Origin of the sequence: Bradyrhizobium nanningense, from assembly GCF_004114535.1 — a bacterium.
Classification (GTDB): Bacteria; Pseudomonadota; Alphaproteobacteria; order Rhizobiales; family Xanthobacteraceae; genus Bradyrhizobium; species Bradyrhizobium nanningense.
In genome coordinates this window covers 162,109-219,318 of sequence record NZ_LBJC01000019.1, presented here as the reverse complement: position 1 = coordinate 219,318, position 57,210 = coordinate 162,109, and the positions used below count along the sequence as shown (strand labels likewise).

General features: G+C 64.6%; 52 protein-coding genes and 1 tRNA gene (1 of these 53 only partly in view). 30 read left to right on the top strand and 23 right to left on the bottom strand.

The features are described 5' to 3' along the window. Positions 1-773, bottom strand: partial view of a hypothetical protein gene (locus XH84_RS12675; RefSeq protein WP_128920934.1) — the 5' portion only. It extends 364 nt beyond the left edge of the window; only the first 773 of its 1,137 coding nucleotides appear in the window; it begins with the start codon at positions 771-773; its stop codon lies off the left edge, out of view. Positions 774-1,080: 307 nt separating this feature from the next. On the opposite strand from XH84_RS12675, the gene XH84_RS12670 reads away from it, so the two are divergent. Together XH84_RS12670 and XH84_RS12665 are read left to right on the top strand one after the other, a co-directional pair. Further along, positions 1,081-1,326: a zinc-finger domain-containing protein gene (locus tag XH84_RS12670; protein WP_007602543.1), complete on the top strand. Its 246-nt coding sequence runs from the start codon at positions 1,081-1,083 to the stop codon at positions 1,324-1,326. A gap of 19 nt (positions 1,327-1,345) precedes the next feature. Continuing rightward, complete coding sequence (locus XH84_RS12665) at positions 1,346-2,548, top strand: FAD-dependent monooxygenase (RefSeq protein WP_128920933.1); 1,203 nt, start codon at positions 1,346-1,348, stop codon at positions 2,546-2,548. 25 nt (positions 2,549-2,573) lie between these two features. Here XH84_RS12665 and XH84_RS12660 read toward each other — a convergent pair whose 3' ends face one another. Continuing rightward, on the bottom strand, positions 2,574-2,984 hold the full coding sequence (locus tag XH84_RS12660; protein ID WP_128920932.1) for a twin-arginine translocation pathway signal: 411 nt from the start codon (positions 2,982-2,984) through the stop codon (positions 2,574-2,576). A gap of 173 nt (positions 2,985-3,157) precedes the next feature. Between XH84_RS12660 and XH84_RS12655 the strand changes: the two genes are divergently transcribed. The 3 genes from XH84_RS12655 (at position 3,158) to XH84_RS12645 (ending at position 6,386) form a co-directional block, all read left to right on the top strand. After that, positions 3,158-3,246, top strand: a tRNA-Leu gene (locus tag XH84_RS12655). Positions 3,247-3,486: 240 nt separating this feature from the next. Continuing rightward, positions 3,487-4,989 carry a hypothetical protein gene (locus tag XH84_RS12650; RefSeq protein ID WP_128920982.1) on the top strand — a complete coding sequence of 501 codons (1,503 nt, stop codon included), beginning with the start codon at positions 3,487-3,489 and terminating at the stop codon, positions 4,987-4,989. Positions 4,990-5,135: 146 nt separating this feature from the next. Beyond that, positions 5,136-6,386: a multidrug effflux MFS transporter gene (locus XH84_RS12645; protein ID WP_128920931.1), complete on the top strand. Its 1,251-nt coding sequence runs from the start codon at positions 5,136-5,138 to the stop codon at positions 6,384-6,386. Here XH84_RS12645 and XH84_RS39695 read toward each other — a convergent pair. From XH84_RS39695 to XH84_RS12630, 4 genes are all read right to left on the bottom strand, one after another. Then, on the bottom strand, positions 6,358-6,576 hold the full coding sequence (locus XH84_RS39695) for a hypothetical protein (protein ID WP_164936446.1): 219 nt from the start codon (positions 6,574-6,576) through the stop codon (positions 6,358-6,360). The genes XH84_RS12645 and XH84_RS39695 overlap by 29 nt on opposite strands. A gap of 15 nt (positions 6,577-6,591) precedes the next feature. Then, positions 6,592-8,175, bottom strand: coding sequence for a glycosyltransferase family 39 protein (locus XH84_RS12640; RefSeq protein ID WP_347338767.1), 1,584 nt, complete (start codon positions 8,173-8,175; stop codon positions 6,592-6,594). Positions 8,176-8,408: 233 nt separating this feature from the next. Continuing rightward, positions 8,409-10,016 carry an ABC transporter substrate-binding protein gene (locus XH84_RS12635; protein WP_128920929.1) on the bottom strand — a complete coding sequence of 536 codons (1,608 nt, stop codon included), beginning with the start codon at positions 10,014-10,016 and terminating at the stop codon, positions 8,409-8,411. Between the two features lie 108 nt (positions 10,017-10,124). Continuing rightward, positions 10,125-11,735, bottom strand: a complete 1,611-nt coding sequence (locus XH84_RS12630; protein ID WP_128920928.1) for an ABC transporter substrate-binding protein — start codon at positions 11,733-11,735, stop codon at positions 10,125-10,127. 269 nt (positions 11,736-12,004) lie between these two features. On the opposite strand from XH84_RS12630, the gene XH84_RS12625 reads away from it, so the two are divergent. From XH84_RS12625 to XH84_RS12590, 8 genes are all read left to right on the top strand, one after another. Further along, positions 12,005-13,135 (top strand): M20/M25/M40 family metallo-hydrolase, encoded by a 1,131-nt coding sequence (locus XH84_RS12625; protein WP_128920927.1) that lies wholly within the window; start codon positions 12,005-12,007, stop codon positions 13,133-13,135. A 231-nt stretch (positions 13,136-13,366) separates the two neighbouring features. Beyond that, positions 13,367-14,308 carry an ABC transporter permease gene (locus tag XH84_RS12620; protein ID WP_164936445.1) on the top strand — a complete coding sequence of 314 codons (942 nt, stop codon included), beginning with the start codon at positions 13,367-13,369 and terminating at the stop codon, positions 14,306-14,308. A 19-nt stretch (positions 14,309-14,327) separates the two neighbouring features. Continuing rightward, complete coding sequence (locus XH84_RS12615) at positions 14,328-15,215, top strand: ABC transporter permease (protein ID WP_128920926.1); 888 nt, start codon at positions 14,328-14,330, stop codon at positions 15,213-15,215. A gap of 157 nt (positions 15,216-15,372) precedes the next feature. Then, positions 15,373-17,022 (top strand): ABC transporter ATP-binding protein, encoded by a 1,650-nt coding sequence (locus XH84_RS12610; RefSeq protein WP_128920925.1) that lies wholly within the window; start codon positions 15,373-15,375, stop codon positions 17,020-17,022. 296 nt (positions 17,023-17,318) lie between these two features. After that, positions 17,319-18,824, top strand: a complete 1,506-nt coding sequence (locus XH84_RS12605; RefSeq protein WP_128920924.1) for a M81 family metallopeptidase — start codon at positions 17,319-17,321, stop codon at positions 18,822-18,824. 14 nt (positions 18,825-18,838) lie between these two features. After that, positions 18,839-20,011: a M20 aminoacylase family protein gene (locus tag XH84_RS12600; RefSeq protein ID WP_128920923.1), complete on the top strand. Its 1,173-nt coding sequence runs from the start codon at positions 18,839-18,841 to the stop codon at positions 20,009-20,011. Continuing rightward, positions 20,004-21,425 (top strand): amidase, encoded by a 1,422-nt coding sequence (locus tag XH84_RS12595; protein WP_128920922.1) that lies wholly within the window; start codon positions 20,004-20,006, stop codon positions 21,423-21,425. The genes XH84_RS12600 and XH84_RS12595 overlap by 8 nt, the downstream gene beginning before the upstream one ends. Before the next feature lie 119 nt (positions 21,426-21,544). Beyond that, positions 21,545-22,435, top strand: a complete 891-nt coding sequence (locus XH84_RS12590) for a crotonase/enoyl-CoA hydratase family protein (RefSeq protein ID WP_128920921.1) — start codon at positions 21,545-21,547, stop codon at positions 22,433-22,435. Between the two features lie 5 nt (positions 22,436-22,440). On the opposite strand, the gene XH84_RS12585 is transcribed toward XH84_RS12590, so the two are convergent. From XH84_RS12585 to XH84_RS12570, 4 genes are all read right to left on the bottom strand, one after another. Next, positions 22,441-24,489, bottom strand: coding sequence for a methyl-accepting chemotaxis protein (locus XH84_RS12585; RefSeq protein ID WP_245471706.1), 2,049 nt, complete (start codon positions 24,487-24,489; stop codon positions 22,441-22,443). 108 nt (positions 24,490-24,597) lie between these two features. Next, the gene (locus tag XH84_RS12580) at positions 24,598-25,575 is read right to left on the bottom strand and encodes an NADPH:quinone oxidoreductase family protein (RefSeq protein ID WP_128920920.1); all 978 of its coding nucleotides are present in this window, start codon (positions 25,573-25,575) and stop codon (positions 24,598-24,600) included. Then, positions 25,575-26,183, bottom strand: coding sequence for a 2-hydroxychromene-2-carboxylate isomerase (locus tag XH84_RS12575; RefSeq protein ID WP_128920919.1), 609 nt, complete (start codon positions 26,181-26,183; stop codon positions 25,575-25,577). The genes XH84_RS12580 and XH84_RS12575 overlap by 1 nt, the downstream gene beginning before the upstream one ends. Before the next feature lie 170 nt (positions 26,184-26,353). Continuing rightward, complete coding sequence (locus XH84_RS12570; protein ID WP_128920918.1) at positions 26,354-27,055, bottom strand: glutathione S-transferase N-terminal domain-containing protein; 702 nt, start codon at positions 27,053-27,055, stop codon at positions 26,354-26,356. A 133-nt stretch (positions 27,056-27,188) separates the two neighbouring features. On the opposite strand from XH84_RS12570, the gene XH84_RS12565 reads away from it, so the two are divergent. After that, a complete protein-coding gene (locus XH84_RS12565; RefSeq protein ID WP_128920917.1) occupies positions 27,189-28,211 on the top strand; it encodes a methionine synthase in 1,023 nt (340 codons plus the stop codon). Positions 28,212-28,236: 25 nt separating this feature from the next. Here the strand turns inward: XH84_RS12565 and XH84_RS12560 are convergent, their stop codons facing one another. The 3 genes from XH84_RS12560 to XH84_RS12550 form a co-directional block, all read right to left on the bottom strand. Then, positions 28,237-28,854 (bottom strand): hypothetical protein, encoded by a 618-nt coding sequence (locus XH84_RS12560; protein WP_128920916.1) that lies wholly within the window; start codon positions 28,852-28,854, stop codon positions 28,237-28,239. 166 nt (positions 28,855-29,020) lie between these two features. Continuing rightward, positions 29,021-29,548 (bottom strand): xanthine phosphoribosyltransferase, encoded by a 528-nt coding sequence (gene gpt / locus XH84_RS12555; RefSeq protein WP_063195254.1) that lies wholly within the window; start codon positions 29,546-29,548, stop codon positions 29,021-29,023. A 41-nt stretch (positions 29,549-29,589) separates the two neighbouring features. Beyond that, a complete protein-coding gene (locus XH84_RS12550; RefSeq protein WP_128920915.1) occupies positions 29,590-30,327 on the bottom strand; it encodes a competence/damage-inducible protein A in 738 nt (245 codons plus the stop codon). A 279-nt stretch (positions 30,328-30,606) separates the two neighbouring features. On the opposite strand from XH84_RS12550, the gene XH84_RS12545 reads away from it, so the two are divergent. From XH84_RS12545 to XH84_RS12520, 6 genes are all read left to right on the top strand, one after another. Further along, on the top strand, positions 30,607-32,025 hold the full coding sequence (locus XH84_RS12545) for a circularly permuted type 2 ATP-grasp protein (protein WP_128920914.1): 1,419 nt from the start codon (positions 30,607-30,609) through the stop codon (positions 32,023-32,025). Between the two features lie 4 nt (positions 32,026-32,029). Next, positions 32,030-32,974, top strand: a complete 945-nt coding sequence (locus XH84_RS12540; RefSeq protein WP_128920913.1) for an alpha-E domain-containing protein — start codon at positions 32,030-32,032, stop codon at positions 32,972-32,974. Positions 32,975-33,085: 111 nt separating this feature from the next. Then, positions 33,086-33,934, top strand: coding sequence for a transglutaminase family protein (locus XH84_RS12535; protein ID WP_128920912.1), 849 nt, complete (start codon positions 33,086-33,088; stop codon positions 33,932-33,934). A 62-nt stretch (positions 33,935-33,996) separates the two neighbouring features. Further along, positions 33,997-34,404, top strand: a complete 408-nt coding sequence (locus XH84_RS12530) for a carboxymuconolactone decarboxylase family protein (protein WP_128920911.1) — start codon at positions 33,997-33,999, stop codon at positions 34,402-34,404. Between the two features lie 81 nt (positions 34,405-34,485). Continuing rightward, entirely contained in the window at positions 34,486-35,244 is a 759-nt protein-coding gene (locus tag XH84_RS12525; protein WP_063195258.1) for a proteasome-type protease, read from the top strand. 26 nt (positions 35,245-35,270) lie between these two features. Next, positions 35,271-36,029, top strand: coding sequence for an SDR family oxidoreductase (locus XH84_RS12520; protein WP_128920910.1), 759 nt, complete (start codon positions 35,271-35,273; stop codon positions 36,027-36,029). 218 nt (positions 36,030-36,247) lie between these two features. Here XH84_RS12520 and XH84_RS12515 read toward each other — a convergent pair whose 3' ends face one another. After that, positions 36,248-37,486, bottom strand: a complete 1,239-nt coding sequence (locus tag XH84_RS12515; protein ID WP_128920909.1) for an MFS transporter — start codon at positions 37,484-37,486, stop codon at positions 36,248-36,250. 184 nt (positions 37,487-37,670) lie between these two features. Here XH84_RS12515 and XH84_RS12510 point away from each other — a divergent pair, with 184 nt between their 5' ends. After that, positions 37,671-38,921: a NupC/NupG family nucleoside CNT transporter gene (locus tag XH84_RS12510; RefSeq protein ID WP_128920908.1), complete on the top strand. Its 1,251-nt coding sequence runs from the start codon at positions 37,671-37,673 to the stop codon at positions 38,919-38,921. A gap of 134 nt (positions 38,922-39,055) precedes the next feature. Here the strand turns inward: XH84_RS12510 and XH84_RS12505 are convergent, their stop codons facing one another. After that, complete coding sequence (locus XH84_RS12505) at positions 39,056-39,583, bottom strand: cupin domain-containing protein (RefSeq protein WP_128920907.1); 528 nt, start codon at positions 39,581-39,583, stop codon at positions 39,056-39,058. Between the two features lie 222 nt (positions 39,584-39,805). On the opposite strand from XH84_RS12505, the gene XH84_RS12500 reads away from it, so the two are divergent. Then, complete coding sequence (locus XH84_RS12500) at positions 39,806-41,935, top strand: O-linked N-acetylglucosamine transferase, SPINDLY family protein (protein ID WP_128920906.1); 2,130 nt, start codon at positions 39,806-39,808, stop codon at positions 41,933-41,935. 204 nt (positions 41,936-42,139) lie between these two features. Here the strand turns inward: XH84_RS12500 and XH84_RS12495 are convergent, their stop codons facing one another. Then, positions 42,140-42,427: an usg protein gene (locus XH84_RS12495; protein WP_128920905.1), complete on the bottom strand. Its 288-nt coding sequence runs from the start codon at positions 42,425-42,427 to the stop codon at positions 42,140-42,142. 379 nt (positions 42,428-42,806) lie between these two features. On the opposite strand from XH84_RS12495, the gene XH84_RS12490 reads away from it, so the two are divergent. Beyond that, entirely contained in the window at positions 42,807-43,121 is a 315-nt protein-coding gene (locus XH84_RS12490; protein WP_128920904.1) for a co-chaperone GroES, read from the top strand. Positions 43,122-43,166: 45 nt separating this feature from the next. Next, positions 43,167-44,807 carry a chaperonin GroEL gene (gene groL / locus XH84_RS12485; RefSeq protein ID WP_092259181.1) on the top strand — a complete coding sequence of 547 codons (1,641 nt, stop codon included), beginning with the start codon at positions 43,167-43,169 and terminating at the stop codon, positions 44,805-44,807. Between the two features lie 121 nt (positions 44,808-44,928). Here the strand turns inward: groL and lepB are convergent, their stop codons facing one another. Then, a complete protein-coding gene (gene lepB / locus XH84_RS12480) occupies positions 44,929-45,675 on the bottom strand; it encodes a signal peptidase I (protein WP_128920903.1) in 747 nt (248 codons plus the stop codon). A gap of 131 nt (positions 45,676-45,806) precedes the next feature. Continuing rightward, positions 45,807-46,640 carry a LysR family transcriptional regulator gene (locus tag XH84_RS12475; RefSeq protein WP_128920902.1) on the bottom strand — a complete coding sequence of 278 codons (834 nt, stop codon included), beginning with the start codon at positions 46,638-46,640 and terminating at the stop codon, positions 45,807-45,809. 128 nt (positions 46,641-46,768) lie between these two features. Between XH84_RS12475 and XH84_RS12470 the strand changes: the two genes are divergently transcribed. Together XH84_RS12470 and XH84_RS12465 are read left to right on the top strand one after the other, a co-directional pair. Next, a complete protein-coding gene (locus XH84_RS12470; protein WP_164936444.1) occupies positions 46,769-47,362 on the top strand; it encodes a cysteine hydrolase family protein in 594 nt (197 codons plus the stop codon). 12 nt (positions 47,363-47,374) lie between these two features. After that, positions 47,375-48,004, top strand: coding sequence for a glutathione binding-like protein (locus XH84_RS12465; protein ID WP_128920900.1), 630 nt, complete (start codon positions 47,375-47,377; stop codon positions 48,002-48,004). A gap of 7 nt (positions 48,005-48,011) precedes the next feature. Here XH84_RS12465 and XH84_RS12460 read toward each other — a convergent pair whose 3' ends face one another. Next, the gene (locus XH84_RS12460; protein WP_164936443.1) at positions 48,012-49,091 is read right to left on the bottom strand and encodes a DUF2778 domain-containing protein; all 1,080 of its coding nucleotides are present in this window, start codon (positions 49,089-49,091) and stop codon (positions 48,012-48,014) included. A gap of 653 nt (positions 49,092-49,744) precedes the next feature. Here XH84_RS12460 and XH84_RS12455 point away from each other — a divergent pair. Both XH84_RS12455 and XH84_RS12450 read left to right on the top strand, forming a co-directional pair. Continuing rightward, positions 49,745-50,269 (top strand): FecR domain-containing protein, encoded by a 525-nt coding sequence (locus XH84_RS12455; protein ID WP_164936442.1) that lies wholly within the window; start codon positions 49,745-49,747, stop codon positions 50,267-50,269. A gap of 44 nt (positions 50,270-50,313) precedes the next feature. After that, the gene (locus XH84_RS12450; RefSeq protein ID WP_128920897.1) at positions 50,314-52,200 is read left to right on the top strand and encodes a CHASE2 domain-containing protein; all 1,887 of its coding nucleotides are present in this window, start codon (positions 50,314-50,316) and stop codon (positions 52,198-52,200) included. Between the two features lie 6 nt (positions 52,201-52,206). Here XH84_RS12450 and XH84_RS12445 read toward each other — a convergent pair whose 3' ends face one another. From XH84_RS12445 to XH84_RS12430, 4 genes are all read right to left on the bottom strand, one after another. Then, positions 52,207-53,709, bottom strand: a complete 1,503-nt coding sequence (locus tag XH84_RS12445) for a glycosyltransferase family 39 protein (RefSeq protein WP_128920896.1) — start codon at positions 53,707-53,709, stop codon at positions 52,207-52,209. A 6-nt stretch (positions 53,710-53,715) separates the two neighbouring features. Then, entirely contained in the window at positions 53,716-54,849 is a 1,134-nt protein-coding gene (locus XH84_RS12440) for a glycosyltransferase family 2 protein (protein ID WP_128920895.1), read from the bottom strand. A gap of 242 nt (positions 54,850-55,091) precedes the next feature. After that, a complete protein-coding gene (locus XH84_RS12435) occupies positions 55,092-55,295 on the bottom strand; it encodes a hypothetical protein (protein WP_128920894.1) in 204 nt (67 codons plus the stop codon). 74 nt (positions 55,296-55,369) lie between these two features. Next, on the bottom strand, positions 55,370-55,750 hold the full coding sequence (locus XH84_RS12430; RefSeq protein ID WP_128920979.1) for a hypothetical protein: 381 nt from the start codon (positions 55,748-55,750) through the stop codon (positions 55,370-55,372). 102 nt (positions 55,751-55,852) lie between these two features. Between XH84_RS12430 and XH84_RS12425 the strand changes: the two genes are divergently transcribed. Together XH84_RS12425 and XH84_RS12420 are read left to right on the top strand one after the other, a co-directional pair. Continuing rightward, positions 55,853-56,689 (top strand): DUF72 domain-containing protein, encoded by an 837-nt coding sequence (locus tag XH84_RS12425; protein WP_128920893.1) that lies wholly within the window; start codon positions 55,853-55,855, stop codon positions 56,687-56,689. Positions 56,690-56,697: 8 nt separating this feature from the next. After that, on the top strand, positions 56,698-57,159 hold the full coding sequence (locus XH84_RS12420) for a DUF488 domain-containing protein (protein WP_128920892.1): 462 nt from the start codon (positions 56,698-56,700) through the stop codon (positions 57,157-57,159). The last annotated feature ends 51 nt before the right edge of the window (positions 57,160-57,210 follow it).

Genomic DNA, 57,210 nt, shown 5'->3' with positions numbered 1-57,210 from the left:
AGCCGCACCAGCGCGCCGGCCTTCTCGGCCCGGAACGCAGCCTTGATCGCGCTGACGGTCTCGCCCGGGCGGAACACGGAGCCCTTGGCCACGGCGTTCTGCAGCATCGGCGTGTCGACGACCTCACGCGCGGAACGGCCGGCCCAGACGGCGAGCCCCTCGCCGAGCCGCCCGACCTTGCGCGCATCCTTCACCAGCGTCAGTCCGGCGCGCACCGGCGCGGCACCACCGACGGAGACGTAGGTTGCCGCCGTCACCGCGAGGCCGGCGGCCGCAAGCCCGAGCACGAGGCGGTCGGTTCCCTCGCCCATTGCGAGATGTTTGCCCTCGCGGACGACGTCCCTGATGTCGCCGATCACGAAGAGATCACCGGCCACCGTTCCCGACAGGCTCGCCACGTCGTCGGCATTGCCGGTGACGAGGCCGGTGACAAATCGTTTGGCGAAATGGGAGGTGGAGCTCTCGGCTTTGACCGCATCGCTGACGCGGTTCAGGAGGTCGTCCGGAAGCGCGATGTTGCGGTCGCGCGCCAGCGCGACGAAACTGTCGGCGAGGTTGGCATCGCCTGCGGCGAGCGCGGCCTCGATGTTGCCCTGAACCAAGCCGTCGTTCTGCCGCAGCACTTGATCGAGCTTGAGCTCGGAGAGCGCGGCCGGATCGTCCTGGGCGGCGAGGATCGCGCCGGCCTCACGGGCGTGCGGTGCTACCTGCGCGAGCATGAAGCCGCAGGCCGCGATACCGGTCAACGCTGTGGTGATTCGCAGCCACTTCATGTGGAAAAGCCTAGCGGTCCTTGGGATCGTTTGCGCCTGATGATCGTCTTTCGCCGCAATTGCGCTCGTCCACAGACATAGTATGCCAAAATTGCGACACAACGTCCCCGACGAAAGAAGGGCTTCTCTCAGGCCTCAAGATTGTGTCGAATTTGCATGAGCAAATGAGCATGGGGCGATTGCGGAGCTTTCGGTTCCGCCGGACTAGCAATCATCTGCACCCGCCAGTATGGTCCGCGGCGCCTTAAAGATGCCGCGTCAGTTCTTGATTGTGTCTGCCGCCATTGCCACTCCAGGATGAGTTACGATGTCCGACCATGTCGTCCCGCACTTCCATAACGATGCCGGTGTTCCCGTCATCGAGATCGGCTCGCAAGAGTTCATGTGCGTGGGCGCCAACCCTCCGTTCGACCATCCGCACGTGTTCCTCGACCTCGGCAACGACAACGAGATCATCTGCCCCTATTGCTCGACGCTATACCGCTTCGCGGCCGACCTGAAGGCGGGCGAAGCCCGCCCGCCGGAATGCGTCCTGAAGGACAAGGTGGCCTGACCGCGTCCATCGGTCAGGGGTGGCGCTCTCCCGAACGATTGTCATCGCCGGTGCCGGCATCGGTGGACTGACGGCCGCGCTTGCGCTCGCCGCCCGCGGATTCCGCATCGTCGTGCTGGAAAAGGCCGAACGCCTCGAGGAAGTCGGCGCCGGCCTGCAGCTCTCCCCCAACGCCAGCCGCGTGCTGGTCGAGCTCGGGCTCACCGAACGTCTCAAGCTGCGCGCCGTCGTCCCGGAGGCGCTCTCGATCATGAGCGCGCGGGCCGGCGGCGAGCTGCTGCGCATGCCGCTCGGCGAAGCCGCCTCGCTGCGGGCCGGTGCCCCCTATTGGGTGGTGCACCGCGCCGACCTGCAATCGGCGCTGGCCGGCGCCGTTGCCGATCATCCCGATATCGACCTGAAGCTGGGCGCGACCTTCGAAGGCGTCGCGCCTCATGCCAAGGGACTGACGGTGGTCCATCGCAGCGGCACGATCCGCCGCAGCGATCTCGCCAGCGCGCTGATCGGCGCCGACGGCATCTGGTCGACGGTGCGCCAGCATCTGTTTCCCGAGGTGCAGCCGCGCTTCTCCGGGCTGATCGCCTGGCGCGGCACGCTCGATGCCACGCAACTGCCAAAGGACTACACCGCGCGCCGGGTGCAGCTCTGGATGGGCCCGAACGCCCATCTGGTCGCCTATCCGATCGCGGGCGGACGCCAGATCAACGTGGTCGCGGTGCTGCCGGGCACCTGGAACAGGCCGGGCTGGAGCACGCCCGGCGATTCCCGCGAGGTGATGGACGCTTTCGCCGCCCCGCGCTGGCCGCCGTCGGCGCGGATGCTGCTCGCCCCGGTCGACAGCTGGCGGAAATGGGCGCTGTTCGGCGTGCCCGACGGCTGTCCCTGGAGCAAAGGGCCGATGGCCCTGCTCGGCGACGCCGTGCATGCGATGCTGCCTTTTGCAGCCCAGGGCGCCGGCATGGCGATCGAGGATGCTGCGGTGCTCGCCCGTCATCTGAGCCTCGAGACCGCCGAGAGCGCCGCGGGCATCGCCGCGGCGCTGAAGCAATACGGCCGTGCGCGCGAGGCGCGGGTGCGGCGGGTGCAGCGGACCGCGCGGCAACAGGGCCGCATCTATCATTTCAGCGGGCCGCTCGCGCTCGCGCGCGATCTTGCCATCCGCGCGCTCGGCCCGGACCGCATGCTGGCGCGGCAGGATTGGATCTACGGCTGGCGGCCTTGATGCGAAGCACGGCCGGCATGGCACCTCAGCGGGATGCTCTTCCCGATTTCGACGCGGGCTTGGCAGGGGCCGCGGGCGGCGTCGCCTCTGGCGGAGTTTCCCGGCACCTGTTGCGGCGCCAGGCGTCCTCGGCCAGTTGTGCCTGCCCGCGCACCGCGATGTAGTCGTTGCGATAAGCGAGCTCCGACACGACAGCGCCTCCGGCTCCGGTCTCGGCCTTTTCCATCAGCGCCCGCAAGTCGTCAGTGCGCTTGGCGAGCGCCTTGCGCTCACCCTCCAGCTGCTTGCAGTCGTACAATTCGTATTTGGCGGGATCGGCAAAGGCCGGCGCGACCGTCTCGCTCATGCTGGCGCAGCCCGACAGCGCGGCGGCGGCCGCAAGCAGCGCAAGGAGCGCGCCAAAGCCGCGCAGGGAAGAGGAAAACGAAGCAGCCATGCCGGATGAATAGTCCCCGTGGATTGAGAATGCCTAAAGCAACACCAGATGTCCGGATTGAGGCTTTGCCTTGTGCGCCCGGCTCGCTTAAGGAAGAACCGTCCCCCGGTGACGCAAAACACCAATTCCAGACGGCCGGAGATGGACTTAAGTGTTTGATCTCGTTGGATCAAGCGGGCATGGCGGAATTGGTAGACGCAAGGGACTTAAAATCCCTCGGTGCGCAAGCGCTGTGCCGGTTCGACCCCGGCTGCCCGCACCACGAGATCTGACGTTTGCACAGCCGCCGCCTCGGCGAGCGCGCCTGTAGCTCATGACGCGCACGGAGCACGCAATCGTTCGTTTACCAAGCTCCCTTTCCGCGCGCGGAGCCCGCGCGGCGCGGCTGGCCTTTACTCCACTTTAGATCGTCTTCCCCTAAAGCGAACGATGTCTGCCCCGTCGATGCAGACCCAGGGACATGCAAGGCCTGGAGCGGCTGGCTTCGATGGTGAGAGCTCCGATGGACGCGCGCGAGGATTGGTCCCGGTCCGGGATCGGGGGAACAGAAGCGGCGTCCGCACCTCGCCTCCACGGGGTCGAGGTCTACGTCTTCCTGATCGCCTTCCTCTCCGTGTTTTACCTGTCGAACGGACCGCTTCTGCTCGGCCATTATGATCTGGGTTGGCACCTCGCCGCCGGAGACCTGATCAGGCAGCGGGGCGAAGTCCCCTTGCAGGATCCGTGGGCATTCACCGTTGGCGACAAGCGATGGTACAATCTGTCCTGGCTCTGGGACGTGATGGCCAGCGCGCTGTATCAGCAGGCCGGCTTTGCCGGGATCGTCCTCATGGTCGTCGCCTGCGGCGCGGTCATCGCCGGCTACCTCACCTTCTGCGGCTTAAGCAGCGGCGCTTCGGCCCCGGCGGTTTGCATTGCGGTCTTCGCCGCGTGCCTGCTCTACCCCTGCTACGAAGCCTCGCCCAACATGTATCTGGCGGCATCGCCGAACATCGCGACGATGTTGTTCGCGGTCGTCTTTTACGGGGAATGCCTGCGGCGGCGACGATGGTTGCTGTTGCCGCCGATGATGATCGTCTGGGTCAACCTGCATGGCGGCTTCATGCTCGCCTTTCCGATTCTCGGCGTCTTCTGCGGCATCGCTTTGCTGCGGCGGGACTGGACAGACTTTCGCAATTACTGCCTGGCGGGCGTCGGGTGCTTCATCGCGATCTTCGTCAATCCGCTGGGATGGCATGTCTATGACGGCGTGACGGCGACGCTCGGTCATTTCGTCCAGGCCGATATCAGCGAATGGCGATCCTATCTTCACAACATGGAGCTGCCGGGCAGCATTCCCGGCATCGCCTATGCGCTGATATTCGTCGCCCTGGAGCTGCGAGACCGCAACGCCACGCACGTTCCGCTCGAGGCGCGCGTGCTGGCGTGGCTCTTCCTGGTTCTGGGTCTCTATCAGTTCAGATACACCGCGTTCTTCTTCATCTTCTCAAGCGTCCCGATGGCCCTGCACATCGACCGGCTGCTGCCGAAGCGCCGCAGCTTCGAGGTCCAGCGCGCGATGCTGGCGGCAGGCGTCGTCGGCATCTTGTTGCTGCCATTCACATTCATGCAGGTGAGACCGGCGCTGGCATTGCCCGACATGCTCTCGGAAGAGGATGCCCGCTATCTCGAGACGCACACCTCGCGCGGGCACCTGCTGAACCACTGGAACCTCGGCGGGCTCCTGATCTTCAGAACGCAGGGATCAGTGCCCCTCTTCGTCGACGGCCGGGCGGCGACCGCCTACCCCGACGAATTGCTGCGGGACTATCTCAAGCTGATCCGGCGGGACATCAACGCGACGACCTGGGACATGGTGATCGGCAAGTACAAGATCGACGCGGTGCTCTGGATCAGAGCACATGACCAGCTGCGGCACTTCCTGGTCGGCGAGAGGGGTTGGAAAGAGGAATATACCGGCGGGTATGTCAGCCTCTACACCCGGCAAGGGGCCGCTTCCCGGTAAGATCAGGTCTGCTGGGGCTCGCGCGGGGACCGGCTCCTCACCAATTCTTGTCCGCACCTGCTCCGCCTGCCAGCCATCCCGAAACATGGGTTGTGCAACGCAGCATGAACGATGGATAAGGTTGCTCGATTTCAGAGGTGAGCTGCTTGTCCGACGTCAATGCCGATTCCTGGGTGTCCACGGGACACCGTCCAATGGGTTTTCCGGAATTCGTCATCGTGATCGCGTCCATCATGGCGCTGAATCCGCTCGCCATGGACATGATGTTGCCGGCGCTGCCCAATATCGGGTCCGCCTTCAACATTCCCGTCGCCAACCATCTCCAGCTGGTGCTGTCGACCTTCTTGATCGGATTCGGCGCCGGCCAGTTCGTCATGGGGCCCTTGTCGGATCGCTTCGGCCGCCGGCCGGTGCTGCTCGGCGGGATGGCGGTCTACGCGGTGGCAAGTGTGCTGGCGGTCGCAGCGCCCTCGTTCGAGACGCTGCTGCTGGCGCGCGCGCTGCAGGGACTAGGCACTTCGGCGACGCGCGTGATCGCGACCTCGATCGTGCGCGACTGCTACGTCGGCCGCCGCATGGCGAGCGTGATGTCACTCGCCATGATGGTGTTCATCGCGGTGCCCGTGATCGCTCCCTCGTTCGGACAGGCGGTGCTGCTGGTGACGGCGTGGCGCGGCATCTTCGTGGTGTTGATGCTGTACGGCCTGCTCGCGCTCGCATGGTGCGTGCTGCGGCTGCCTGAAACCCTCCCCGAATCCGGACGCAGGTCGCTGGCGCCCGCCGACGTGCTCGCCGCGTTCCGCCAGACCGTGACCAATCGCCAGACCATCGGCTATGCCACGGCGGCCGGCAGCGTCATCGGCGCGCTGTTCGCCTATGTCTTCTGCGCCCAGCAGGTCTTCACCGGCATCTATCACCTCGGCCATTACTTCCCGCTCGCCTTCGCCGCGATTGCGGCCGGCACCGCCGTCGCCGGTTTCCTCAATGCGCGGCTGGTCGGGCGGCTCGGCATGCGCGTGATCTCGCACGGCGCGCTGATGCTCTACACAATCGTGGCGGGCGTGATGCTGTTGACGGAAAGCCTCGGCATGCTGCCGCTGAGCTTGTTCATGGTGCTCTCCGCCCTGATGATGTTCTCGTTCGGCATGATGGTCGCGAACTTCACCGCGCTCGCCATGGAGCCGCAGGGCCACATCGCGGGCACCGCCTCCTCGCTCTATGGCTCGATCACGACGCTGATCGGAATCGTGGTGGGCATGGCCATCGGACAGAGCTTCGACGGCACGCTATTGCCGTTCTCGGTCGGCTTCTTCCTGTCGACGCTCACTGCGCTCCCGATCGTGCTGGTGGTCGAGAAGGGTCGGCTGTTCAAGCCGCATCATCGTCCCGTCGCCTGAGGAACTTCCGGACGGCCGCAATGTTGTCCTGCAGCAATTTTGAAGGGCCGCTGCGATGGAACTGGAACACCGCGAAGATCACGCCGACGTCGAACAGCAGAGCACGGAAGGTTCCGAGCCAGGCACCGGCCAGGCCGCGTTGACAACGCCTTTTGCGAGCGAGGGCCTCGAGCAATTGCGCGACAGCCATTGCTGAGCGCGACGTCTACTCGGTCGCGCGCCGGCTGGCGCTGAAATCATCCGCAGCGCTCTTGGGGATCATCCGGATTCCCCTGGGCCGCACCATCAGCACAACCACCTCCCGCGAAAGACCGGGCCGCCCCCACAGCGTGGCCTGCACGGTGAACTCGCGCCTGACGAAATGTCCGGTCCGAGAGGACGCCAGCTCCATCCATCGGATGCAAGGCTCCTGGTCGCGGAAACACAGCGCGGCCCAGCCACGATCGAGCAATGTCTTGCGGGCCAATCCCAATACATCCTCGTGTCCGAAGCGTGGATGGTCCGGGCTGTAGAACGCGGTAGCAAAAGCCAGCGCCTCATCGCCACTCACGGTCGTCATGGGCTCGCCGGTGAACTCCCGCCACTGGCGCGTCACTTCGCTGGCCGCCTGGGCGTAGAGATTCCGGCCCTCCTCATAGCCGTGATCGTTGCGCCAGACGGCATGGATCGGGGCGGCGATCGAAACCGCCGCGAGCGCGACGCCGGCCACGGTCACGGTGAGGTTGACGGTGTAGAAGCGCTCGATCGGGTAGCTTGTGCCGCAGACCACGAGAACGGCGAACAGGAACAGCCCCTGCAACGCCCACAGCGACGGCAGATCAGTGCCCATCACAAGCGACGTCGTGACCGGCAGCACGATCGTGCCGATCGTGACGTAGAACAATAGCCGCAGGCCCGGGCTCATCGCCGCGAAGTCGGCCGGAAACTGCTTCAAGCGCGTTCCTGCGACGAGTACCCAGAGCACGGCTGACACGCTCATCGCCGCCACGAGCCCCAGCAGAAAGTATCTCACCTCCCTGAACGAGGTCGCAGCGTTTCCGCCTGCGTGCGCCAGCGCGTAGGTGAAAGTCGGCGCGCCCGTGGTCGCAAGCCAATAGATGTGAGGTGACAGGGCCGCGAGCCCGATGACGACCGAGATCCAGGGCGAAGCGGAAGTGAAATAGGCGCGCCGCGCCGGGTGCGCCAGTGCGGCAAGCGCAAAGCTGGTGACGAGAAAGATCGAATAATATTTGCCGACCATCGCCAGCGCCGTCGTGCATCCGGCCGCCGCCGCCCACAGCGGGGCGCGCGTCTCGAATGCGCGCAGGAAGCACCAGGTGGCCAGCGGCCAGGTCGCGAGCAGCACCGAATTGGCGTTGAAGCGCTGGGCATGGAATTGATAAGCCGGCGTCAGCATCAGAAGCAAGAGCACCAGGATGCGCTTGTGTCCAGTGACGAACTGCCGCGAGATCAGATCGACGAAGATCAGCGCGAGCCCCGCATTGACCATCGCCATCAATTGCAATGACCGGTCGCTGAGCGGAAAGACGGCGGTCCAGCCCGCGGCAATCCAGCCGCTCAAGGGCGGATGCTTGTGATAGCCCCAGGCGAAATGCTGCCCCAGGGTCCACGCCTCGAGCGTATCAGGGTGCAGGCCGCCGCCGGCATAGGCGATCGCCAGATAGAGCGTCCAGACCGCAACGAAACTGCCGACGAGAAGCGGAACCGCCCAGCCCGCCTCAACGCCGTCGAGCCAACGCAGGAAAGGCCGCCGCCAACGCGCCGGCGCGCGATCGGATCGTTCGGCCATAGCCTGGAATGCAAAATCGATCGGCACGGGGATCAAATGGAGAAAGGGAAACGATGCGTGAAGACGACACATCTATTTCAATATTGAAACAAATAGCAATGATTGGAAATCGGCAGGGTTAAGAGCTCCACCGGTTTCCAGCTGACGCGAAGCTGACAAATGGCAACGGCGCCGCTGATGACAGCCGCGCCGCTGGATGAAGACAGCAAAAGGTGGGAGAATCGCCTCCCCGCTTACTCCGATTTGTCGACGTTCCAAAACACCGGCGTCGCGGGGCCGTCGAGCACGCCGGTCAGCGACTTGCGCCAGGCGCTCGGCGCCTGATACTGGCCGAGCGGCATGTAGAGCACCTGATCGTAGGCCTCTTTCTGGATTTCTGTCGCGATCTTCTTTCGCTCCTCGAGCGAGGCAGCACGAACGAAGGCATCCTTGAGCTGCTCGATCCTGGCATCCTCCGCCCAGCCGAACCAGCCGCCCTTCTTGCCCTGCCCGCCGACGGCGACGTTGGTAATCGGGTTGTCCACGTCCGCGCTCACCCAATTGGTGATGAACATGTTCCAGCCGCCCTCCTTCGGGGGCTTCTGGCTGGCGCGACGGCTCACCACCGTCTGCCAGTCGGTGGCCTGCAGGTCGACCTTGAAGCCGGCTTCGCGCAGTTGCTGTGCGACGACAATGGGTTGCGCCTTCAGCGTCAGCACGTCGCCCGGCGCCATCAGCACGACAGGTGTTCCGTCGTAACCGGATTCGGCCAGCGCCTTCCTGGCCGCGGCAATGTCGCCGCCCTTGGCCAGGGTTTCACCGCCAACGTCCGTCGCGAGCGGCGTGTCGCAGATGAAGGCCGCCGCGCAGGTCTTGTAATACTTGGGATCGCCGATCAACGCATCGAGCACGTCCTTCTGCTTGATCGCAAGAAACGCCGCGCGGCGAACCTTGACGTTGTCGAAGGGCGGGTGAAGGAAGTTCATCCGTGCGCCCGTCTGGAATCCGAACTTGTTGAGAATTTCGAGCTTGAGCCCCTTGTCGGCTTCGATGGTGGGCAACATCTCGATGGCGGGATTTTCCATGAAATCGATGTCGCCCGACTGAAGCGCGTTCAACGCCGTCTGCGCGTCCGGCATCGTAATCCATTCGACGCGGTCGACCTTCGCCACCTTGCCGCCCGCCGTCCAGCTCGCCGGCTCCTTGCGCGGCACGTAATCGGTGTTCTTGACATAGATCGCCTTCACGCCCGGCTGGAATTCAGCCTGCACGAATTTGAAGGGACCGGAGCCGATCTGCTCGGGAATCTGCTTGTCCACCGGCGTGTCGGCAAGACGCTTCGGCATCATGAAAGCGACCCGCGAGGACGGCTTTCCGATCGATTCCAGCACGAGCGCGTAAGGCTCCTTCAGCTTCAGTGTGATGGTCTTGGGATCGGTCGCTTCGATGCTCGCGGTGAACAGCATCATCTGCTGTCCCATGCCATCGACCACGGCCCAGCGCTTCAGGGAGGCAACACAATCTTCCGCCGTGACCGGCGTCCCATCGTGCCACTTCAGGCCGTCGCGCAGCGTGAAGGTATAGGTCAGCTTGTCGTCGGAGATATTCCAATCCGCCATCTGCGGCTGGATCTTGAAGTTGGAATCGGTCGCGATCAGCGTGTCGTAGACCATGTAGCCATGGTCACGCGAGATATAGGCACTGGTGAAGATCGGATCGAGGATACGCAGATCCGAATGCATCACAGCGGTAATGGTCTTGCCTGCGGCAAGCACTGGCGAGGCCAGTGCCGAAAGGGCCGCGATCGACAGCGCAAGTTTGGAGGCGAACGACAGACGCCCCCGACGCATGAGTTGGAACATCGACGTTCTCCTGGCGAGCGGCTGGCGCACGACGCCGCTGATGAAAGCGGCGCCGCGTAACGTTCGGCGTGAAAGGCGCGCGAGGCGCCTTCCTTGTTCGACTTGGCCTTACTCCGACTTGTCGACGTTCCAGAACAGCGGCGTCGCCGGGCCATCGAGCACGCCGGTCAGGGATTTGCGCCAGCCGCTCGGCAGCAGGTACTGCCCGAGCGGGATGTAGATAACCTGCTCGTAGGCTTCCTTCTGGATGTCGGCCGCGATCTTCTTCTGCTCGTCGATCGAAGGCGCGCGGACGAAGGCGTCCTTGAGCTGCTCGATCTTGGCGTCTTCCGCCCAGCCGAACCAGCCGCCCTTCTTGCCCTGGCCGCCGATCGAGAGATTGGCGATCGGGTTGGAGACGTCGGCCGCGACCCAGTTGGTGAAGAACATGTTCCAGCCGCCCTCCTTAGGCGGCTTCTGGCTGGCGCGACGGCTCACCACCGTCTGCCAATCGGTCGCCTGCAGGTCGACCTTGAAGCCGGCCTCGCGCAGCAACTGGGCGGCGACGATCGGCTGGGCCTTCAGGGTCGTGACGTCGCCGGGGGCCATGACCACGACCGGCGTACCGTCATAGCCGGACTCGGCGAGGGCCTTCTTGGCTTCCGCCATGCCGTTGCCCTTGATGAGGGTCTCGGCGCCGACGTCGGTTGCGAACGGGGTGTCGCACACGAAGAAGGCACCACAGATCTTCTGGTACTTGGCATTGCCGACCAGCGCGTCGAGAACGTCCTTCTGGTTCATGGCCAAGAGAGCGGCACGTCGCACCTTCACGTTATCGAACGGCGGATAGAGGAAGTTCATGCGGCCGAGCGTCTGAAAGCCGAACTTGTTGGAGACCTCGATCGTGATCTCCTTGTTCGCTTCCAGCACCGGCAGCATGTCGTACGGCAGGTTCTCCATGAAATCGATGTCGCCCGACTGCAGCGCGTTCACCGCGGTCTGCGAGTCCGGCATCGTGATCCATTCGACGCGGTCGACCTTCGCCACCTTGCCGCCGGAGGTCCAGCTCGCCGGCTCCTTGCGCGGCACGTAGTCGGTGTTCTTGACGTAGACCGCCTTCACCCCGGGCTGGAATTCCGAGGCCACGAACTTGAAGGGACCCGAGCCGATCTGCTCGGGGATCTGCTTGTCCGGCGGCGTCTCGGCGAGGCGCTTCGGCATCATGAAGGCGACGCGCGAGGACGGCTTGCCGATGGAATCGAGCACGAGTCCGTAGGGCTCCTTCAGCTTCAACGTGATGGTCTTGGCATCGGTCGCCTCGATGCTCGCGGTGAAGTCCATCAGCTTCTGGCCCATGCCGTCGACCGCGGCCCAGCGCTTCAGCGAAGCGACGCAGTCTTCCGCCGTCACCGGTGCGCCGTCATGCCACTTCAGGCCGTCGCGCAGTGTGAAGGTGTAGGTGAGCTTGTCGTCGGAGATCTTCCAATCCGCCATCTGCGGCTGGATCTTGAAGCTCGAATCGGGGGCCACCAGCGTGTCGTAGACCATGTAGCCGTGGTCACGCGTGATGTAGGCCGTGGTGAAGATCGGATCGATGATGCGCAGATCGGAATGCATCACCGCCGTGATGGTCTTGCCGGCCGCGAGCACCGGCGAGGCGAACGCCGTCGAAAGCGCGACGACAGACAGCGCAAGTTTGGAGGCAAGCGCGCGAGGCCCCCGGCGCATGAAGTGCAACATAAAAAGTTTCTCCTGACGTGAAACTGTTCAAAGGCGGCTTATTGATTAAGCATGCGGTTCGTTCCTTGGGCGAACTAACCTCATGCAATGCCTTTATCTTTCGAGACTTGCAGACAGTGCCGAGCGCGTCAATCCGGTTTCGCTGCAGGCCCTGGCGGCGCGGGCAAGGGCTCCACAAGGATCGGTTTGGCTCTACAACACTCTCCACTCGTCTCGCGCTGCGGCGATGCAATGCGCGTTCCATCTTTCGAAGCTTGAGAGACATTAGGATGAATCCAGCCAATCTTCCCTTCGATTCCGAGGCCATGCTCGAAGGCCTGCGCACCTGGGTGGAATGCGAGAGCCCGACCTGGGATGCCGATGCCGTTAACCGCATGCTCGATATCGCAGCGCGGGATATGGCGATCATGGGTGCGACGATCGAGCGCATCGCGGGCCGGCAGGGCTTTGGCAGCGTGATCCGCGCGCGCTTTGCGCATCCGAAACAGGGTGAGCCCGGCATCCTGATCGCCGGCCACATGGATACCGTCCACCCGGTCGGCACCATCGAGAAGCTGAAATGGCGGCGCGAAGGCAACAAGTGCTACGGCCCCGGCATCTACGACATGAAGGGCGGCAACTACCTCTCGCTGGAAGCGATCCGGCAGCTGGCGCGCGCATCCTTCACCACACCGCTGCCGATCACCGTGCTGTTCACGCCGGACGAGGAAGTCGGCACGCCCTCGACGCGCGACATCATCGAGGCGGAAGCCGCGCGCAACAAATATGTGCTGGTGCCCGAGCCCGGCCGCGCCGACAACGGCGTCACCACCGGACGTTACGCCATCGCACGGTTCAATCTCGAGGCGACGGGCCGGCCGAGTCATGCCGGCGCGACGTTGTCGGCGGGACGCTCGGCAATCCGAGAGATGGCGCGGCAGATCCTTAGCATCGACGCGATGACGACGGAGGACTGCACCTTCTCGGTCGGCGTCGTGCATGGCGGGCAATGGGTCAATTGCGTTGCCACGACCGCCACCGGCGAAGCACTCTCCATGGCCAAGCGGCAGGCCGATCTCGACCGCGGGGTCGAGCGGATGCTGGCGCTGTCAGGCACGACCAACGACGTCGCCTTCAAGGTGACGCGCGGCGTGACACGGCCGGTGTGGGAGCCGGATGCCGGCACGATGGCGCTGTACGAAAAGGCGCGCGGCATCGCCAAATCTCTCGGCGCGGAATTGCCGCACGCGAGCTCCGGCGGCGGCTCCGACGGCAACTTCACCGGTGCGATGGGCATCCCGACGCTCGACGGCCTGGGCGTGCGCGGCGGCAATGGCCACACGCTGGAGGAGTATATCGAAGTCGAGAGTCTCGTTGAGCGCGGTCGCTTGATGGCGGGACTGCTGGCGACGCTGGAGTGATGGCGCGGCTATTCCGTAGCTATTTCCGTAGGGTGGGCAAACGCGCGTAGCGCCGTGCCCGCCATTCTGCCAAATGGAGGAAGGGTGGGCACGCTGCGCTTTGCCCACCCTACGAGCTTAGCCGCACTGCAAAAACTGTGTCCCGGATGGCACGGGAATTGCTGAAATGTTAGGCTGATGGCAGAACAGACCATCGCTGCCGCCGATTGACTCTAATCAGACGGATCCAACTTGCTCGGATATCTCCTTCGCCGAATTTTCGCCGCCGTGCCCGTGATGGGCGTCGTCGCGCTGTTCGTCTTCCTCCTGCTCCGCCTCACCCCGGGCGATCCCGCCGCAATTCTCGCCGGCGACAATGCGACGCCCGAGCGACTGGAGCGCATCCGCACCTCGCTCGGCCTCAACGAGCCCCTGATCGTGCAGTTCATCACCTGGGTGAACAAGCTGCTGCATGGCGATCTCGGGACCTCGCTGATCTCCAATCTGCCTGTCATGAAGATGATCGGCCAGCGGGTCGAGCCGTCGATCTCGATCGCGCTGTCGACCATCATCCTCGCCGTGATCGTCGCGGTTCCCTTGGGCGTGATCGCGGCGTGGAAGCATGGCACCTGGATCGACCGTTTCGTGATGGGGCTGTCGGTGCTCGGCTTTTCGGTGCCGGTGTTCGTGGTCGGCTACATCCTGATCCAGATCTTCGCGATCGACCTGCGCTGGGTTCCGGTGCAGGGATTCAAGAGCATCAGCGCCGGCTTCGGACCGTTCTTCGAGCGCATGATCCTGCCGACCTGCGCACTCTCCTTCATCTACATCGCGCTGATCGCGCGTATGACGCGCGCGGCGATGCTCGACGTGCTCGGCGAGGACTACGTGCGCACCGCGCGGGCCAAGGGCATCAACGAGGTCGCCGTGATGATGCGCCACGCGCTGCGCAACGCCGCCGTGCCCGTGATCACCGTGATCGGCACCGGCTTTGCGCTTCTGATCTCGGGCGTCGTCGTCACCGAGAGCGTGTTCAATATTCCCGGCATCGGCCGCCTCACCGTGGACGCGGTGCTGGCACGCGACTATCCGGTGATCCAGGCGATGATCCTGCTGACGTCGCTGATCTATGTCGTCGTCAATCTTCTCATCGACGTCGCCTACACCCTGCTCGATCCCCGGATCCGGTACTGAGGCAAGGATAAGGACAAACATGTCGGTCGATACCCTTCCCCAGTCGTCCATTCCGATCACGTCGCCACTGCGGCCGCGTTTCGGTTTCCTCACCTCGACGCCGATCATCGCCACGGCGACGGTCCTGCTGGCGCTGATCGTGCTGATCTCGATACTCGCGCCGTTGATCGCGCCGCATGATCCGATCCAGCTCGCGCCGTCGCAACGGCTCAAGCCGTCGTCCGCGCAATTCCTGCTCGGCACCGATGCCTATGGCCGTGACCTGGCGTCGCGCGTCCTCTATGGCGGCCGCATCTCGCTGCTGATCGGCATTGGTTCGGCCATCCTGTCCATCGTCATCGGGCTCGCGATCGGCCTCGTCTCCGGCTTCTTCAAGCTGATCGATGCCGTGCTGATGCGCGTCATGGACGGCCTGATGGCGATGCCGAGCATCCTGCTCGCGATCGCCGTGGTGTCGCTGTCCGGTGCCAGCCTCTGGACCGTGCTGATCGCGATCACCATCCCCGAGATTCCGCGCGTGGCGCGCCTGGTGCGCTCCGTCGTGCTGTCGGCGCGCGAGGAGCCTTACGTCGAGGCGGCGATCTCGGTCGGCTCGTCCCTGCCGAAGATCATGTGGCGGCATCTGATGCCGAACACGATCGCGCCGCTGATCGTCCAGGGCACCTATGTCTGCGCCTCCGCAATCCTGACCGAAGCGATCCTCTCCTTCCTCGGTGCCGGCATCTCGCCGGAAACGCCGACCTGGGGCAACATCATGGCCGAGGGCCGCCAGTACTTTCAGATCAAGCCGTCGCTGATCTTCTGGCCCGGCCTCCTGCTCTCGATCGCCATCCTCAGCATCAACCTGATCGGCGACGCCGCCCGCGACGCACTCGATCCGCGCATGAAGCAGCGGGAGGGGAAGTGATCTGGTTTGCCGACCCGTCCCCTTGTTCCGTCATTGCGAGCGAAGCGAAGCAATCCAGTCTGCCTCCGCGGACAGATTTCTGGATTGCTTCGTCGCCAGCGCAAAATTGCTTTGCAATTTTGTCGCGGGCTCCTCGCAATGACGACGGAGTAACCTCATGACCAACACCATCCTCGACATCAACAATCTCGTCGTCTCCGTCGGCAAGAAGCCGGGCGGGCACAAGATCATCGACGGCATCTCGATCCAGGTGCGCGAGCGCGAGACGCTGTGTCTCGTTGGCGAAAGCGGCTCGGGCAAGTCGGTAACCTCGCTCACCACGATGGGCCTCCTGCCGAAGGGCACGCTGGTTCCCACCGCCGGCAGCATCAAGCTGGTCGGCGAGGAGCTGCTCACCGCCACCGACCGGCGGCTGCGCCAGCTGCGCGCCACGCAGATGGCGATGATCTTCCAGGAGCCGATGACCGCGCTCAATCCGGTGGTGCCGGTCGGCCGCCAGATCGACGAGGTGCTGCGCACGCACACCAACCTCGACGCAAGAGCGCGCAAGAAGCGCATTCTCGACATGATGGAGCAGGTCCATCTGCCCCAGGTCGAGCGCATCTTCGCCTCCTATCCGCACCGGCTCTCCGGCGGCCAGCGCCAGCGCATCATGATCGCGATGGCGCTGGTGCTGGAGCCGAAGCTGCTCATTGCCGACGAGCCGACCACCGCGCTCGACGTCACCACACAGAAGCAAATCCTGAGCCTGATCCGCGAGCTGCAGCGCGATCACGGCACCGCCGTGCTGTTCATCACCCACGACATGGGCGTGGTCGCCGAGATCGCCGACCGCGTTGCAGTGATGCGGCAGGGCCGGCTGGTCGAGACCGGCCCGCTCGACGCCGTGCTGCGCAATCCCACCATGGAGTACACCCGTAACCTGCTGGCGTCGGTGCCGAGCCTGGTGCCGCGGCCGCCGCGCGAGGAGAGCCGCGAGCCGATCGTACTGGAAGCCAACGAGCTCAGCAAAGTCTACAAGGAACGCGCCTTCTTCGGCAAAGGCCGCGAGGTCGTTGCCGCCGACAAGGTGACGCTGACACTGCGCAAGGGTCGCACGCTCGGCATCGTCGGCGAAAGCGGCTCGGGCAAGTCGACGGTGGCGCGCTGCATCGTGCGCCTGATCGACCCGACCTCCGGCGGCGTGCGGCTTGCCGGCCGCGAGATCGCCGACATCTCGCGCCGCTTGCTGCAGCCGCACCGGCAAAAGATCCAGATCGTGTTCCAGGATCCCTACCGCTCGCTCAACCCGCGCGTCACCGTCGGCGAGAGCATCGCCGAAGGCCCGATCAATTACGGCGTCGCGCACCCTGAGGCGATGAAACGCGCCCGCGAGCTGCTCGAGCTGGTCGGCCTGCCCGCCGATGCGGTGTCGCGCTATCCGCACCAGTTCTCCGGCGGCCAGCGCCAGCGCATCGCCATTGCGCGCGCGCTCGCGCTCGATCCGGACGTGCTGGTCGCGGACGAAGCGGTCTCCGCGCTCGACGTCTCGGTGCAGGCGCAGGTGCTGGAGCTGCTCGACGAGATCCAGACTAGGCTCGGCATCGCCATCCTGTTCATCACCCACGATTTGCGCGTCGCGGCACAGATCTGCGACGAGGTCGTGGTGATGCAGCACGGCCGCGTCGTCGAACAGGGTCCCGCCGCCGAGGTGCTGACGCATCCGAAGCAGGCCTACACCAAGGCGCTGCTCGATGCGGCTCCGGGGCGCGACTGGGACTTTGCGAACTTCCGGCCGGTGGCCGAAGACGTGGGGGCGACGCTGTAGCAGCACTTTCAGTGTCGTCCCTGCGAAAGCAGGGACCCATACCGCGGAAGCTATCGACCGCGCGTGGCGCTAATCCCGAACGACCAGCTTTCGCCAAACTCCTTCCTGGGATTATGGGTCCCCGCGTTCGCGGGGACGACACCGAGAATGTGGAAGTGTCGCCGCTCACAAAGGCATCGCATCCGCAGCATTCCCAAAACAGCTTGAGGCCATGCATGGCGCGATGGCCTCTCACCTTGCTCTCGCAGCAAAGCCAAGGCTAACGTCGCGCACTCTCCAACGCTGGACTTGAATTGATGATACGTATCGCCGTCGGCGGCTTCCTGCACGAGACCAACACTTTCGCTCCCACCAAGGCGACCTTCGCCGATTTCCAGCATGGCGGCGGCTGGCCGGCGATGACGGAAGGAGCCGACGTGCTGAAGGTGATGCGGCGCATCAATGTCGGCCTTGCCGGCTTCGTCGACAGCGCCGAAGCGAACGGCTGGGAACTCATCCCGACCATTGCCTGCGGTGCGAGCCCGTCGGCGCACGTCACCAGGGACGCTTACGAGCGCATCGTCAAGGTGATGGTCGACGGCATCAAAGCCGCGGGCCCGATCGATGCGGTCTATCTCGATCTGCACGGCGCGATGGTGACCGAGCATCTCGACGACGGCGAAGGCGAGATTCTCGCGCGCGTGCGCCGCGTCATCGGCAGGGATGTTCCGCTGGTCACGAGCCTCGACCTCCACGCCAACGTCACGCCGGAGATGATCGAGCATGCCGACGCGCTGATCGCCTATCGCACCTATCCCCATGTCGACATGGCCGCGACCGGCCGCGCCTCGGCACGGCATCTCGCGCTGCTGCTGAAGCGGAAGCAGCGCTTCGCAAAAGCGTTCCGGCAATTGCCGTTCCTGATTCCGATCAGCTGGCAATGCACCAACGACCAGCCCACCAAAGGCATCTACGAAAAGCTCGCCGCCCTGGAGGACGATGCGGTTCCGACGCTCTCGTTCGCGCCGGGCTTTCCTGCCGCCGACTTCCGCGATTGCGGCCCGAGCGTGTTCGCCTATGGCCGGACGCAGGAAGATGCCGATCGTGCCGCGGATGCGCTTCTCAAGCTGATCGAAGGCCACGAGGACGATTTCGACGGCAAGATCTGGACGCCTGACGATGGCGTTCGCCATGCCATGGAACTTTCGAAGGGCGCAAGCAAGCCGATCATCATCGCGGACACCCAGGACAATCCCGGCGCCGGTGGCGATTCCGACACGACAGGCATGCTGCGCGCGTTGGTACGCAACAAGGCGAGCGCCGCAACCGGCGCGATCTACGATCCGGAATCGGCCAAGTCTGCGCATGAAGCCGGCGTCGGCGCCACCGTGACGCTGTCGCTCGGCGGCAAGTCCGGCATTCCCGGCGACGAGCCCTATCGCGAGACCTTCGTGGTCGAAAAGCTCTCCGACGGCCGCTTCATTGCGCCCGGTCCCTATTATGGCGGCCGCGAGATGGAGATGGGCCCCTCGGCGTGCCTGCGCATCGGCGACGTCCGCGTCGTAGTTAGCTCGCACAAGGCGCAGCTCGCCGACCAGGCGATGTACCGCTACGTCGGCATCGAGCCGACGCAAGAGAAGATCCTGGTCAACAAAAGCTCGGTGCACTTCCGCGCCGATTTCGAGCCGATCGCGGAGCAGCTGATGATCTGCGCCGCGCCCGGCGCGATGCCGGCCGACACCGCCTCCCTGCCCTGGACGAAGCTGCGCCCGGGAATCCGCATCAAGCCGAACGGCCCTGTTTTCAATCCTTCTTCACGCTAACTGGACAGAAACACATGCCCACGATCGACCGCATCGACGGATATGCCGACGAACTCACCGCCATCCGCCGCGACCTCCACGCCCATCCCGAGATCGGCTTCGAGGAAGTACGCACCTCCGGCATCGTCGCCGACAAGCTGAAGAGCTGGGGCATCGAGGTGCATCGGGGTCTCGGCGGCACCGGCGTGATCGGCGTCATCAAGGGCAAGGGCTCGGGCAGCAAGCGCATTGGCCTGCGCGCCGACATGGACGCGCTGCCGATGGAAGAGAATACCAATCTGAAATGGAGCTCGAAAATCCCCGGCCGCTTCCACGGCTGCGGCCATGACGGCCACACCACCATGCTGCTCGGCACCGCGCGCTACCTCGCCGAGACCAGGAATTTCGACGGTACCGTGCATCTGATCTTCCAGCCGGCCGAGGAAGGCCTCGGCGGCGCCCGCGCGATGATCAAGGACGGCCTGTTCGAGAAGTTCCCCTGCGACGAGCTCTACGGCTTGCACAACGCGCCCGATCTGAACCACGGCGAGATCGCGATCCTGCCCGGCCCCGCGATGGCCAGCGCCGACTTCTTCGACCTGCGCATCACCGGCTATGGCGCGCACGGCGCGATGCCCGAGCGTTCCAAAGACGCGGTGATCATCGCGACCACGCTGGCGCAGGCGATCCAGACCATCGTCAGCCGCAACGTCGAGCCGCTGCAGGCCGCGGTAGTGTCGATCACCCAGATCCACGCCGGCTCCGCCTATAACGTCATTCCCGGCGACGCGCATCTCTGCGGCACCATCCGTACCTTCTCGAAGGAAGTCCGCACCCTGGTCAGCGAACGCATCCGCACGATCTGCGCCGGCATCGCAAGCGCCTATCAATGCGTGATCGACGTCGACATCCGCGACACCTTCGACGTACTGGTCAACCAGGTCGAGCAGTCCAAGGTGGTCGAGGAAGTCGCACGCACCATCGTCGATCCCGCCAACGTGATCACCCGCGCGCAGCCCAAGATGGGCAGCGAGGATTTTGCCGACATGCTGCAGACCATTCCCGGCGCCTATTTCTGGGTCGGCCATGACGGTTCGGTGCCGGTGCACAATCCCGGCTTCGTGCTCGACGACAAGATCCTGCCGATCGGTGCCAGCATGTTCGCCCGCATCATCGAGACCCGCATGCCGGTGGGTGCCAATGCATAAAAAGAGCGTCGAGGAAGCGGTCACCTCGCTGCACGATCTGTCCGCGGTCGATCTGATCGCGGGCTATCGCGCCAAGCAATTCTCGCCGAGCGAAGTGCTGGAAGACGTGCTCGCGCACGTCGCGGCATGGGAACCGCATCTGAAGGCGCTCTATGCATTCGATCCCGACGGCGCGCGCGAGGCCGCCAAAGCCTCGACCTCGCGCTGGAGCGGCGGCGAACCCTCCGGCGCGCTCGATGGCGTGCCCGTCACGGTGAAGGACAACATCGCGACCAAGGGCGTGCCGGTGCCGCTCGGCGCGGCCAGCGTCAAGCTGGTGCCGGCCGAGAAGGATGCCCCGCCCGCCGCGCGCCTGCGCGAAGCCGGTGCGGTCATCTTCGCCAAGACCACCATGCCCGATTACGGCATGCTGTCCTCCGGGCTCTCCAGCTTTCACCCGCTCGCGCGTAACCCTTGGGACCTCTCCAAGAATCCCGGCGGCTCCAGCGCGGGCGCAGGCGCGGCTGCCGCGGCCGGCTATGGCCCACTGCATCTCGGCACCGATATCGGCGGCTCGGTGCGCCTGCCCGCCGCTTGGTGCGGCCTCGTCGGCCTGAAGCCGAGCTTTGGCCGCGTGCCGATCGATCCCACCTATGTCGGCCGTGTCGCCGGGCCCATGACCCGCACCGTCGATGATTGCGCGCTGATGATGAGCGTGATCGCAAAGCCCGACCGGCGCGACGGCATGAGCCTGCCAGCCGAGCCGCTCAACTGGAAGGGGCTCGAAAAATCTTCCCGCAAGCTGCGCATCGGCCTGATGCTTGATCCGGGCTGCGGGCTGGCGCTGGAGAAGCCGGTGCGCGAGGTCGCGGTGAAGGCGGCGAAAGCATTTGAATCTGCCGGCGCGGTCGTGACCGAGGTCGACGGCATCCTCACGCGCGAGATGCTCGACGGCCTCGACAATTTCTGGCGTGCGCGGATGTGGGACGATCTGGCGAAACTGACCCCGGCCGAGCAGGCCAAGGTGCTGCCCTACATCTTCAAATGGGGCGAGTCCGGCGCGAAGCTCTCGGGCGTCGACGTGATCCGCGGCTTCAACCAGACCATGGCGATCCGGGCCGCGGCAGGAAAATTGTTCTGCGAGCTCGACTATGTGATCTCGCCGACCGCGCCGAACGTGAACTATGCGGCGGAATGGGCTTCCCCGACCAACGATCCGATGAAGCCGTTCGAGCACATCGCCTATACCGTGCCGTGGAATATGTCGGAGAACCCTGCGATCTCTCTCAACGGCGGCTTCGACGCCAAGGGCTTCCCCATCGGCGTGCAGATCGTCGGCCGCCGCTTCGACGATATCGGCGTGCTCGGCATGGCCAAGGCGTTCGAGGGCCTGCGCGGCGCGCAGCGGCCCTGGCCGAAGCCGCCGGCGAAGTAGCGTCTGAGCACAAGCGCGGGCTCGCCCCGCGCATCCATCCTCTTCAGGAAACATGGATTGCCGGGTCAAGCCCGGCAATGACACAACCGATTCAAGAATGACAGGGAAGGAAACCAGCCATGGCGTATGAGACGATCAAATACGAGGTCGCCGAGCAGATCCTCACCATCACGCTGAACCGGCCCGACAAGCTCAACGCCTTCAACGCGCAGATGCAGTCCGAGCTGATCCACGCATTCGACGCCGCCGACAAGGACGACAATGTCCGCGCCATCATCGTCACCGGCGCAGGCCGCGGCTTTTGCGCGGGCGCCGATCTCTCCTCCGGCGCCGACACGTTCGATCGCGACGCACGGCGCGGGCCAGTGAAGGGCCTCGCCGACGGCAAGGTCGACTACAGCGATCCGCAGGTGCGCGACGGCGGCGGCCAGGTGACCTTGCGCATCTTCAAGTGCCTGAAGCCTGTCATCGCCGCGGTCAACGGCCCCGCGGTCGGCATTGGCGTCACCATGCAGCTCGCGATGGACATCCGCATTGCCTCGGACACCGCGCGGTTCGGCTTCGTGTTCTCCCAGCGCGGCATCGTGCCGGAGGCGGCTTCGAGCTGGTTCCTGCCGCGCATCGTCGGCATCTCGCAGGCGCTGGAATGGTGCTATTCCGGCCGCGTCTTCCCGGCCCAGGAGGCACTCGCCGGCCGTCTCGTCAGCAAGGTCGTTGCCCCCGACGATCTCCTGCCGACAGCCCGCGCGCTCGCCACGGAATTCTGCGCCAAGACCGCGCCGGTCTCGGTGGCGCTGATCCGCCAGATGATGTGGCGCATGATGGGCGCTGACGACCCCATGGAAGCCCACAAGGTCGACAGCCGCGGCATCTACGCCCGGGGCCGCTCGGACGACGTGAAGGAAGGCGTGGTGTCGTTCCTGGAAAAGCGCCCCGCGCAGTTCAAGAACAAGGTGTCCAGCGATATGCCGGACTATTTCCCGTGGTGGACCGAGCGGGAGTACAAGTGACGAAACTACGCCGTCTTGACGGCGCGGAGGAAGGTCTCGACGAACTGACGCATGTTTTCCGACTGCCGCGTCAGCTCCTCCGAGGCATCGAGCACGTCGCCGGCCGCCGCGCTGGACTCGCTCGAGCCGACCTTGACGCCCTGGATGCTCTGTGAGATTTCGCCGGTCCCTCGCGCGGCCTCCTGAACGTTGCGGGCGATTTCGCGCGTGGCAGCGTCCTGCTCGACGACCGCAGCGGCGATCGACGACGTGATCTCGTTGATCTCTTCGATCGTCGCCGTGATGCCGTGGATCGCGCTCACCGCCTGTTCGGAGGTCGTCTGGATGGCGGCGATTTGATCGCGAATGTCGAGGGTCGCCTTGGACGTCTGTTCGGCAAGGCTCTTCACCTCGCCCGCCACGACGGCAAATCCCCTGCCCGCTTGTCCCGCGCGTGCCGCCTCGATCGCCGCGTTCAACGCCAGCAGGTTGGTCTGCCGCGCGATCTCGTTGATCAGCTTGAGCACATCGCCGACCCTCTCCGCCGCCGACGACAGCCCCTGCACGGTTTCGTTGGTGCACCGGCCTTCGGCAACGGCCTTCTCCGCGATCTGCGCCGACTGTGTCGCACGGCGTCCGATCTCGGCGACTGAACTGGACAATTCCTCGGTCGCCGCGGCGACGGTCTGCATGTTTGCCGACGCCACCTCGGTCACGCCTGCCACGCTCGCCGCCTCATCGCTGGTCTGACCGGCGGACCGGCTCATCCTGGCCGCCGTCGCCTCCAGTTGGGAAGATGCAGATATGACGGTCTCGATCACCTCGGCGACGTCGATGTCGAAACGATCGGAGAGCTCGTCGATGCGGCTTGCACGGGCGGCCTGTTGCGCAGCAGCCTCGCGTTCTCTCGCGTTCAGCTCGACACTCCGGACCAGGCCCTCCTTGAAGAACTGAACCGCGCACGCCATGGCCCCGATCTCGTCGGCACGGTCGGTGCCGTCGACCTGCTGGCCGAGCTTGCCGTCGGCAAGATGCGTCATGGTGCCGGCAAGCTTACCGATCGGCACAGTGATGCCGCGCGCCATGACCGCCGCGGTCACCATGCTCGTCAGCAGAGCAAGCAGGGACAGGCTGGTCACAAGACCAAGGCTCATGGTGGCTTCGGACTTCTTCTTCGCCATCAAGCTGGTGAGCTGCGTCGCCAGCCCATCCTCGACCTTCTTCAGGAGATTGATCCGAGCCGTCGCGGCGTCGAACCAGGACTTGCTGTCGAGCGAGCCGAACTCTCCCGCGAGCCCGCCGCGCTCGACCGCCTTGCGCATGCCCTCGAACTTGTCGATCGCTGGTCCCGACAATTCCGAGCCGAGCAGATCCTTCGCCTCAGGCGAGGCAACTGCGCGGAAGGAGGCAAGGAAGCTGTCCTGCGCGGCTGCAAGGCCAATCGCCCTGACATAGGCCTGCGGCTCGAAACGTCCGGCGGCGATCGCGCCGGCGACGGTGGCCCGCTCCAGGCCGGCCCGTTCCTTGGCTTCCACCAAATTGGCATGCGCGGCGATCGACCGCGATATCTCATCGTCCGTTGCAAGCTTGGAAATGCCTGAAGTCACCGCGATCAGGCGCCCCACAATATCCGACAGGGCCCCCGTCGCGGCCGCCGGCGCGATGGCCTGGCGATCGATCTGCGCGCGCAGCGAATCCAGGCGTCCAAGGCTCTCCGTTGCTGCCTGACTTGCAGAGGTAAGCCGGCCGCTGCCTTCACGCGTGAGATCCGCCAACGCCCCCAGCGCCATTGCGCGGCCGGCGTCGGTGCGACGACGCTGTTGCTGGAGCTCGGCACCCAATTGGGTGCCCTTGCTGCTCAGAAAGGTCAGCGACAGCCCACGTTCGCGCTGGAGCTCGTGGACCAAGCCGCTCAACTTGCCGACCCCATCCACGACCGGCTGCATATCCACCATTTCCGAACGCACGGACCATTTGGCGGAAATATCGTACAGGGCCAGCGCGGCGAGCGTCGCGAGAGGCAGCAGCGCCGCCAGAGCGATGCGATGAAGTATTTTTACATTCCTGAACATCATCAGAGTTCGCGATTGCGCACTCGTGATAGGATCAGACTGGTAAAGAAAACTCCTTATACGAGTGAGAAAAAGATAGGCGGCACCTGCTCACGAATACGGCAGGGCCGATCACTCCATCATCAGCGCCACGCGTCCGATCGCCTTGCGATCGATCAAGAGCCGCATTGCCTTGGCATAATCCTGCAGCGGCAAGCGGTGCGAGACGTTGGGGCGCAGCTTGCCCTCCTCCGCCCATTGTAGCAGCGCCTTCAGGCGGACTGCGCCGAGCACAGGGTTCTTGCGCACGGCCTCTCCGGCGCGGACGCCGAGTACGCTGGCGCCTTTGATCAGCAGCAGATTGGTCTTCGCCGAGCCGATGCCGCCGGTGAAGCCGATCACCAGCAGCCGCGCGCCCCAGGCGATGCAGCGCATCGAGTCTTCAAAGACCTGGCCGCCGACGGGATCGAACACGACGTCTGCGCCGCGACCATCGGTGATGCGCTTGACGGCATCGCGAAACGGCTCGCGGTCGTAGCGGACGAGATGATCGGCGCCGCGCGATTTCGCAATGGCGAGCTTCTCGTCGCTGGAGGCGGTCGCGATCACGATCGCACCCAGCATCTTGCCGATCTCGACGGCGGCCAATCCCGTGCCGCCGCCGGCGCCATGCACCAGCAGCACCTCGCCCGGCTCGATCCGGCCCCGATCGATCAGCGCATGATAGGCCGTGCCGTGACCGGCAAGATAGGTCGCAGCCTCGGCGTAGTCGAACGTCGACGGCTTAGGGGTGAGCTGCGACGGCGTGACGACGGCTTCGTCCGCAAACGCGCCGTGGCGCATCTTGACGATGACCTTGTCACCGACGGCAACACCTTTTGCCTCGGCGCCAATCTCGGTGACCTCACCGGCCGCTTCCATGCCGGGCGTGAACGGCAATTCCGGCTTGAGCTGATATTGGCCCGCGACCATCAGCACGTCGGGAAAGTTCAGCCCGGCGGCGCGGATCGCGACGCGCACCTCGCCCGGGTTCAGGGGGCGCGACGGAAACTCCTCCAGCCGCAACGCCTCGGGCTCGCCGAGCGTGCGGCAGACGACGGCGCGGACCATCAGGCCGCGCTCGCCTTGCTGCGCGAAAGCGCCTCGCGGATCAGCGGCAGGCGGTCGTTCCCAAAATACATGTCGGTCTTGCCCACGAAAATCGTCGGCGAGCCGAAGCCGCCGCGGGCGACGACCTCTTCGGTATTCGCCTTGAGCTGATCCTTGATCCCCTGCTCGGAGATGCCCGCGAAGAATTTTGGCTCGTCGATGCCGACCTGCTTGCAGATGTCGGCAAGCACCGCGTCCTGCGAGATGTCCTTGTCACCGCCCCAATAGGCCTGGAACACGGCCGTCGCAAACGGCACCATCTCCTTGCCAAGCCAGATGCAGCCGCGCATCGCCTTCACGCTGTTCACCGGGAACACCGTCGGCGGCATCTTGATCTCAAGGCCCGCCGCGCGCGCCCAGTCCTGAAGATCTTTCTTCATGTAACGGGCCTTCAGCGGCACCGGCTTCTCCCGCTGCGCATAGACGCTCGGGTTGACGGTGTTGAAGATGCCGCCGACCAGGATCGGCCGCCAGACGATCTCGGCGCCCAACTCCTTGGCGAGCGGCTGGATGTTGTGGAAGGCGAGATAGGTCCAGGGGCTGGAGCAGTCGAAGAAGAATTCGATCATGGCGTTTCCTTTTTCTTTTATCCGCTAGACTCTATCTTCCGTCATTGCGAGCGAAGCGAAGCAATCCGGAAACTTTCCGCGGCGACAGTCTGGATTGCTTCGTCGCCCGCGCAAAATTGCTTCGCAATTTTGTCGCGAGCTCCTCGCAATGACGAGGAGGGAGCGGAGGCCTACTTCCTTCCCAACACTTCCTTAGCCCTCTGCCCGAACATGATCTTGCGTGATTCCTCGTCGAACGGCTCTTTGACGAATTTGCCGATCGCGAGCCCCGCCTGCACCTGCGGCCTGGCTCGGACCTCGGCATACCAGCGTTTGACGTTCGGATAGTCGTCCAGCGTAAAGCCTTGCGCCTTGTGGGTCATGGTCCAGGGGAAGCAGGCGATGTCGGCGATGGAATAATCGCCGGCGACATGGGCGCCGGTCTTCTCGAGCTGCCGGTCGAGCACCCCGTAGAGCCGGGCCGCCTCGTCGCGGTAGCGCTCGATTGCGTAAGGAATCTTCTCCGCCGCATAGAGCGCGAAGTGGCCGTGCTGGCCGAGCATCGGTCCGAGGCCGGCCATCTGCCACATCACCCACTGGATCGTCGCGGAGCGGCCCCGCAAGTCGGCAGGCAAGAAACGGCCGGTCTTTTCCGCGAGATAGATCAGGATTGCGCCGGTCTCGAAGATCGAGAACGGTCCACCGCCGTCGGCGGGTGCGTGGTCGACGATGGCAGGGATGCGGTTGTTCGGGGAGATCGCCAGAAACTCAGGAGCGAACTGCTCGCCAGCGCGGATGTTGACGGGCTTCACGTCATAGGGAAGCCCGAGCTCCTCCAGCATGATCGAGATCTTCCAGCCGTTCGGCGTCGGCGCATAATAGAGGTCGATCATGACCTTTCCCTTGGCATTTCCTTCTGGCCTTCCCTGTCGATGCCGCCAGCCAAATGACGACTTTTGTTGTTCTGTACCTCGACGTTAAGACATGGCAGGAAGGGGCGCAACACAACCCGCCGGGAGGGCCGCCATGCTGTTTCCAACCACGATCGCCGGCTCCTTGCCGAAGCCGGAATGGCTCGCCGAGCCCAACATGCTCTGGGCGCCCTGGAAGTCGCAAGGCGATGAGCTGCTCCGTGCCAAGCGCGATGCGACGCTGATCTGGCTGAAGATCCAGGAGGACGCCGGCATCGACATCCTCACCGAGGGCGAGCAGGCCCGCCAGCATTTCGTCCACGGTTTCCTGGAGAAGATCGACGGCATCGATTTCGCCCACAAGGTCGAGATGGGCATCCGGAAAGATCGCTACAAGGCGATGGTGCCGCAGGTGGTCGCACCGCTTCGCTTGAAGGATCGCGTGCATGCCTTCGAGGCGCGGGTGGCCCGCACCCACACCCGGAAGAAGCTGAAGTTCACCCTGCCCGGCCCGATGACCATCATAGACACCATCGCCGATCGCTATTATGGCGATCGCGTCAAGATGGCGTTTGCCTTCGCCGAGCTGCTCAACGAGGAAGCCAAGGCATTGCAGGCCGACGGCGTCGATCTCGTGCAGTTCGACGAGCCCGCTTTCAACGTCTACATGGACGAGGTCAACGATTGGGGCATCAAGGCGCTGGAGCGCGCCGCGCAGGGGCTGACCTGCGCCACTGCCGTGCACATCTGCTACGGCTACGGCATCAAGGCCAACACCGACTGGAAGGAGACGTTAGGCAGCCAATGGCGGCAGTATGAGCAGATCTTTCCCGCAATCGACGCCAGCCCGATCCAGCAGGTCGCGATCGAATGTCGCAATTCGAAGGTCCCGCTCGACCTGCTCGCGCTCCTGAAGAACAAGATCGTGCAGGCCGGCGTGATCGACGTCGCCAGCGATGCGGTGGAGACCGCCGAGGATGTCGTGCAGGTGATCGACGCCGTGTCGAAGTTCGTGCCCAAGAGCAACATCATCGCCACCACCAATTGCGGCATGGCGCCGATGCGGCGCGAGATCGCCGAAGCCAAGCTGATGGCGCTCGGCGCAGGCGCGGCGCTGGCGCGCGAGAAGCTCGGGTGATGGCGGTGACCCGCAAGTCCCTCTGCTAGTCCAGAGCGGTTGGATGCAGCGCCGGCTGATAGCCGGCGCTTAGCGCCCGCAATGTGGACGGGGGCGTCAGCAGCATTGGCCCCTCAAGCCCGTGCTCGGCCTGCAAATAGCCGGCTGGCGACCATAGCAGCGGCCGGCCTTTCATCATCAGAAAGCTCTGCTCGCCCTGCTGCAGCATCGCGCCATCGGGCAGGTCTGCGAGCCGTCCTGGCAACGCGTGCAGGCGCTTGCGGCCGTGGTCCAGACGCTCCAGGTGCAGCCTTGTGTCCATCGCCTTTGCGCTCACCTTGCTTGCGCCATTGCCCCGCTCCCATGCCGCGCGAAAGCGGTTGGCATCGTCGCGGCGGCAGAAGAAGCAGGGGCGGTGCCCCGCGGCGAAGGCAGTGGCTTCGTCGAGAAAGAACAGCTCGGTCCAGCTCCGCCGCGCCATCACCGGCCGCCGCCAGCCGCGGAATTCGCATAGGCAAATAATCCAGGCCGGCGACGACCAGCGCTTCTTCAGCAGCGTCTTGGTCGCGGGATCGTGGATGATGCCGCGATTGCCGGTGAACCTGCCGCGATGCGGAGTGGCGATGATGTCGCCGGTGGGCGTGACGCGGTTTTGCAGGGGCATGGTGCGAGTCTACTCCCTCTCCCCATTCTTACGGGGAGAGGGTTGGGGCGAGGGGCTGCCTCTACAGATAAGGTGACAGACGGACTCGCGGAAGCTCCCCCTCACCCGGATTGCATCTTCGATGCAATCCGACCTCTCCCCGCAAGCGGGGCGAGGTGAAGAAAACTCACGCCGCCCCGTCGCGCAGCGGCGGGTGGTAGGACAGCGCGGTGTCCCAGGGGAAGAAGATCCAGGTATCCTGCGAGACCTCCGTGATGAAGGTGTCGACCAGCGGGCGCCCCTTCGGCTTGGCGTAGACGGTGGCGAAATGCGCGTCCGGCAGCATCTCGCGCACCAGCCTGCCGGTCTTGCCGGTGTCGACGAGGTCGTCGACGATCAGCAGCCCCTTGCCGGTGCCGCCGCCGAGCTTCATGGCCTGTTCCGAAATGCCCTTGAGCACCTGGAGCTCGCCCTGCTTGTCGTGATCGTAGCTCGCGATACAGACCGTATCGATCACGCGCACGCCGAGCTCGCGCGCCACGATCGCGGCCGGCACGAGGCCGCCGCGCGTGATCGCGATCACCGCGTGGAACGGACCGACCTCGTTGAGCCGCCAGGTCAGCGCCCGGCAGTCCCGGTGGAACTGGTCCCACGAGACCGGAAAGGCCCTGCCCGCCCGCTCCTGTGCGCTCAGTTCCGGTGCTTCACCAGCCATTGTCGTCTCCTGCGTCGTAAAACGTCCAGCAAGCCGGGGCTTTAACGGCTGACGTTCAATCCTGCCAGCATCTCCTTCACCGCAGCCATTGCTGCCGCCAGCTTCTCCGAATCGCGCGAGCGCACCACCAGGTTGGTGTTCGGCTTCGAGTCCTCGTCCATGAAGGGATAGCTGCCGATGATGGTGTCGGGATGGGCGGCGGCGATCGCCCGCAGCGGACTGCCGATGTCGCCCTCGCGCGCATTGGCGCGCACCGTGTCGGAGAGCATGCGCACGCCCGATTTCAGCTTGGGCGCAACGATGTCCATCATCGCCTGCATGATCGACGGCACACCCGCCATGACGATGACATTGCCGATCTTGAAGCCGGGGGCGAGGATGGTCGCGCTCTGGATCAGCTCGGCACCGGCAGGAATCCGGGCCATGCGCAGACGGGCCTCGTTGAGGTCCTGCTCGCTCCAGCGCTCGCGGAAACGGGCGACGACTTCCGGATGGTGGTCGATGCCGACGCCGAACGCCTTGGCGACGCTGTCGGCGGTGATGTCGTCATGGGTCGGCCCGATGCCGCCGGTGGTGAAGACGTAAGTGTAGCGATGCCGCAGTGCGTTCAAGGCCGCGATGATGTCGGCCTCGTCGTCGGAGACGACCCGGACTTCCTTCAAGTCGATGCCGATATTGGTCAGGTATTCGGCGATGAAGCCGATATTCTTGTCCTTGGTCCGGCCGGACAGGATTTCGTCGCCAATGACCAGAATGCCCGCCGTGACGATCTCGCTCATGCCTTAAGTCCCTCACCTGTGACGCCGACTTTGCCGGGGTAACGCGTTGAAGTCACGCGGTTTTGCTGCCGAAATAAGCAGTCCTCCGCCATTTTTTCGGGCAAGCCGCCAGCCACCCCCGGCAAATGCTGCCAGTCCATGCTTATCGCGCTGGCCCGGCCCTTGCTACCACATGAAAGTCATGCACTCTTGCCGCATGGCCACAGGACGTTGCGGTCTTCACCAAGGCCTTGCGGCCTGTCCAATGGCGCAACGCCTTGCGGAGACAAGTCGGGATCTATGGCAGTCGCGTTTGATGAAATGAACATTCCCGGCGGGGATCTGCGCCCTGCCTATCAGGAGCTGGCGCGCTGGCTCAAGGAGACGCCCCCTGAGGCGCTCGAATATCGCCGCCAGGAGGCCGAGCTCCTGTTCCGCCGAATCGGCATCACCTTCGCGGTCTACGGCGAGGCCGAGTCCACCGAGCGCCTGATCCCCTTCGACGTGATCCCGCGGATCATGTCCGGCAAGGAATGGGCACTGCTGGAGAAGGGCCTGAAGCAGCGCGTGCGCGCGCTCAACATGTTCCTGCGCGACATCTATCACGGCCGCGACATCCTCCGCGCCGAAATCGTGCCCGACGATCTGATCTTTCAGAACCCGGTGTTCCGGCCCGAGATGAACGGCCAGCAGGTGCCTCACGACGTCTATGTGCACATCGCCGGCATCGACATCGTCCGGGTCGATGCCGAGGACTTCATCGTGCTGGAAGACAATGCCCGCACGCCGTCCGGCGTCTCCTACATGCTGGAAAACCGCGAGATCATGATGCGGCTGTTTCCGGATCTGTTCGCCCGCCACAGGGTGGCGCCGGTCGAACGCTATCCGGACGAACTGCTCGCCGCGCTGCGCTCGGTCGCGCCGCAAAGCGCCTCCGGCGAGCCGACGGTGGCCCTGCTCACCCCCGGCGTCTACAACTCGGCCTATTACGAGCACTCCTTCCTCGCCGACAAGCTCGGCATCGAGCTGGTCGAGGGCCGCGATCTCATCGTCAAGAACAACGAAGTGTTCATGCGGACGACGGAAGGCTTGAAGCGGGTCGACGTGATCTATCGCCGCGTCGACGACGACTTCCTCGATCCCCTCACCTTCCGTCCCGATTCCGTGCTGGGCGTGCCCGGGCTGATGTCCGCCTATGCGGCCGGCAACATCACGCTCGCCAACGCCGTCGGCACCGGCATCGCCGACGACAAGGCGATCTACTCCTACATGCCGGACATCGTGAAATTCTATCTCGGCGAGGAGCCGATCCTGAAGAACGTGCCGACCTGGCGCTGCCGCGAGCCGAAGGATCTCGCCTACGTGCTGGACAATTTGAGCGAGCTCGTCGTCAAGGAGGTTCACGGCTCCGGCGGCTACGGCATGCTGATCGGCCCCGCTGCGACCAAAGCCACGATCGAAGCGTTCCGCGAGAAGCTCAAGCGCGAGCCGGAAGGTTTTATCGCGCAGCCGACGCTGGCGCTCTCGACCTGTCCGACCTGCACGGCATCAGGCCTTGCGCCACGCCACGTCGATTTGCGGCCCTTCGTGCTCACCGGCAGCAAGCGCACCACCATCGTGCCGGGCGGACTGACACGTGTTGCGCTGAAGGAAGGTTCCCTGGTAGTGAATTCGAGCCAGGGCGGCGGCACCAAAGACACCTGGATCCTGGACGAGTAGACAGATGCTGTCGCGTACCGCCGAAAACCTCTACTGGCTCGCCCGCTACGTCGAACGGGCCGAATATCTCGCGCGCACCATCGATGCGACCTTGCGCGTCACCGCGCTTCCCGCCGCCTATATCGGCAAGACCAACGAATGGGACTCGGCGCTGCTCACCGCCGGCGTCGCCGCCAGCTTCTATCAGACCTATGAGGAAGCCAACGAGCACAACGTCGTCGACTATCTCTCTTTCTCCGTCGACAACCCGTCCTCGATCAGGAACTGCATCGAGGCGGCGCGGCTGAACTCGCGTTCGGTGCGCACCGCGCTGACCAGCGAGATGTGGGACACCATCAACTCGGCCTGGATCGAGCTTCAGGCGGTCTGGAGCAAGGGCACCTCGACGCGCGAAGACCTCGCCAAATTTTTGCGCTTCGTGCAGGAGACCTCGCTGCGCTTCGACGGCTCGGCCTACCGGACCATGCTTCGCAACGACGCCTACTGGTTCTCGCGGATGGGCGTGCACCTGGAGCGCGCCGACAACACCGCGCGCATTCTCGACGTGAAGTATCACGTGCTGCTGCCCGAGGAGGAGCATGTCGGCGGCCCGCTCGACTTCTATCAATGGAGCTCGATCCTGCGCTCGGTCTCGGCGCTGACGGCCTATCACTGGGTCTATCGCGAGACGCTCAAACCCTGGCTGATCGCGGACCTGCTCATCCTCAACGATACGCTGCCGCGCTCGCTGGCCAGCTGCTACGGCAATCTCGTGCGCAACCTCGACCAGATCGGCGTCGCCTATGGCCGCCAGGGCGCGGCCCAGCGCCACGCCCGCGGCATCCGCAACCGGCTGGAGCACAGCAACATGAACGACATTTTCCAGCACGGCGTCCATGAATTCATTCAGGAATTCATCACGGACAATTCCAGGCTGGGCGAAATCATCACGAAGCAGTATTTGATCTGATGAACGTCGTCATTCCGGGATGGTCCGAAGGACCAGACCCGGAATCTCGAGATTCCGGGCTCGATGCTCGCGCATCGCCCCGGAATGACGACGCAAGCACAACGGTTCCTCATGCGCCTGCGAATCCTGCACACCACGACTTATCGCTACGAGCCGCCGGCCACGAGCGTGATCCAGATCCTGCGCATGACGCCCGGCAGCCATGACGGGCAATATGTGGCGGAATGGCAGATCGACGTCTCCACGGACACCAAGCTCGACATGCACGAGGATGCGTTCGGCAACGTCACCCATGTGCTGTCCTGCGGTCCTGTCGGCGACATCCAGATCACCGCCGAAGGGCTGATCGAGACCCACGACACCGGCGGCGTGCTGCGCGGCACCGACGAACGCTTTCCGGCGGGCATGTTCTTGCGCCCAACCGACCTCACCTCGGTGAATCCCGCGATGATGGCGGTGGCGCGTCAGTTGCGCAGCGAGGCCGAGAGCGACACGCTCGGCTTCCTGCATACGCTGATGACTGAGATTGCCGATCACATGACGTTCGACGAGGACCCGACCCATAGCGGCACCTCGGCGGCGGAGGCGTTCACGCTCAAGCGCGGGGTCTGCCAGGACTATGCGCACATCTTCATTGCCTGCGCCCGCGCCGCCGGCGTGCCGGCGCGCTTCGTCTCCGGCCACTTCCTGCGCGCGGACGGTCTCTTGCATCAGGACGCCGGGCACGCCTGGGCGGAAGCCTTCGTGCCCGATCTCGGCTGGGTCGGCTTCGATCCCGCCAACAGCATCTGCGCCACCGACGCCCATGTCCGCGTCGCGATCGGGCTCGACTATCTCGGCGCGGCCCCGGTGCGCGGCACCCGCTATGGCGGCGGCACGGAGACGCTGACGGTGGCCGTGAAGGTCGAGCAGGCCGGCCGCGGCGGGCCGTCGCAATCGCAATCCCAGCGGCAGGGCTAGGCGCAGCCGTCGGATCGCATCGGCCGTGCTACACTCGCGAAATCAGCCCCCGCGAGGTACCCATGGCCACTGTAAAGCTGCTTTCGGACGATGAACTCTCCGCTGAAGCACGCGCCGTCTTCGACGATATCCGCAAGGTGCGGAAGTCGGACTTCATCAACAATTTTTGGCGCGCGCTGGCGCATGATCCGAAGACGCTGCGGCGGACCTGGGAGAGCATCAAGGAGGTGATGGCGCCCGGCGCGCTCGATCCCAGGGTCAAGGAGATGCTCTATGTCGCGGTTTCGATCGCGCATGGCTGCAGCTACTGCATTCATTCTCACACCGCCGCCGCACGAGCCAAGGGCATGAGCGAGGCCGAATATGCCGAGATGCTCGCCATCGTCGGCATGGCCGCGGAGACCAACCGGCTGGTCACGGCGCTCGGCGTGCCGGTCGACGAGGCGTTTCTGATCGATGCTGCTGACTGAGGTCCCGCCCCGGTAATCGGGGGTTTCATGCCTCCTTGAAATTGGCTAGTAATTCCGCGCAAACGCGTTCGGGGACTGGAAATGACCTATTGCTGCGGAATCCTGGTTCGGGACGGTCTGGTGATGATCGCCGACACCCGCACCAATGCCGGCCTCGACAATGTCTCGACCTTCCGCAAGCTGCACATCTTCTCCAAGCCCGGCGAGCGCATCATGGCGATCGCCAGCGCCGGCAACCTCGCCATCAGCCAGTCGGTGCTCTCCACGCTGACCGAAGGCCTGGAGGACCCCAACACGGGCGAGCTCGAGACGCTGATGAACGCGCCGACCATGTTCCAGGCCGCCCAGAGGATCGGCCGGGCCATCCGGGCGGTGCACGCGACCGAAGGGCCGGCGCTGAGATCCGAGGACGTGTCCTTCGACGTCTCCTTCCTGTTCGGTGGCCAGATCAAGGGCTCCCGGATGCGCTTGTTCATGGTCTACACCGCCGGCAATTTCATCGAGTGCACCACCGACACGCCCTACCTGCAGATCGGCGAGCACAAATATGGCAAGCCGGTGCTCGACCGCGCCATGCATTACGACGTCGAGCTCTACGAGGCGCTGAAGACCGGCCTGATCTCGATGGACTCGACCATGCGCTCGAACCTCGGCGTCGGCCTGCCGATCGACGTGCTGGTGGTGCGCGCGGACGCCTGCGAGGCCGACCTCAACCACCGCATCGAGGCGGGCGAGCCCTATTTCCACGACCTGCGCTCGCGCTGGTCGGCGGCGCTGCGCGCAGCGCATCAGAACATTCCGCGCCCGCCCTACAAGAACGAAAAAGAACCCAAAACCTGACAGCTCAACAGAAAAGGCAGGAAACGATGAGTGAAGCAAAAAAGATCGCCCTGGTGACGGGCGCCGGCACCGGCGTCGGGCGCGCGGCGTCGCTGGCATTGATGAACACCGGCTTCACCGTGGTGCTGGTCGGGCGCCGGCTCGACATGCTCGAGGAGACCGCAAAGCTCGGCCCCGCGGGAAAGAGCCTCTGCGTCACCGCCGACATGACCAAACCGGACTCCATCGCCGCCCTGTTCGACAAGGTGAAGGCGACCTACGGCCGCCTCGACGTGCTGTTCAACAATGCCGGCATGGGCGCGCCCGCGGTGAACTTCGAGGACCTCAGCCTCGAGCATTGGCAGGCGGTGGTGAACACCAACCTCACCGGCCCGTTCCTGTGCACCCAGCACGCCTTCCGCATCATGAAGGACCAGAACCCGCGCGGCGGCCGCATCATCAACAACGGCTCGATCTCCGCGCATGCGCCGCGGCCGTTCTCGGCCGCCTACACCTCGACCAAGCACGCCATCACGGGCCTGACCAAGGCCAGTAACCTCGACGGGCGCATGTACGACATCGCGGTCGGCCAGGTCGACATCGGCAATGCCGCGACCCCGATGACCGACCGCATGGTCAACGGCCCCGGCGTGCTACAGCCGGACGGCACGACCAAGCACGAGCCGCGCATGGACGCCAAGGCGGTCGGCGATGCCGTGGCCTACATGGCCAGCCTGCCGCTCGACGCCAACGTGCTGACCATGACGGTGATGGCGACCAAGATGCCGTTCGTCGGACGGGGCTAAATCAAAAACACGAAAACAACCCCATGCACAGTAGGGATCTCATTGATTTCCCTATGCTCTGTCCGCGACCGTGCCCCGGACGCTGCGCGGCATGAAATGACGCGCTGCCGAGCCGGGGCCCACGCTGCCCCGATCTCGTTCTTGGCCTTTCTGGGTCCCGGCTCTGCACCGCAACACTGACGCGTTGCGGCTTGTCCGGAACACGAGACCATCTCGCCCTACTCCAAACTCTCCACCTTCCGCAGGCTCGGGAACAGCTTCATCCAGAGCAGCGCCACTGCGACCGTGGCGACGCCGCCGAGCACGGCGGCCGGCATGGCGCCGAGCAGCGCGGCGGCCACCCCGCTTTCGAACTGGCCGAGCTGGTTCGAGGCGTTGATGAACAGGAAGTTGACCGCGCCGACCCGGCCGCGCATCTCGTCGGGCGTTGCGAGCTGCACCAGCGAGAAGCGGATCACGACGCTGATCGTGTCGGCGGCACCGAGCACCGCGAGCGACAGCACCGACAGCCACATCCAGGACGACAGCGCAAACACGATGGTGGCGAGGCCGAACACGATCACCGCCTGGAACATGCGTAGGCCCACATGCCTGGAGATGGCGTGACGCGCCAGCACCATGGTCATCAGCAGCGCGCCGACCGCGGGTGCCGCGCGCAGCACGCCGAGCCCGACCGGCCCGGCCTGAAGGATGTCGCGGGCATAGATCGGCAAGAGCGCAGTTACGCCGCCGAACAGCACCGCGAACAAATCGAGCGAGATGGTACCGAGGATCGCCGGATTGCTGCGAATGAAGCGGACGCCGGCAAAGATGTTGTCCGTCTCCGTCCCCTCCTTGGCGATGGCCTGCGGGCGGGGCCGGATGAAGCCGGTCAGGATCATCCCGACGATCCAGAACAGCACCATCACGGCATAGGCCAGATGCGGGGCAACCGCATAAGCGAAGCCACCGAGCGCCGGCCCGGTGATGGTCGCGACCTGCGCCGCGCCGCTGGAGACGGCGGTGGCGCGCTGGAGCGATCCCTGCGGCGCGATCGCCGGCAGCAGCGCCGCCGTGGTCGGACTCTCGAACGCGCCGGCGATCCCGAGCACGAAGGTTGCGAAGAAGATCTGAACCTCGCCGACCGCACCGAGATAGGTGATGACTGCGAGATAGAGCGCGGTCGCGGCTTCCACGAGCTGGCAGAGCTGGACCACGCGCTTGCGCTCGAAGCGGTCCGCGGCGTGGCCGGCGACGAACACCAAAAGCGCGGTGGGCAGGAACTGGACGAGGCCCACCATGCCGAGATCGAAGGCCGAACCAGTGAGATCGTAGATCTGCCAGCCGATCGCGACCGCCGCGATCTGGCTGGAAAAGCGCGACAGGCTGCGCGAGAGCAGGAAGAACAGGAAGGCGCGGTGGACGAGAAGCGCGCTGGCGCTGACTGGTGGATGTCCGGATATTGGCTGCTCTGGCATCGCCGCTTCGACCACCCCTTGGATCGTCTTTTGGGTCACCCTCGGACCGCTCGCCCCCGTGATATCGGAGCTCCCCGCGTGGCTGAGGCGGACCCGCTTGTCAACAATGCGAGGCGTCCCGGATCTGTCGGCATTGCCTTTGCAGCGCAGGCACGGCCATAATCATTGAGGGTTTGGGGACATCATGCTGCGCTTGCAATCGGCACTCGGCATTTTCGCATTGCTGTTGATCGCCTTCGCGCTCGCAGAGAACCGGCGCGCCGTATCGCTGCGACAGGCGGCGATCGGCCTCGTCGTCACCTTCGCCACCGCGATCACGCTGCTGAAGCTGCCGGTCGTCGCGCATGCCTTCGGCGCCATCAACGACGCGGTCGCTGCGATCTCGGCGGCCTCGCGCGCCGGGTCCGCCTTCGTGTTCGGCTATGTCGGCGGCGGCCCCCTGCCCTTCGATGTCAAAGTGCCGGGCGCCGATTTCATCCTGGCGTTCCAGGCGCTGCCGATCGTGTTGGTCATGAGCGTGCTGACGACGCTGCTGTTCCACTGGCGCGTGCTGCCGCCGGTCGTGCGCGGAATGGCCTGGCTGCTGGAGCGGACGCTCGGCGTCGGCGGCGCGGTCGGCCTGTCGACCGCCGCCAACATCTTCCTCGGCATGGTCGAGGCGCCACTGTTCGTGCGGCCGTATCTGAAGCAGATGACCCGCAGCGAATTGTTCCTGGTGATGACCGGCGGCATGGCGGGAATCGCCGGCACGGTGCTGGTGCTTTATGCGACGCTGCTTGCTCCCCTCATCCCCGACGCCGCCGCGCATTTCGTCATCGCCTCCGTGCTGGGCGCGCCGGGTGCGATCCTGGTCAGCCTGATCATGGTGCCTGAAACCTCCGACAAGCGCACCGGCGGCACGCTGGAGGACCCCGAGATGGAGGTATCCGGCACGATGGACGCGATCGTGAAAGGCACCACCGCCGGCCTCGAGCTGCTGCTCAACATCGTCGCCATGCTGCTGGTGCTGGTGGCGCTGGTCTATCTCGTCAACGCCATCCTCGGACTGCTGCCTGATATCGGCGGTGCCGCGATCTCCCTGCAGCGCTTGTTGGGGCTGGCGATGGCGCCGGTGTGCTGGCTGATGGGGCTGCCGTGGGATCAGGCCGTCACCGCCGGCAGCCTGATGGGCACCAAGACCGTGCTCAACGAATTGATCGCCTATGTCGACCTCTCGAAGCTGCCGGCCGGCGCGCTCGATCCGCGCTCGCGCCTGATCATGCTCTACGCGATGTGCGGCTTCGCCAATTTCGCCAGCCTCGGCATCATGATCGGTGGCTTGGGCGTGATGGCGCCGGAGCGGCGCGAGGAGATCAACGCGCTCGGGCTGAAGTCGATCGTGTCGGGGACGCTGACGACGTGCCTGATGGGCGCGGTGGTGGGGGTGTTGGCGTAGGTCTCACTCCGCCGTCATTGCGAGGAGCCCTTGCGACGAAGCAATCCAGACCGTTTCCGCAGATGCATTTCTGGATTGCTTCGCTTCGCTCGCAATGACGGGTGGAGAGATGTGTGCGCATTTACGGCGTCGCCCTACGCCTTCAACTCCACCGTCTTGAACTCCGCTGGCAGGATCACCTCCAAGAGCTCGACGTCATCAGAATAATCCAGGATCATGTGCTTGATCTTCGGCGGCTGGGTCCAGGCGCTGCCTTCTTTCATCAGCGTCTCGCCCTGCCCGTCCATGTAGGTCTTCACCCAGCCTTTGAGCACGTAGACCATCTGGAATTCGACGTCGTGGAAGTGCAGCTTCGAGACCTCGGCCGGATTGCAGGGGCCCTGCAGGCGGATCACATGGGCTTGCGCGAGACCGTGGGTCGCCTCTGCAATGCCGAGGTCGCGGTATTTCGCGTAGGCGCGCAGGCCGTCGGCCTTGAAGTCTTCCTCACGGTGATGGCTGATCGCGATGCGTTGCCGGGGGCGTGCCGCCTTTTTCGGAGCCGCGGTGCGTGCCTTCGCCTTCACCGCTTTGCGCGCCGACGATCGCGCTGCGACCTTTGCGCCGCTGCGCTTCTTCACCGCAGCCTTCGTTGCGGATCTTGATGCCTTTTGCTTGGCCATTGTCTGCCTCCCTGATCTGAGCCGCGCCCGCCGGACGGGGAACAACCCGAAGGCAGATTATCCAGTCTTGGACGAGGCAGCAATTGCGGGACGTCCGGCTCGTCACTCGAATATCCGATCAAATCGTAGCTTGTCCCAAGCTGTCGTGGCGACCGGCCGGCGTCTCGTATTGGTTCTGCCGCTGAATTAGTCTCGCCGCAGGATTCTTGAGGGAATTGATTCATGGGCGGCAGCGTAGGCCAGCGTGCATTTCAAAATGCCCGGCTGCAGAAACGACAGAAGGCCGAAGTGTTGCCGTTGCTCGGGCACGCACTCCAGTTGCACAAGATAGGACTTTTGCCGGAGGCTCAGACCGCCTATCGCCAAGTCCTGCAGCTCGCACCCATGCAATTCATCGCGCTGCACATGCTCGGCGTTTTGGAGTCGGATGCCAAGAACTATCAGCAAGCCGAAATCCTGCTAAGCCGGGCAATTGCAGCGGATCCGCGATCCGCCGATGCTCACATGAGCCTTGGCGTCGCCCTCAACGGGCTACGGCGTCACGAGGAGGCCCGCGCGAGCTATCGAAAGGCCCTCGCCCTGCGGCCTGACCACGCCCTGACCCTGTCCAATCTCGGCAATGCGAGTGTGGCCCTCGACCTTCACGATGAGGCGCTGCATAGCTACGACAAGGCGCTCGCACTTAATCCGGACCTTGCCGAAGCCCATAACGGCCGAGGTTGGGCGCTCTGCCGTCAGCGCAACTATGACGAGGCCGTCGCAAGCTTGAACCGCGCGCTGTCGATCAAGCCAAGCTACGCGGCGGCGCTCGCGAACCGCGCCATTGCTTTACGGGAGCTTCAGCGATTTGACGAAGCCCTGGCAGACGGCAATCGGGCCATCGCACTGGCACCCGACGACGCGAATGGGTGGCTCGCGCGGGCCGGTGTCCTGCTCCAGATCCAGCAGATTGCCCAGGCGTCGCACGATTGCGAGCAGGCCCTCGTGATCGATCCCGGTTCCATTCAAGCTCACTTGGTGCTGGGCCTTTGCCTCGCCGGACTTGGCCGGGTCGACGAAGCCCTCGCCAGTTTCGACAGGGCCCTCGACATCCAGCCTGACCTGCAGAGCGCGATCTCCAACAAGATATTCACGCTCGACTTTGCGGGGGACGCCACCGTCGAACGGCATCAGCAGGCTCGTCAGGTGTGGTGGGAGCGTGTCGGCGCGAAGATCGCTTCAGGAGCGGCGCGACCGCATGACAACAATCGCGATCCGGATCGCCGCCTGGTGCTTGGCTATGTCTCATCGGATTTCAACGCGCATTCGGCCGCGCTGATCTTCATGCCGGTCCTTCAACACCATGACCGGGCACAGTTCGAGATCGTGTGCTACGCCTGCTCCTCGAAGGTGGATGCGACGACCAGCCAATTTCGGGAGATCGCCGATCGCTGGCGCGACGCCTCGCAATGGAGCGAAGATCGCCTCGCCGCCGAAATCCGCGCCGACGGCATCGACATCCTGATCGATCTGTCCGGCCACACCAGAGGGAACCGGCTCGGCGTGTTTGCGCGCAAACCGGCGCCGATCCAGGTCCACGGCTGGGGCCACGGCACGGGCACTGGGCTGCCGACGATCGACTATCTGATCTCGGACCCGGTCGCGATTCCGCACGAGGTTCGGCATCTGTTTGCGGAGACCGTCGTCGACCTGCCCTGCTTCGTGACGCTGACGCCACTGCCGGCCGAGATTGCGCGGGCGCCAACCCCAGCGATCTCGAACGGCTTCGTCACCTTCGGCGTCTTCAACCGCATCAGCAAGATCTCGGACGAGGCAGCAGACGTCTGGTCCAGGATTCTCGAGCGCGTGCCGGGTTCGCGACTGCTGATCAAGGATGTCGCGCTGGACGACCGGCTGGTCCGCGAAAATCTGCTGGCGCGGTTCGAGGCCTGCGGATTGCCGGCCGAACGCGTCGAGCTGCTCGGCGCTACCTTGCGAGGCGAACATCTGGCATCGTTCAATCGCGTTGATATCTGCCTCGACCCGTTCCCGCAGAACGGCGGCGTCAGCACATGGGAAGCCCTGCAGATGGGCGTGCCGGTGGTCGCCAAACTCGGCAACAGCCTGCCCAGCCGTGCCGCCGGCTCCATCCTCACGGCGCTTGGCCTGCCTGACTGGGTCACCGACAGCCAAGAGGCCTATATCGACGTCGCAACGAGCCGCGCCTTGCAGATCGGCGAGCTCGACAAGTTGCGCCTCGAATTGCCTGACAGTATCCGGGCCGCAGCCGCCGGCAACCCGGCCTCATACGGGCGAGCGGTGGACGATGCCTATCGCGCGATGTGGCAACGCTATTGCAGCAACGGCGCCTGATTGCCGCACACGCGATCACGGGAATAGCGCATCAGCCGGACGCAGCCGCAACGGAGATCGTATAGGGTGGGCAAAGCGACTTGTCCGCCGAAGCTCAAAGAGCGAAGGCGGAAGCGTGCCCACCTTCCGCGCACGATCCATGGAGAGAGGGTGGGTGGGGACGGCGCTTAAGCGCCTTTGCCCACCCTACGAGACCGGTCTCCCTCAATGCAGCCGGAACACGCCGTCCACGGCGCGCAGCTCGGCCGGCTTGATCAGCTTGGAATGCGCCACGGTCACCGAATGGAGGGGGCCGTCGAGCTTCTCCTGCCAGAACGCCAGGAAATCCTTCAGCACCGGGAATTTCGGAAACATGTCGTAGTTCTGCCAAACGTAGGTCTGAAGCAGCGAGGGATGATCCGGCATCCGGTAGAGAATTTGTGCCGTCGTCAGCCCGTAACCCAGCATCTGTTTCCGGAAATCCTCGGAAACGACCCCATTCCGCAGTCCCATGCCAACCTCCTTTGCAGGAGCGCATTCAAGGGGCGGCTTGGTCGGTGTGCGCCTTACGAGCCACCCGGTACTGATGCGCTCACATGAGAGAAATGTGACGCAAACTGACAATTCATCTCAAGCCCAAAAGTTTAACAAGCTGTTGAAATTCAATGCGTTAGCAGCAGAGAACGCTCCGTGCTAATACGGGTGCGAGGCTCGGTTAACGATGGCGAGAGAAGCTGGCAATCCGCGCTTCCGAGTGCTGATTTTTTTGCTACAAACCCTTGCCCCCGCAAAATTCCTGTCCTATTTCAGCCTCGCCCGTGCTAGCACTCGCGGGCAACGATTGCTAACAATCTCAAAATCCTCAACTCGTGCAAATGTTTAGGAGGACTGCATGAAATTCCGTCCGCTTCACGACCGCGTCGTGGTCAAGCGCATCGACGCAGAAGAGAAGACCGCTGGCGGCATCATCATTCCCGACACTGCCAAGGAAAAGCCCTCCCAGGGCGAAGTCGTCGCCGTTGGTCCCGGTGGCCGCGACGAATCCGGCAAGCTGATCCCGATCGACCTGAAGGTCGGCGACCGCGTGCTGTTCGGCAAGTGGTCCGGCACTGAAGTCAAGATCGACAGCGTCGATCTCTTGATCATGAAGGAAAGCGACATCATGGGCGTCCTCGACGTCCCCGCTTCCAAGAAGAAGGCGGCCTAAGAGCCCCTCTCTCCCTCCAGTCAAACACCTCAAGGAAAAATCCAGATGGCAGCCAAAGAAGTCAAATTCTCGGTTGAAGCGCGCGACAAGATGCTGCGCGGCGTCGACGTTCTCGCCAACGCGGTGAAGGTCACGCTCGGTCCGAAGGGCCGCAACGTCGTGCTCGACAAGTCGTTCGGCGCTCCCCGCATCACCAAGGACGGCGTCACCGTCGCCAAGGAGATCGAGCTCGAGGACAAGTTCGAGAACATGGGCGCGCAGATGGTGCGCGAAGTCGCCTCCAAGTCCGCTGACGCGGCCGGCGACGGCACCACCACCGCCACCGTGCTCGCCCAGGCGATCGTGAAGGAAGGCGCCAAGTCGGTTGCCGCCGGCATGAACCCGATGGACCTCAAGCGCGGTATCGACCTCGCGGTCGAAGCCGTGGTTGCGGACCTGCAGAAGAACTCCAAGAAGGTCACCTCGAACGACGAGATCGCCCAGGTCGGCACCATCTCGGCGAACGGCGACCAGGAGATCGGCAAGTTCCTCTCCGACGCCATGAAGAAGGTCGGCAACGAGGGTGTCATCACCGTCGAGGAAGCCAAGTCGCTCGAGACCGAGCTCGATGTCGTCGAGGGCATGCAGTTCGACCGCGGCTACATCTCGCCCTACTTCGTCACCAACGCCGACAAGATGCGCGTTGAGATGGACGACGCCTACATCCTCATCAACGAGAAGAAGCTCTCCTCGCTGAACGAGTTGCTCCCGCTGCTCGAGGCCGTGGTGCAGACCGGCAAGCCGCTGGTCATCGTCGCCGAGGACGTCGAAGGCGAAGCGCTTGCGACCCTCGTCGTGAACCGTCTGCGTGGCGGCCTCAAGGTCGCGGCCGTCAAGGCTCCGGGCTTCGGCGATCGCCGCAAGGCCATGCTGCAGGACATCGCGATCCTGACCGGCGGCCAGGCGATCTCGGAAGACCTCGGCATCAAGCTCGAGAACGTCACGCTCAACATGCTCGGTCGCGCCAAGAAGGTGATGATCGACAAGGAGAACACCACGATCGTCAACGGCGCCGGCAAGAAGGCCGACATCGAGGCGCGCGTGGCCCAGATCAAGGCGCAGATCGAGGAGACCACCTCGGACTACGACCGCGAGAAGCTCCAGGAGCGTCTCGCCAAGCTCGCGGGCGGCGTCGCGGTGATCCGCGTCGGCGGCGCGACCGAGGTCGAGGTGAAGGAGCGCAAGGATCGCGTTGATGACGCGATGCATGCGACCCGCGCGGCGGTCGAGGAAGGCATCGTCCCGGGCGGCGGCGTCGCCCTGCTCCGTGCCTCCGAGCAGCTCAAGGGCCTGCGCACCAAGAACGACGACCAAAAGACCGGCGTCGAGATCGTGCGCAAGGCGCTGTCGGCTCCCGCTCGCCAGATCGCGATCAACGCCGGTGAAGACGGCTCGGTGATCGTCGGCAAGATCCTGGAGAACAAGGCCTACAATTACGGCTTCGACTCCCAGACCGGCGAATATGCCGACCTCGTCAAGAAGGGCATCATCGACCCGACCAAGGTGGTCCGCACCGCGATCCAGAACGCAGCCTCGGTGGCCGCGCTCCTGATCACCACGGAAGCCATGGTCGCCGAGCTGCCCAAGAAGGGCGGCGCCGGCCCGGCAATGCCCCCCGGCGGCGGCATGGGCGGCATGGACTTCTAAGTCCAGCTACCTCAAAGACTACGAAACCCCGGCAGCGATGCCGGGGTTTTTGTTTTGAGGACCGTCATTCCGGGGCGCGACGAAGTCGCGCCCTGGAATGACGAGAGGAGAGGCCCTTGCCTCACCGCACCTTGCCCAGCCGCTCCATGCGCGGCTCGCCGTCTTCGTCCAGCGACCAGAAGATCCGCGTCACCTTGCCGACCAGATTGTCCATCGGCACGAAACCGAACGTCGGCATGCGGCTGTCGGTGGAATTGTCGCGGTTGTCGCCGAGCACGAAGACATGGCCCGGCGGCACCGTGAAGACGTTGGTGTTATCGAGATAGCCGCTGTCGATGCAGTCGTTGGTGACGTAGGACGCGCCGTTCGGCAGCGTCTCGCGCCAGCGCTTGACCTTCGCCTCGTCATCGCCTCCGCAGCTGGTACCGGCCCGCTTCGCCTCCAGCGCGACGCGCGTCACCGGACGGTCGTTGAGGACGAGCCGGCCCTGCCGCATCTGAATGCGGTCGCCGGGCAGCCCGACCACGCGCTTGACATAGTCGGCCGAATTGTCCTTCGCCGTCCGGAACACGACGATGTCGCCGTATTCTGGGTCGGCGGCGAGGATGCGGCCCGAGATCCAGGACGGCGCGAAGGGGACGGAATAGCGCCCGTAGCCGTAGGCATATTTCGCGGCGAAGACGTAGTCGCCGACCATGAGCGTCGGCGCCATCGAACTGGAGGGGATGCTGAACGGCTGATACAGGACGAAGCGAAACAGGATCAGCGGCGACCATAGCAACGGGACCAGCAGGATCAGGATGAGAATTGCCTTCCATTCGCGCGATTGCGCCCGCGAGGGCCGGATCGTTTGCGAAAGACTGGTCATGCGCTCACCCCGGTCAAGTCTCGTCGCGAGATTACGCAACCTTGGCGCGCGCGCAATCCCGCCGAACGTCAAACTTGGTCGCACGTCGCGCTGACGGCGTTCAATGCGAAGGCCACGAACGTCGCCGGCAGTCAGTCCTGTGGGAGGTCCTTGAAGCACTGCCGGACCCAGTCGATCGTCACGCGCGTCGCTGCGTCGCGCTTGAGATGGTTCTGCACCAGGAGCCAGACGTCGCGTCGCTTCGGCAGCAGCGTGGCGCGCAGGCGGCGATCGCCGAGCAGATCCGCACAACTATACTCCGGCAACACGCCGGCGGCCTGATGCGCGCGGACCAAATTGCGGATGACCCGCACGTTGTCGGTGACGCAACGGGCGCGGATTTTCCTGGTGCGCAGGAATTGCATCTCGGGAATGGCACCCAGCTCGTCCGGATAGGCGCAGAGCATCGGCTCGCCTTCGGTGGCAACAGGCTCGAAATAATAGAGCTTGATGTCGCCGAGCCTCGAGATTGCAAAGTCGCCCTTGTCGGGCTTGCGCAGGCGGATCGCGAGATCGGCTTCCCACCGCGAGAACTTGACGTTCTCACTCGAGGTGAGGAACTGCAGCATCAAGCCGGGATTGGCGCGCAGGAAATCGCTCGCGCGCGGCGACAGCACCTGCTCGGCGACCGTGTTGGTGGATGCAATGCGCAGGCGCCCCACGGGACCTTCCACGCTCTCACCAAGACGACCGATCTCGGCGGCATGCGCGGCCATCGCCTCGACATGCGCCAGCACCGCCTCACATTGCCGCGTCGGTTTGCGAACGCCGTCGGCAGCCTCGAACAGGCGCAAGCCCAACGCACGCTCGATGCGCGACAGCCGACGCCCGACCGTGGTCTCGTCGATGCGCAGGCGTGCGCTGGCGCCGGCATAGGTGCCCTCGTCCCTGACGGCGGCGATGATGCGCAGATCGTCCCAGTTCATCGGGTGAGGTTACATCGACCGCGACGAGCCTGCAATATCGCAGCCACCCGCTGCAATCTCCCTGCATATCGGCAGGCAGCCCCGGGGCTATGTTGGCCCTGCCATTCGCTCCCGGAGATTCCAAGATCATGACGACCGCAAAGACCCTGCTGCAGCTCGCCGGCGCCGATCTTACCCCGCCGCGTCTTACCGACGCTGCGCTGGTGCTGATCGACATTCAGAACGAATATCTCGCAGGCCCCCTCGCCTTGCCGGACGCCAGGCCCGCGATTGCGCGCGCGGCTGCCCTGCTGGCAAAGGCCCGCGCGGCCAATGCCGCGATCATTCACATCGCCCATCGCGGCAAGGCGGGTGGTCTGTTCGATCGCAGCGCCGACCGCGGTGCCATTGTCGCCGAGCTGACGCCGCAAGCCGGCGAGCTCGTGATCGAAAAGGAGCTGCCCAACTCGTTTGCCGGCACCGATCTGAAGGCGCGTCTTGACGCGATCGACAGGAAAAACATCGTGCTGGCCGGCTTCATGACCCATATGTGCGTTAGCTCCACTGCACGTGCCGCGCTCGACCTCGGCTTTCGCGCGACGATCGATGCCGATGCCTGCGCCACGCGCGACCTGCCCAACGGGCGCGGCGGCACGCTGGACGCCCGGACCATTCACGAGGTTGCGCTCGCCGAACTATCCGACCGCTTCGCGATCATCGCGCGCGGCGATGCGCTGACATAAGGGAGCAAAGCGATGCTGCAACTCTACTTCTCGCCGATGGCCTGCTCGCTCTCGAGCCGCATCGCGCTGATGGAAGCAGGTCTGGATGCGAGCTATCATCAGGTGCATCTCTGGACCAAGAAAATCGTGGACGACGACGGTGATTTTCGCGGCATCAGCCCTAAGGGCGCGGTACCGGTGCTGGTGCTGGACAACGGCGAACGCCTGACGGAAAGCGCGGCGGTGCTGCAATACATCGCCGATTTGAACCCCAAGAGCGGCCTCGCGCCTCGGCCGGGCGATGTCGATCGCTACCGCTTGCAGGAATGGCTGAGCTTCATCGGCTCAGAGATCCACAAGGCATTCCTGTTTCCGACCTTCTGGTACAAGGACGACGGCTCGCTGGCCAAGCCGCGGGCAAGGATCGCACAGACATTGTCGGTGCCGGCGGAGCATCTGGCGGAGCGCGAATTCCTCGTCGGCAACAGCTTCACCGTCGCGGACGCACACCTCACCTGGGCCCTGCTGCTGCTCCGTCCCGCGGGAATCGACATCGCGCGATGGCCATCCTTGTCGGCCTATCTCGAGCGCATGCAGACGCGGCCGGCAGTGCGGAGCGCGATCGCGACCGAGATGGCGCTGCGCAAGGCGATGGCAGCGTGAGCGCGCCTCACTCCACCCGCGCCAGCACCGCGAGCTTGCGGATGCCCTTGTTACGGTAGGCGTCGAGGAACGCGTAATAGTCCTTGAACGACACGCAGCCGTTGGAATCGCCGTTCGGCCCGAGCATGAAGGTATGGGCGAGCAGGCCGTCGCGGCCGTAGATCGCGCTCTCGCCGCCGATCGGGGTCAGGCGCAGCGCCGGCACGCCGTGGAACAGCGCCTCGCGCGGCTTCAGCGTGTAGATGTGCGGCGGTGTCACGCCGCGCATGCGGGTGCGCTGCGAGCGCGGATCGTCGAGATTCGAGCCGAGGCCGGAATGCGCCTCGAGCTTGGTGCCGTCAGGCAGATAAACCGTCTTGGCGGTGATGTCGTAGACGGCAGTGTCGCGCTCATAGGGCGGCGCGCCGCCGAACATCGGGTTCTGCTCCTTCGGAGCGATAGACGCGGTGATGCTGGCATCGGCCGAGGCATAGGCCAGGAGCCCGCCGGACGGCTCGCGCTTGCCCCAGAGTTTTTCGACCATCGACTGGCGCGGACCGGTGATCGACATCACCGCGGCCTTGGCGCGGTCCGCGAACGACTTCTTCGCTTCGGGTGCCGGCACGATCTGGGCCGGATCGGCCGACGCAAGCTGGATCTGAGCATCCGGAGCGCGCTTGGTCTTGTCCGCGGTCTTGTCAGCAATCTTGGCCGGGGCCGACGGCTTCAGCGCTTCCGCAACCTTGGCGATCACGCTCTGCTTCGGCGGATCCTTGGCTACCGCAACCTGGGTCGCCGGCGCCGCGCTGGCCGCGTTCGAGGCCACACCTTGGGTCGCAGCTGCGGCAAAGCGCTCGTTGAACATCTCGCGCGAGATCGGGGCGGCGACCTGCAACCGGTCAGGCAGGAGCGCAAAAGCTTCCTTGATGGCGTCGCCCGCCTCGCGTAGCGCGACCTTGGGCGCCCGCTTGATCACGGGCTCGTCGTAGCCAATGCTGCCGACGGTCGGGTAGACGCTCGCGCCAAAGACGTTGCTGTAGATGGTCCAGCCGGCGCCCATCATGGCGCAGCCGATCGCCGCGGCGCCGAGCCAATTGGTCGTGGTCATTTTCCGGGAAGGCTTCCGAAGAGAATTCTTGGACTTCCGTGCCGCGTAACTATGCGCAGCGATACTCGTACTCATTCGCCTTGCGTCCAGGACGGTGTCACTCAGTCCCCCTTCAAAGTGCCGCTGGTCACGATCCGGGAACAGCATCTCGCAGAGGGTCGGAGCGTCATTAAGGCGACTTTTAGTTAAATGCGGATTAAGTTCGGGCAGATGTGGGGCGGCTCGTCAACGCTGTCTCATTCTGAGAAAAAAGCCCGCAGAACTACGGACTTAGGCGCGTCTGTTAACCATCATTCTCGGCCGGATCGGCGCATTCAGCAGACGTCTCTAGCCGCCTTCTTAAGCGCATCCAACCAAGTCCTTTTCGTGGTCTTCAATGCCCGGACGATAACGGGGAAGCGTTGCGCGAGGCTGGCGTTGCGATGGGTCCCTTCCCCTCTCTCGGCGCCGGCGGTAGACGCTCCCGCGTCGCGCGCGGCGCGGTGTCCTCAACGTGGTACGGCCCCCTGACCGAAAGTTGATCGCACCGGACTGGCAAATGCCGCAGCGGCGAAATAGCTGCGAGGACGGCACTTTTCAGCAGCCTCTGCGTGTGATACGGTACCGTATCAACATTGCCTCGAACTGTGCCAAGCACGCAAACGGAGGCTGGCATGAATGGGGTCGCGCGCGCCGGGTTTTACGCTCTCGCATGGTCGTTTCTGTTGATCGGCTCTGCAAGTGCACAGCCCGCTGCCAATGCGGGCTGCACGGCATCGCCATCCACCGCAGGGACACAAGTGTGGCGGTGCGACAACGGGATCACCATTGTCGCAGAAAACGGCGCCAGATTTGAACTAAAGGACGCCAACCGCGACGGACATATAGACTCCGTCGAGTTGAGCAGCAGAGCGCTGCTGGTCGAAGTGCCCAAAAAGGCGGGCGGCAACCCCTTCAAGGTGCTGACGCCGCAGGCGATCGCCGCGGTGCGCGGCACCAGATGGGCCGTCGATGTCGCTGAGGCCAAGACCTCCGTCTTCGTCGCTGACGGCCGTGTCGGCGTCAATCGCAGGAGCCGCGGGCGCGGCGTCGTTCTTGGCCCCGGCGAAGGCGTCGACGTGGAAGCGACCGGCCCATTGACCGTCAAGACATGGGGCCAGCCGCGCGTCGACACGCTCATGAGAAGGCTTGGTCAATAAGGTTTCGCCGGTAAGACGTAGAACAAAGAAGATTGCAGTACCTAGTGACTAGACGCGTTCAGATCCTGGTGGCCCTCGTCCTCACCGCGCTGTGGGGGGCGGGCATCTATGCCGCGCATGCCACCGGCCATCTCCGTTTTCTCGACCGCCTCGAGGCAACGCTGACCGATTGGCGGACCCAGGTCCGCGGCGTGCAGCGTCCGCCCGATCTCGTCACCATCGTCGCGATCGACGATACCGTGGTGAAGCGCGGCGGCAGCTATCCGCTGCCGCGTGCCGACCTCGCCCGCGTCGTCGACACCATCGTGCAGTTCAAGCCGAAGGTCGTCGCGATCGATCTCCTGCTCGTCGACCGCAGCGCCGCGATCGGTGACGCGACGCTCGCCAACACGCTTGCCACCGGCCCCATGGTTCTGGCCGCCGCAGCGATCTTCCCGTCCGCCAGCGAGACCGTGGAGCCGAGCAGCGCGGGTCCCCTCGCCATGCTGCCGCAGGCCGAACGCTTCCTGCTGCCGTTGCCGCCGTTCGCTGACCACGCTGAGGTCGGCGTCGTCAATGTCGCGACGGGACAGTCGGGCTCGCCGCTCTCGGTGCCGATGCTGTTCCGGACGCAGGACAAGGTCGAACTGTCGTTCCCCCTGCGCGTCGCCAGCCGCGCGCTCGACAAGCCGCTGACGATCACCTCGGATCATCTCATGCTCGGGGACCGTGCGGTGCCGACCGACAGCGAATTCGCGCTGCCGATCACCTATTACGGTCCGCGGCGCACCATCCGCACCGTCAGCGCACAGAGCATCTTCGACGGCACGCTCGATCGCGCGGCGATCGAGAACCGGATCGTCGTGATCGGCGCCTCGGTCGCCGGCGGTGGCGACTTTTATCCCACACCGTTCGATTCCCTGATGCCCGGCGTCGAGGTGGTCTCGACTGCGATCACGCATCTCGTGGCCGGCGACGGTATCGTGCGCGATCACAGGGTTCGTATCGCCGACGCGCTCGCTGCGATCCTGTTGCCGATGCTGCTGGTCGGCCTGCTCGCCTGGCGGCGCAGCGCGCTCGGCATCGTGGCGGCGGCCGCTCTGATGATCGCCTGGGCCGGCCTCAATGCGTTCGCGTTCACGCATGGCCTCTGGCTGAATGCGGCAACCACGCTCGCCGCCGCAGTGCCCCCGGTTGCGATCTTTGCCGGTGTCCAGCTGTGGGCCGGAGGCCGCCGCACGCAATATCTCGCCGCCAAGAGCAGGTCGCTCGCCCAGTTCCAGGCACCCGCGGTGCAGGAGTGGCTGGCGCGCGATCCCAATTTCCTGTCCAAGCCCGTCCGGCAAAACGCAGCCGTGGTTTTCATCGATCTCTCCGGCTTCACGGGCGTGAGCGAACAGACCGATCCGGACGCGATCCAGGAGATCCTGAAGGCATTTCACGCGCTGATCGACAAGATTGCGGTCGATTGCGGCGGCACCATCACCGGCTTTCTCGGCGACGGCGCCATGATCCTGTTCGGGCTTCCGGGCGCGAGGCCCGATGATTCGGCGCGCGCGCTGAAATGCGCGATCGACCTGCATCGCAGCGTCGAACGCTGGATCGCCTCGCTGCCATCGGCCATCGGCGATCGGCTCGGTTTCAAGATCGGCGCCCATTTCGGCGAGATCGTCGCCTCGCGCCTTGGCGAAAGCCACCAGCACATCACCGCGACCGGCGACACCGTCAACGTCGCAAGCCGGCTGATGGAGGTGGCCGTCCAGAACGGAGCGCGGCTCGCGCTGAGCGATACGCTGCTGGATACGGCCGACTTCCACGGGGCTCCCGACGGCGTTCTGTCGGGCCCCCTGCTCGCCCAGGTCCGCGGCCGCTCAGGCGTCGTGACCGTGTGGTTCTGGCGCGATCAGGACAGGCCCACGCAGGCCGCGGCCGAGGCCGAGGCGATCGACTGAGATGGATTACCTTGCTTCCGGCGGCGGTGAGCGGTCGAGCACGTCGCCCTTGGCGCCCTCCAGCAGGTCGATGCCGTAGGTCTCGACCACGAGCGGGCCGCGCTTGCGCTGCAATTGCGCGACCTGCGTGACGTTCGCAAAGAGCTCGTTAAGGAGGGGGTGACCGTCGGGACGCAACTCGTCGACATAGAGCAGCTTGCCCGCAAGCAATTTTGGATCGGGTTCGCCCATGTTGACCCAGCGGATGCGCTGGTTCTGCTGCAGCACGCAGGTGCCACGCGGCAAATAGAAGGCGAGCCAGCCCGTGGTGCCGTAGTCCTGCGCGAGCACGCAGCTCGCGCCATGGCGCGCGCGCTCGGCCTCGATCCCCGCAGCGAGCTCGCGCCAGCCGACGCCGACGCTGCGCACGGTCGCATCGCGGCGATAGCCCGACAGCCAGCCGGTGTTGGCCTGCACGATGAGCGCAGCAAACATCACGATGCCCGCAGGCGCGGCCCAGCGCAGGCAGAAATCCACCAGGCGCCGCGCACGCGGCTTCCACTGCACGAGATCGGCGGCGACCGCAGCAGCAATCACGAAGGGCGGATAGACCGGCGCGAACCAATTGGCCTCGACGCGGGCATGCAGCGAATGCCAGACGAAATAGACGACGATGGTCCAGAACATCGCTTCGATCAGCACGCGCGAGGCCAGCGCGCCGGCGCGCTGCCAAGTCAGCGCATGCAGACCCATCGCGCCGAGAATGAAGACCAGCGGGGTTGCGAACGCGATCTGGGTCGGGATCAGCTCGGCGATGAAAACCGGGCGGAAGTCCTCGATCTTCGCACGGCCGAGCTGCTTTGCGAACGAGACCCATTGATGGTCCGCATTCCAGAGGATCACGGGCGCGAACAGCGCGAGCGCAACGAGGCCGCCGAGATAGGGCCAGGGCGAGAGAAACCAGCGCCGCAGCTTCGGCACGAAAGCGAGCCAGATCAGGATCGCTGCGCCAAAGAACATCGCGGTGTATTTCGACAGCAGCGCCGCGCCGACGGCCGCGCCGACCGCGAGCCACCAGACGCCGCGGCCGGTCTCCAGCACCTTGGCAAGGAAGAACAGCACGAAGCTGGAGGCAACCAGCAGCGGCGCATCCGGCGTCACGATCAGCGTGCCGACGGAGGCCAGCAGCGTCACGTTGAGCAGGATGGCGCTGGTCGCGGCGACACGTACCCCGCCGAACAGGATCGCCGCGGAGCGGTAGATCGCATAGCTCATCGGCAGCGCCAGCAGGATCGAGACGAGACGGACGCCGAGCTCGGTATCGCCGGCGATCATGGTGCCGGCGCGGATCACGTAAGCCACCATCGGCGGGTGGTCGTAATAACCCCCGGCCAGGTTCTTCGACCACATCCAGTAATAGGCTTCGTCGAAGGTGATCGGCGTGAAGGCGGCCGCGACGAGCCGTAAGCCGACCAGCGCGAGAATCAGCAGCGCGGTATTGCGGACGATCCGCGCGTCAGCCCCGCCCATATCGCGCTATTTCTTGCGCCAGACGAACAGGCCGGACATCGCGTAGTTCCACACCACGCCCATCAGCGCACCGGCCATGCCGGCCAGCCACCAGATCGGCTCCTGGTCGTAGACCGAGAAGGCGACGCCGACATTGGCGAGCAGTCCGACGCTGCAGACGATGTAGAAGGCGATCAGGCCGCGCAGCAGCGCAAAACCCTTCAGCCGCTGGTCGCGATAGGTGAGGAAGTTGTTGAGGATGAAATTGCTGGTCATGGCGACGATGGCGCCGGCGGCCTGCGCCTCCGCAAACGGCACCTTGAACAACTGAAGCGCGATGAACAGCGTGGTCAAGTGCACGACGAGGCCGATGCCGCCGACCATCGCGAACAGGATGAAGCGCAGCGAGACGATGTCATTGCTCAGCTTGGCGAGCACAAGGCCGAGGAAGTCGAGCGCAACCATGGAATCGAGCTTGCTCTCGCCGTGCTGGCGGGCGCCGAAGGTGTAGGGAATCTCGACCGCCCGCAAGGTGCCATGCGCGGTCGCGACGACGTCGAGCAGGATCTTGAAGCCGTGCACGGAAAGCTTTGGCGCGAGCTGTTCGAACCGATCGCGTCGGATCATGAAGAAGCCGCTCATGGGATCGGCGATCTCGACCCGGAGCATCTTCCTGGCGACCTCGGTTGCCAGCGCGCTGGCGCCGGCGCGCTGCTTGTTGAAGCCTTCGCTCTTGTAGCCCTCGATGTAGCGGCTGCCGACCACAAGGTCGGCCTGGTCGCTCGCGAGCAGCAACAGCATCTTCGGCAGCTGCGTCTCGTCGTGCTGGAGATCGGCATCGATCACGGCGACAAAGGGCGCGCTGGACGCCAGGATACCCTCGATGCAGGCGCCTGACAGACCGCGGCGGCCGATGCGGCGGATACAGCGCACGCGGCTATCCTGCTGCCCCAGCGCGCGCACGACGTCCCAGGTGCCGTCGGGCGAATTGTCGTCGACGAACACGACCTCCCAAGCGACGTTGGCGAGCGTTGCCTCGAGGCGCCGGTACAGCACCGTGACATTGTCGCGCTCGTTGAAGGTCGGGACGATGACCGACAGTTCCGGGCCCTCTTGAGCCTGCTGCGGAATGTCGGAGCCCGGTCTGATCGCTTCATTCATGACGGCAGCGTATATCTGCCGCATCCTGCGCTGCCAAGCCGGGGGGTCTGTGGGAAACGCCCCAAAAGGGGCCCCAAAATGCCAACGACCCCGGAACGGCGGGCCGCGCGTACATCCGGCGCAAGCCCAAGCTATTCCAAGGTCGTCCCAGCGCCGGAGTTTTTGCTCAACGTCGCCGTTAGGGGCTAGATAGGAACGGCAAGACCGCTCCGCAAGGGGCCGGAAACCGGAATTCTTGTGCCCTATTGGTTGGGCACTTCCCGGATGATCGGGCCCCGCGGCGCCGGCGCGGCGGGGGCTGCGGGTGCCGCAGTCGGGGCCGGCTCGACCTTTGCCGGTTTGGGCGGCTTGCCGTACTGGCCAATCGGCCCGAACACGACGGCGACTGCAAGCACGATTGCGGCAACGATCGCGCCCAAAATGCCCCCCACCGACTCAGACGCCATGGAAACCCATCCCTGTCCCAGATGCGCCCTGTGATACCACGGATGCGCGAGGCGCCGGAAGGGCCACCACGTCCTTACTTCGTCGGCGGCCTGTGCTTGACGAAGGCCGTCACGATGTCCTTCTGCGCGGACTCCACCGCCCTGTTCGCGGTCGCGAGATGGGCGCCGGCATCGATGTCAGGATATTGCGTGGTGAGATAGTCGAGCAGCGCCACCCGGTAATATTGCCGCTCCGACGGACAGGCGGTCGCGACCGAACGGCCAAAATCCTGTTCCGTCATTCCCTGATTGGCCTCGCGGGAATATTCCCGCGCCAGGCAATGCCAGTAATCGTCGCGGCCCAGCTGGGCGTGCTTCTGCGCACCCTTGGCATCGTCGTCACCCGCCATGACTGAAGACATCATGGCAGCAGATGTCATCATGACGAGCGCCGCTCCCAGCATTGGCATCCGCATCTTGTTCTCCTTCTCGCAGATCGCGCTGCCGAGCTTAGACTGGAGGCGAGAACTGGCCAATCACAACTCGTTTGACTAGGATGAAGTCCCCCTTCCTCGTCGATGCGAGATCCTCCCGTGGCCAAAGCAAAAACCGCGTCCAAAAAAAATGGCAACATCTTCATCGGCATCGGCGGCTGGACCTTCGAGCCGTGGCGCGGCGTGTTCTATCCGGAGAAGCTGGCGCAGGCGAAGGAACTGTCCTACGCGGCCTCGAAGCTGACCTCGATCGAGATCAACGGCACCTATTACGGCTCGCAGAAGCCGGAGAGCTTTCGCAAATGGGCGAGCGAGGTGCCCGACGGCTTCGTATTCTCGGTGAAGGGACCGCGCTTTGCCACCAACCGCCGCGTGCTGGCGGAAGCAGGCGATTCCATCAAGCGGTTCTATGATTCCGGCGTGCTGGAACTCGGCGACCATCTTGGGCCGGCGCTGTGGCAGTTCGCGCCGACTAAGAAATTCGACGGCGCCGATTTCGGCAAGTTCCTGGAGCTGTTGCCGCGCAAGATCGAGGGACGCGCACTGCGCCACGTCGTCGAAGTCCGCCACGACAGTTTCTGCACGCCGGATTTCGTGGCGCTGATCCGCGAGTTCGAAACGCCTGTCGTGTTCGCCGAGCACGGCAAATACCCTGCCATCGCCGACGTCGCCGGCGATTTCGTCTATGCCCGGCTTCAGAAGGGCAATGACGAGATCAAGACCTGCTACCCGCCGAAGCAGCTCGATGCCTGGGCCGAGCGCTTGCAGGCCTGGGCCTCGGGCGGCGAACCGGACGACCTGCCGAAAGTTGACAAGGCCAAGCCGAAGAAGGCGCCGCGCGACGTGTTCGCCTACGTCATCCACGAGGGCAAGGTGCGAGCACCGGCCGGCGCCATGGAACTGATCGCGCGGGTAAGCTGAGGGGGTCCATGGCAAAGGCGAAAGAGCTGTTCACCATCGGCTACGAGCAGACGCCGCCCAAGGCCGTGCTGGACGAATTGGAAGAGGCCGGCGTCAAGCTCGTGGTCGACGTGCGCGCGGTGACGTCGTCGCGCCGCCCGGGCTTTTCCAAGAAGCAGCTTGCGGCGGGGCTCGACGAACGCGGCATCGCCTATGTCCACCTCGCCGCGCTCGGCACCCCGAAGGAAGGCCGCCTCGCCGCACGCAGCGGACAGTACGACGTGCTCGAGAAGATCTTTTCAAAGCACCTGAAGGCGCCCGAAGCCAGGGAAGCAATGGACGAGCTCTCGGCGCTGGTGAAGAAGGCAGGCCCGGTGTGCCTGCTCTGCTACGAGCGCGACCATACCCATTGCCACCGCCAGATGATCGCGGAGATCATCGAGGAGCGCGATGGGGTGACGGTGAGGAATCTGGCGGGGCGGCAGGTGTAGCCAAGAACATCGGCGTGAGCCGTAGCCGTCATCCCGAGGTGCCGGAGCGAA

Coding starts and splice junctions, on each gene's coding strand:
- XH84_RS12670 (WP_007602543.1), top strand. CDS start 1,081: ATGTCCGACCATGTCGTCCCGCACTTCCATAACGATGCCGGTGTTCCC.
- XH84_RS12660 (WP_128920932.1), bottom strand. CDS start 2,984: ATGGCTGCTTCGTTTTCCTCTTCCCTGCGCGGCTTTGGCGCGCTCCTT.
- XH84_RS12650 (WP_128920982.1), top strand. CDS start 3,487: ATGGACGCGCGCGAGGATTGGTCCCGGTCCGGGATCGGGGGAACAGAA.
- XH84_RS39695 (WP_164936446.1), bottom strand. CDS start 6,576: ATGGCTGTCGCGCAATTGCTCGAGGCCCTCGCTCGCAAAAGGCGTTGT.
- XH84_RS12640 (WP_347338767.1), bottom strand. CDS start 8,175: ATGGCCGAACGATCCGATCGCGCGCCGGCGCGTTGGCGGCGGCCTTTC.
- XH84_RS12635 (WP_128920929.1), bottom strand. CDS start 10,016: ATGTTCCAACTCATGCGTCGGGGGCGTCTGTCGTTCGCCTCCAAACTT.
- XH84_RS12630 (WP_128920928.1), bottom strand. CDS start 11,735: ATGTTGCACTTCATGCGCCGGGGGCCTCGCGCGCTTGCCTCCAAACTT.
- XH84_RS12625 (WP_128920927.1), top strand. CDS start 12,005: ATGAATCCAGCCAATCTTCCCTTCGATTCCGAGGCCATGCTCGAAGGC.
- XH84_RS12615 (WP_128920926.1), top strand. CDS start 14,328: ATGTCGGTCGATACCCTTCCCCAGTCGTCCATTCCGATCACGTCGCCA.
- XH84_RS12610 (WP_128920925.1), top strand. CDS start 15,373: ATGACCAACACCATCCTCGACATCAACAATCTCGTCGTCTCCGTCGGC.
- XH84_RS12605 (WP_128920924.1), top strand. CDS start 17,319: ATGATACGTATCGCCGTCGGCGGCTTCCTGCACGAGACCAACACTTTC.
- XH84_RS12600 (WP_128920923.1), top strand. CDS start 18,839: ATGCCCACGATCGACCGCATCGACGGATATGCCGACGAACTCACCGCC.
- XH84_RS12595 (WP_128920922.1), top strand. CDS start 20,004: ATGCATAAAAAGAGCGTCGAGGAAGCGGTCACCTCGCTGCACGATCTG.
- XH84_RS12590 (WP_128920921.1), top strand. CDS start 21,545: ATGGCGTATGAGACGATCAAATACGAGGTCGCCGAGCAGATCCTCACC.
- XH84_RS12585 (WP_245471706.1), bottom strand. CDS start 24,489: ATGATGTTCAGGAATGTAAAAATACTTCATCGCATCGCTCTGGCGGCG.
- XH84_RS12580 (WP_128920920.1), bottom strand. CDS start 25,575: ATGGTCCGCGCCGTCGTCTGCCGCACGCTCGGCGAGCCCGAGGCGTTG.
- XH84_RS12575 (WP_128920919.1), bottom strand. CDS start 26,183: ATGATCGAATTCTTCTTCGACTGCTCCAGCCCCTGGACCTATCTCGCC.
- XH84_RS12570 (WP_128920918.1), bottom strand. CDS start 27,055: ATGATCGACCTCTATTATGCGCCGACGCCGAACGGCTGGAAGATCTCG.
- XH84_RS12565 (WP_128920917.1), top strand. CDS start 27,189: ATGCTGTTTCCAACCACGATCGCCGGCTCCTTGCCGAAGCCGGAATGG.
- XH84_RS12560 (WP_128920916.1), bottom strand. CDS start 28,854: ATGCCCCTGCAAAACCGCGTCACGCCCACCGGCGACATCATCGCCACT.
- gpt (WP_063195254.1), bottom strand. CDS start 29,548: ATGGCTGGTGAAGCACCGGAACTGAGCGCACAGGAGCGGGCGGGCAGG.
- XH84_RS12550 (WP_128920915.1), bottom strand. CDS start 30,327: ATGAGCGAGATCGTCACGGCGGGCATTCTGGTCATTGGCGACGAAATC.
- XH84_RS12545 (WP_128920914.1), top strand. CDS start 30,607: ATGGCAGTCGCGTTTGATGAAATGAACATTCCCGGCGGGGATCTGCGC.
- XH84_RS12540 (WP_128920913.1), top strand. CDS start 32,030: ATGCTGTCGCGTACCGCCGAAAACCTCTACTGGCTCGCCCGCTACGTC.
- XH84_RS12535 (WP_128920912.1), top strand. CDS start 33,086: ATGCGCCTGCGAATCCTGCACACCACGACTTATCGCTACGAGCCGCCG.
- XH84_RS12530 (WP_128920911.1), top strand. CDS start 33,997: ATGGCCACTGTAAAGCTGCTTTCGGACGATGAACTCTCCGCTGAAGCA.
- XH84_RS12525 (WP_063195258.1), top strand. CDS start 34,486: ATGACCTATTGCTGCGGAATCCTGGTTCGGGACGGTCTGGTGATGATC.
- XH84_RS12520 (WP_128920910.1), top strand. CDS start 35,271: ATGAGTGAAGCAAAAAAGATCGCCCTGGTGACGGGCGCCGGCACCGGC.
- XH84_RS12515 (WP_128920909.1), bottom strand. CDS start 37,486: ATGCCAGAGCAGCCAATATCCGGACATCCACCAGTCAGCGCCAGCGCG.
- XH84_RS12510 (WP_128920908.1), top strand. CDS start 37,671: ATGCTGCGCTTGCAATCGGCACTCGGCATTTTCGCATTGCTGTTGATC.
- XH84_RS12505 (WP_128920907.1), bottom strand. CDS start 39,583: ATGGCCAAGCAAAAGGCATCAAGATCCGCAACGAAGGCTGCGGTGAAG.
- XH84_RS12500 (WP_128920906.1), top strand. CDS start 39,806: ATGGGCGGCAGCGTAGGCCAGCGTGCATTTCAAAATGCCCGGCTGCAG.
- XH84_RS12495 (WP_128920905.1), bottom strand. CDS start 42,427: ATGGGACTGCGGAATGGGGTCGTTTCCGAGGATTTCCGGAAACAGATG.
- XH84_RS12490 (WP_128920904.1), top strand. CDS start 42,807: ATGAAATTCCGTCCGCTTCACGACCGCGTCGTGGTCAAGCGCATCGAC.
- groL (WP_092259181.1), top strand. CDS start 43,167: ATGGCAGCCAAAGAAGTCAAATTCTCGGTTGAAGCGCGCGACAAGATG.
- lepB (WP_128920903.1), bottom strand. CDS start 45,675: ATGACCAGTCTTTCGCAAACGATCCGGCCCTCGCGGGCGCAATCGCGC.
- XH84_RS12475 (WP_128920902.1), bottom strand. CDS start 46,640: ATGAACTGGGACGATCTGCGCATCATCGCCGCCGTCAGGGACGAGGGC.
- XH84_RS12470 (WP_164936444.1), top strand. CDS start 46,769: ATGACGACCGCAAAGACCCTGCTGCAGCTCGCCGGCGCCGATCTTACC.
- XH84_RS12465 (WP_128920900.1), top strand. CDS start 47,375: ATGCTGCAACTCTACTTCTCGCCGATGGCCTGCTCGCTCTCGAGCCGC.
- XH84_RS12460 (WP_164936443.1), bottom strand. CDS start 49,091: ATGACCACGACCAATTGGCTCGGCGCCGCGGCGATCGGCTGCGCCATG.
- XH84_RS12455 (WP_164936442.1), top strand. CDS start 49,745: ATGAATGGGGTCGCGCGCGCCGGGTTTTACGCTCTCGCATGGTCGTTT.
- XH84_RS12445 (WP_128920896.1), bottom strand. CDS start 53,709: ATGGGCGGGGCTGACGCGCGGATCGTCCGCAATACCGCGCTGCTGATT.
- XH84_RS12440 (WP_128920895.1), bottom strand. CDS start 54,849: ATGAATGAAGCGATCAGACCGGGCTCCGACATTCCGCAGCAGGCTCAA.
- XH84_RS12435 (WP_128920894.1), bottom strand. CDS start 55,295: ATGGCGTCTGAGTCGGTGGGGGGCATTTTGGGCGCGATCGTTGCCGCA.
- XH84_RS12430 (WP_128920979.1), bottom strand. CDS start 55,750: ATGCGGATGCCAATGCTGGGAGCGGCGCTCGTCATGATGACATCTGCT.
- XH84_RS12425 (WP_128920893.1), top strand. CDS start 55,853: ATGCGAGATCCTCCCGTGGCCAAAGCAAAAACCGCGTCCAAAAAAAAT.
- XH84_RS12420 (WP_128920892.1), top strand. CDS start 56,698: ATGGCAAAGGCGAAAGAGCTGTTCACCATCGGCTACGAGCAGACGCCG.